This is a genomic window from Roseburia sp. 1XD42-69 (assembly GCF_003612565.1).
In the GTDB taxonomy this organism is placed as follows: domain Bacteria; phylum Bacillota; class Clostridia; order Lachnospirales; family Lachnospiraceae; genus Roseburia_B.
In genome coordinates, this window is record NZ_RAZG01000019.1 from 1 (window position 1) to 54,680 (window position 54,680).

The 54,680-nt window shown below is 44.6% G+C and carries 75 protein-coding genes (1 of these 75 running past the window's edge); 8 read left to right on the forward strand and 67 right to left on the reverse strand.

All coding sequences use genetic code 11. From position 1 onward, the window contains the following. Positions 1-375: 375 nt before the first annotated feature. The gene (locus D7Y06_RS11025) at positions 376-636 is read right to left on the reverse strand and encodes a helix-turn-helix domain-containing protein (RefSeq protein WP_120407852.1); all 261 of its coding nucleotides are present in this window, start codon (positions 634-636) and stop codon (positions 376-378) included. A 141-nt stretch (positions 637-777) separates the two neighbouring features. Continuing rightward, positions 778-972 carry a ribbon-helix-helix protein, CopG family gene (locus tag D7Y06_RS11030; protein ID WP_120407853.1) on the reverse strand — a complete coding sequence of 65 codons (195 nt, stop codon included), beginning with the start codon at positions 970-972 and terminating at the stop codon, positions 778-780. A 436-nt stretch (positions 973-1,408) separates the two neighbouring features. Between D7Y06_RS11030 and D7Y06_RS11035 the strand changes: the two genes are divergently transcribed. Beyond that, entirely contained in the window at positions 1,409-1,738 is a 330-nt protein-coding gene (locus tag D7Y06_RS11035) for a hypothetical protein (protein WP_120407854.1), read from the forward strand. A gap of 48 nt (positions 1,739-1,786) precedes the next feature. After that, entirely contained in the window at positions 1,787-2,086 is a 300-nt protein-coding gene (locus D7Y06_RS11040; RefSeq protein ID WP_120407855.1) for a hypothetical protein, read from the forward strand. A gap of 46 nt (positions 2,087-2,132) precedes the next feature. Here the strand turns inward: D7Y06_RS11040 and D7Y06_RS27045 are convergent, their stop codons facing one another. From D7Y06_RS27045 to D7Y06_RS11190, 30 genes are all read right to left on the reverse strand, one after another. Next, positions 2,133-3,692 carry a glucosaminidase domain-containing protein gene (locus D7Y06_RS27045; RefSeq protein ID WP_243119269.1) on the reverse strand — a complete coding sequence of 520 codons (1,560 nt, stop codon included), beginning with the start codon at positions 3,690-3,692 and terminating at the stop codon, positions 2,133-2,135. A gap of 14 nt (positions 3,693-3,706) precedes the next feature. Continuing rightward, complete coding sequence (locus D7Y06_RS11050) at positions 3,707-3,934, reverse strand: holin (protein WP_120407856.1); 228 nt, start codon at positions 3,932-3,934, stop codon at positions 3,707-3,709. 14 nt (positions 3,935-3,948) lie between these two features. Beyond that, the gene (locus D7Y06_RS11055) at positions 3,949-4,203 is read right to left on the reverse strand and encodes a hypothetical protein (RefSeq protein WP_120407857.1); all 255 of its coding nucleotides are present in this window, start codon (positions 4,201-4,203) and stop codon (positions 3,949-3,951) included. An 18-nt stretch (positions 4,204-4,221) separates the two neighbouring features. After that, complete coding sequence (locus tag D7Y06_RS11060; protein WP_120407858.1) at positions 4,222-4,638, reverse strand: hypothetical protein; 417 nt, start codon at positions 4,636-4,638, stop codon at positions 4,222-4,224. A gap of 18 nt (positions 4,639-4,656) precedes the next feature. After that, positions 4,657-5,439 carry a phage baseplate protein gene (locus tag D7Y06_RS11065; protein ID WP_120407859.1) on the reverse strand — a complete coding sequence of 261 codons (783 nt, stop codon included), beginning with the start codon at positions 5,437-5,439 and terminating at the stop codon, positions 4,657-4,659. A gap of 11 nt (positions 5,440-5,450) precedes the next feature. Next, on the reverse strand, positions 5,451-5,831 hold the full coding sequence (locus D7Y06_RS11070; RefSeq protein ID WP_120407860.1) for a phage tail-collar fiber domain-containing protein: 381 nt from the start codon (positions 5,829-5,831) through the stop codon (positions 5,451-5,453). After that, complete coding sequence (locus D7Y06_RS11075) at positions 5,824-6,651, reverse strand: putative phage tail protein (protein WP_243119270.1); 828 nt, start codon at positions 6,649-6,651, stop codon at positions 5,824-5,826. Before D7Y06_RS11075 ends, D7Y06_RS11070 begins: the two co-directional genes overlap by 8 nt. Continuing rightward, a complete protein-coding gene (locus D7Y06_RS11080) occupies positions 6,605-7,723 on the reverse strand; it encodes a baseplate J/gp47 family protein (protein WP_120407862.1) in 1,119 nt (372 codons plus the stop codon). The genes D7Y06_RS11075 and D7Y06_RS11080 overlap by 47 nt, the downstream gene beginning before the upstream one ends. 16 nt (positions 7,724-7,739) lie before the next feature. Further along, a complete protein-coding gene (locus tag D7Y06_RS11085; RefSeq protein ID WP_120407863.1) occupies positions 7,740-8,177 on the reverse strand; it encodes a DUF2634 domain-containing protein in 438 nt (145 codons plus the stop codon). Positions 8,178-8,193: 16 nt separating this feature from the next. Beyond that, the gene (locus tag D7Y06_RS11090; protein ID WP_120407864.1) at positions 8,194-8,466 is read right to left on the reverse strand and encodes a hypothetical protein; all 273 of its coding nucleotides are present in this window, start codon (positions 8,464-8,466) and stop codon (positions 8,194-8,196) included. An 18-nt stretch (positions 8,467-8,484) separates the two neighbouring features. After that, the gene (locus D7Y06_RS11095) at positions 8,485-9,726 is read right to left on the reverse strand and encodes an XkdQ/YqbQ family protein (RefSeq protein ID WP_120407865.1); all 1,242 of its coding nucleotides are present in this window, start codon (positions 9,724-9,726) and stop codon (positions 8,485-8,487) included. An 11-nt stretch (positions 9,727-9,737) separates the two neighbouring features. Further along, a complete protein-coding gene (locus tag D7Y06_RS11100) occupies positions 9,738-10,433 on the reverse strand; it encodes a hypothetical protein (RefSeq protein ID WP_120407866.1) in 696 nt (231 codons plus the stop codon). Positions 10,434-10,440: 7 nt separating this feature from the next. Continuing rightward, entirely contained in the window at positions 10,441-14,877 is a 4,437-nt protein-coding gene (locus D7Y06_RS11105) for a phage tail tape measure protein (RefSeq protein WP_120407867.1), read from the reverse strand. Positions 14,878-15,030: 153 nt separating this feature from the next. After that, positions 15,031-15,600, reverse strand: a complete 570-nt coding sequence (locus D7Y06_RS11110) for a phage tail assembly chaperone (protein WP_120407868.1) — start codon at positions 15,598-15,600, stop codon at positions 15,031-15,033. A 92-nt stretch (positions 15,601-15,692) separates the two neighbouring features. Next, the gene (locus tag D7Y06_RS11115; protein WP_120407869.1) at positions 15,693-16,148 is read right to left on the reverse strand and encodes a phage tail tube protein; all 456 of its coding nucleotides are present in this window, start codon (positions 16,146-16,148) and stop codon (positions 15,693-15,695) included. A gap of 14 nt (positions 16,149-16,162) precedes the next feature. Beyond that, a complete protein-coding gene (locus D7Y06_RS11120; protein WP_120407870.1) occupies positions 16,163-17,569 on the reverse strand; it encodes a phage tail sheath subtilisin-like domain-containing protein in 1,407 nt (468 codons plus the stop codon). Beyond that, positions 17,569-17,880 carry a hypothetical protein gene (locus tag D7Y06_RS11125; RefSeq protein ID WP_120407871.1) on the reverse strand — a complete coding sequence of 104 codons (312 nt, stop codon included), beginning with the start codon at positions 17,878-17,880 and terminating at the stop codon, positions 17,569-17,571. The genes D7Y06_RS11120 and D7Y06_RS11125 overlap by 1 nt, the downstream gene beginning before the upstream one ends. A 12-nt stretch (positions 17,881-17,892) precedes the next feature. Further along, the gene (locus tag D7Y06_RS11130) at positions 17,893-18,804 is read right to left on the reverse strand and encodes a hypothetical protein (protein ID WP_243119272.1); all 912 of its coding nucleotides are present in this window, start codon (positions 18,802-18,804) and stop codon (positions 17,893-17,895) included. Continuing rightward, entirely contained in the window at positions 18,746-19,222 is a 477-nt protein-coding gene (locus tag D7Y06_RS11135) for a DUF5026 domain-containing protein (protein WP_120407872.1), read from the reverse strand. The genes D7Y06_RS11130 and D7Y06_RS11135 overlap by 59 nt, the downstream gene beginning before the upstream one ends. Positions 19,223-19,235: 13 nt before the next feature. After that, positions 19,236-19,748, reverse strand: a complete 513-nt coding sequence (locus tag D7Y06_RS11140) for a hypothetical protein (protein WP_120407873.1) — start codon at positions 19,746-19,748, stop codon at positions 19,236-19,238. Beyond that, a complete protein-coding gene (locus D7Y06_RS11145; RefSeq protein WP_120407874.1) occupies positions 19,745-20,101 on the reverse strand; it encodes a hypothetical protein in 357 nt (118 codons plus the stop codon). The genes D7Y06_RS11140 and D7Y06_RS11145 overlap by 4 nt, the downstream gene beginning before the upstream one ends. Continuing rightward, positions 20,098-20,514 (reverse strand): hypothetical protein, encoded by a 417-nt coding sequence (locus D7Y06_RS11150; protein WP_120407875.1) that lies wholly within the window; start codon positions 20,512-20,514, stop codon positions 20,098-20,100. Before D7Y06_RS11150 ends, D7Y06_RS11145 begins: the two co-directional genes overlap by 4 nt. After that, entirely contained in the window at positions 20,514-21,233 is a 720-nt protein-coding gene (locus D7Y06_RS11155; protein ID WP_147415641.1) for a hypothetical protein, read from the reverse strand. The genes D7Y06_RS11150 and D7Y06_RS11155 overlap by 1 nt, the downstream gene beginning before the upstream one ends. Positions 21,234-21,246: 13 nt before the next feature. Beyond that, on the reverse strand, positions 21,247-22,290 hold the full coding sequence (locus tag D7Y06_RS11160) for a hypothetical protein (protein WP_120407877.1): 1,044 nt from the start codon (positions 22,288-22,290) through the stop codon (positions 21,247-21,249). A 15-nt stretch (positions 22,291-22,305) separates the two neighbouring features. Then, the gene (locus tag D7Y06_RS11165) at positions 22,306-22,710 is read right to left on the reverse strand and encodes a capsid cement protein (protein WP_120407878.1); all 405 of its coding nucleotides are present in this window, start codon (positions 22,708-22,710) and stop codon (positions 22,306-22,308) included. Positions 22,711-22,712: 2 nt separating this feature from the next. Further along, on the reverse strand, positions 22,713-24,011 hold the full coding sequence (locus D7Y06_RS11170; RefSeq protein WP_120407879.1) for a hypothetical protein: 1,299 nt from the start codon (positions 24,009-24,011) through the stop codon (positions 22,713-22,715). A gap of 198 nt (positions 24,012-24,209) precedes the next feature. Further along, positions 24,210-24,722 carry an XkdF-like putative serine protease domain-containing protein gene (locus D7Y06_RS11175; RefSeq protein WP_243119274.1) on the reverse strand — a complete coding sequence of 171 codons (513 nt, stop codon included), beginning with the start codon at positions 24,720-24,722 and terminating at the stop codon, positions 24,210-24,212. A 74-nt stretch (positions 24,723-24,796) separates the two neighbouring features. Then, on the reverse strand, positions 24,797-25,084 hold the full coding sequence (locus D7Y06_RS11180; protein WP_147415642.1) for a hypothetical protein: 288 nt from the start codon (positions 25,082-25,084) through the stop codon (positions 24,797-24,799). A 49-nt stretch (positions 25,085-25,133) separates the two neighbouring features. Beyond that, positions 25,134-26,624, reverse strand: coding sequence for a phage minor head protein (locus tag D7Y06_RS11185; RefSeq protein WP_120407881.1), 1,491 nt, complete (start codon positions 26,622-26,624; stop codon positions 25,134-25,136). Further along, on the reverse strand, positions 26,609-28,030 hold the full coding sequence (locus D7Y06_RS11190; protein ID WP_120407882.1) for a phage portal protein family protein: 1,422 nt from the start codon (positions 28,028-28,030) through the stop codon (positions 26,609-26,611). The genes D7Y06_RS11185 and D7Y06_RS11190 overlap by 16 nt, the downstream gene beginning before the upstream one ends. Positions 28,031-28,141: 111 nt before the next feature. On the opposite strand from D7Y06_RS11190, the gene D7Y06_RS11195 reads away from it, so the two are divergent. Then, the gene (locus D7Y06_RS11195) at positions 28,142-28,327 is read left to right on the forward strand and encodes a hypothetical protein (RefSeq protein ID WP_120407883.1); all 186 of its coding nucleotides are present in this window, start codon (positions 28,142-28,144) and stop codon (positions 28,325-28,327) included. On the opposite strand, the gene D7Y06_RS11200 is transcribed toward D7Y06_RS11195, so the two are convergent. From D7Y06_RS11200 to D7Y06_RS11255, 13 genes are all read right to left on the reverse strand, one after another. Next, positions 28,324-28,581, reverse strand: coding sequence for a hypothetical protein (locus tag D7Y06_RS11200; protein ID WP_120407884.1), 258 nt, complete (start codon positions 28,579-28,581; stop codon positions 28,324-28,326). The genes D7Y06_RS11195 and D7Y06_RS11200 overlap by 4 nt on opposite strands. Positions 28,582-28,585: 4 nt before the next feature. Next, complete coding sequence (gene terL / locus D7Y06_RS11205; RefSeq protein WP_120407885.1) at positions 28,586-30,001, reverse strand: phage terminase large subunit; 1,416 nt, start codon at positions 29,999-30,001, stop codon at positions 28,586-28,588. A gap of 2 nt (positions 30,002-30,003) precedes the next feature. Next, entirely contained in the window at positions 30,004-30,786 is a 783-nt protein-coding gene (terS, locus tag D7Y06_RS11210) for a phage terminase small subunit (protein ID WP_120407886.1), read from the reverse strand. 99 nt (positions 30,787-30,885) lie between these two features. After that, positions 30,886-31,407 (reverse strand): ParB N-terminal domain-containing protein, encoded by a 522-nt coding sequence (locus D7Y06_RS11215; RefSeq protein WP_120407887.1) that lies wholly within the window; start codon positions 31,405-31,407, stop codon positions 30,886-30,888. Then, a complete protein-coding gene (locus D7Y06_RS11220; RefSeq protein WP_120407888.1) occupies positions 31,397-32,548 on the reverse strand; it encodes a phosphoadenosine phosphosulfate reductase domain-containing protein in 1,152 nt (383 codons plus the stop codon). Before D7Y06_RS11220 ends, D7Y06_RS11215 begins: the two co-directional genes overlap by 11 nt. Then, positions 32,539-33,177 (reverse strand): ParB/Srx family N-terminal domain-containing protein, encoded by a 639-nt coding sequence (locus tag D7Y06_RS11225; protein ID WP_243119275.1) that lies wholly within the window; start codon positions 33,175-33,177, stop codon positions 32,539-32,541. The genes D7Y06_RS11220 and D7Y06_RS11225 overlap by 10 nt, the downstream gene beginning before the upstream one ends. Before the next feature lie 43 nt (positions 33,178-33,220). Continuing rightward, positions 33,221-34,015 (reverse strand): phosphoadenosine phosphosulfate reductase domain-containing protein, encoded by a 795-nt coding sequence (locus D7Y06_RS11230; protein ID WP_120407889.1) that lies wholly within the window; start codon positions 34,013-34,015, stop codon positions 33,221-33,223. Beyond that, positions 34,008-34,430, reverse strand: a complete 423-nt coding sequence (locus tag D7Y06_RS11235; RefSeq protein WP_243119276.1) for a hypothetical protein — start codon at positions 34,428-34,430, stop codon at positions 34,008-34,010. The genes D7Y06_RS11230 and D7Y06_RS11235 overlap by 8 nt, the downstream gene beginning before the upstream one ends. 143 nt (positions 34,431-34,573) lie before the next feature. Continuing rightward, positions 34,574-35,761, reverse strand: coding sequence for a tyrosine-type recombinase/integrase (locus D7Y06_RS11240; RefSeq protein WP_120407890.1), 1,188 nt, complete (start codon positions 35,759-35,761; stop codon positions 34,574-34,576). 205 nt (positions 35,762-35,966) lie between these two features. Next, entirely contained in the window at positions 35,967-36,365 is a 399-nt protein-coding gene (locus D7Y06_RS11245) for a hypothetical protein (protein ID WP_120407891.1), read from the reverse strand. Positions 36,366-36,383: 18 nt separating this feature from the next. Further along, complete coding sequence (locus D7Y06_RS11250) at positions 36,384-36,713, reverse strand: hypothetical protein (protein WP_120407892.1); 330 nt, start codon at positions 36,711-36,713, stop codon at positions 36,384-36,386. 298 nt (positions 36,714-37,011) lie between these two features. After that, on the reverse strand, positions 37,012-37,176 hold the full coding sequence (locus D7Y06_RS26540) for a hypothetical protein (RefSeq protein WP_199714692.1): 165 nt from the start codon (positions 37,174-37,176) through the stop codon (positions 37,012-37,014). A gap of 12 nt (positions 37,177-37,188) precedes the next feature. Then, complete coding sequence (locus tag D7Y06_RS11255; RefSeq protein WP_120407893.1) at positions 37,189-37,623, reverse strand: HIRAN domain-containing protein; 435 nt, start codon at positions 37,621-37,623, stop codon at positions 37,189-37,191. Positions 37,624-37,908: 285 nt separating this feature from the next. Here D7Y06_RS11255 and D7Y06_RS11260 point away from each other — a divergent pair, with 285 nt between their 5' ends. The 5 genes from D7Y06_RS11260 (at position 37,909) to D7Y06_RS25970 (ending at position 39,581) form a co-directional block, all read left to right on the forward strand. Further along, complete coding sequence (locus tag D7Y06_RS11260; protein ID WP_120407894.1) at positions 37,909-38,154, forward strand: hypothetical protein; 246 nt, start codon at positions 37,909-37,911, stop codon at positions 38,152-38,154. Between the two features lie 172 nt (positions 38,155-38,326). Further along, the gene (locus D7Y06_RS11265; RefSeq protein WP_120407895.1) at positions 38,327-38,509 is read left to right on the forward strand and encodes a type II toxin-antitoxin system HicA family toxin; all 183 of its coding nucleotides are present in this window, start codon (positions 38,327-38,329) and stop codon (positions 38,507-38,509) included. A gap of 39 nt (positions 38,510-38,548) precedes the next feature. Beyond that, positions 38,549-38,962, forward strand: coding sequence for a type II toxin-antitoxin system HicB family antitoxin (locus D7Y06_RS11270; protein WP_120407896.1), 414 nt, complete (start codon positions 38,549-38,551; stop codon positions 38,960-38,962). Positions 38,963-38,995: 33 nt separating this feature from the next. Next, positions 38,996-39,403: a type II toxin-antitoxin system HicB family antitoxin gene (locus D7Y06_RS11275; RefSeq protein WP_120407897.1), complete on the forward strand. Its 408-nt coding sequence runs from the start codon at positions 38,996-38,998 to the stop codon at positions 39,401-39,403. 34 nt (positions 39,404-39,437) lie between these two features. Then, positions 39,438-39,581, forward strand: a complete 144-nt coding sequence (locus D7Y06_RS25970; RefSeq protein ID WP_158591355.1) for a hypothetical protein — start codon at positions 39,438-39,440, stop codon at positions 39,579-39,581. Positions 39,582-39,679: 98 nt separating this feature from the next. Here the strand turns inward: D7Y06_RS25970 and D7Y06_RS11280 are convergent, their stop codons facing one another. From D7Y06_RS11280 to D7Y06_RS11385, 22 genes are all read right to left on the reverse strand, one after another. Then, entirely contained in the window at positions 39,680-40,303 is a 624-nt protein-coding gene (locus D7Y06_RS11280) for a hypothetical protein (RefSeq protein ID WP_120407898.1), read from the reverse strand. A gap of 99 nt (positions 40,304-40,402) precedes the next feature. Continuing rightward, positions 40,403-41,530, reverse strand: a complete 1,128-nt coding sequence (locus D7Y06_RS11285) for a tetratricopeptide repeat protein (RefSeq protein WP_120407899.1) — start codon at positions 41,528-41,530, stop codon at positions 40,403-40,405. Between the two features lie 22 nt (positions 41,531-41,552). Then, positions 41,553-42,764 carry an AAA family ATPase gene (locus tag D7Y06_RS11290; protein WP_120407900.1) on the reverse strand — a complete coding sequence of 404 codons (1,212 nt, stop codon included), beginning with the start codon at positions 42,762-42,764 and terminating at the stop codon, positions 41,553-41,555. Continuing rightward, complete coding sequence (locus D7Y06_RS11295; RefSeq protein WP_120407901.1) at positions 42,736-42,975, reverse strand: hypothetical protein; 240 nt, start codon at positions 42,973-42,975, stop codon at positions 42,736-42,738. The genes D7Y06_RS11290 and D7Y06_RS11295 overlap by 29 nt, the downstream gene beginning before the upstream one ends. A gap of 871 nt (positions 42,976-43,846) precedes the next feature. Beyond that, the gene (locus D7Y06_RS11305; protein WP_120407903.1) at positions 43,847-44,608 is read right to left on the reverse strand and encodes a phage antirepressor KilAC domain-containing protein; all 762 of its coding nucleotides are present in this window, start codon (positions 44,606-44,608) and stop codon (positions 43,847-43,849) included. A gap of 74 nt (positions 44,609-44,682) precedes the next feature. Continuing rightward, positions 44,683-45,489, reverse strand: a complete 807-nt coding sequence (locus D7Y06_RS11310; RefSeq protein ID WP_120407904.1) for a hypothetical protein — start codon at positions 45,487-45,489, stop codon at positions 44,683-44,685. Between the two features lie 13 nt (positions 45,490-45,502). After that, positions 45,503-46,525, reverse strand: coding sequence for a sigma-70 family RNA polymerase sigma factor (locus D7Y06_RS11315; protein ID WP_158591357.1), 1,023 nt, complete (start codon positions 46,523-46,525; stop codon positions 45,503-45,505). Between the two features lie 286 nt (positions 46,526-46,811). Next, positions 46,812-47,225 (reverse strand): hypothetical protein, encoded by a 414-nt coding sequence (locus D7Y06_RS11320; protein ID WP_120407906.1) that lies wholly within the window; start codon positions 47,223-47,225, stop codon positions 46,812-46,814. Positions 47,226-47,333: 108 nt separating this feature from the next. Then, positions 47,334-47,546 (reverse strand): hypothetical protein, encoded by a 213-nt coding sequence (locus D7Y06_RS11325; protein ID WP_120407907.1) that lies wholly within the window; start codon positions 47,544-47,546, stop codon positions 47,334-47,336. Positions 47,547-47,876: 330 nt separating this feature from the next. Continuing rightward, positions 47,877-48,908 (reverse strand): sodium:solute symporter family protein, encoded by a 1,032-nt coding sequence (locus D7Y06_RS11330; RefSeq protein WP_120407908.1) that lies wholly within the window; start codon positions 48,906-48,908, stop codon positions 47,877-47,879. 204 nt (positions 48,909-49,112) lie between these two features. Next, the gene (locus D7Y06_RS11335; protein ID WP_120407909.1) at positions 49,113-49,703 is read right to left on the reverse strand and encodes a hypothetical protein; all 591 of its coding nucleotides are present in this window, start codon (positions 49,701-49,703) and stop codon (positions 49,113-49,115) included. A gap of 100 nt (positions 49,704-49,803) precedes the next feature. After that, a complete protein-coding gene (locus tag D7Y06_RS11340) occupies positions 49,804-50,007 on the reverse strand; it encodes a DUF6011 domain-containing protein (protein ID WP_120407910.1) in 204 nt (67 codons plus the stop codon). Beyond that, positions 50,004-50,489 carry a hypothetical protein gene (locus D7Y06_RS11345; protein WP_120407911.1) on the reverse strand — a complete coding sequence of 162 codons (486 nt, stop codon included), beginning with the start codon at positions 50,487-50,489 and terminating at the stop codon, positions 50,004-50,006. Before D7Y06_RS11345 ends, D7Y06_RS11340 begins: the two co-directional genes overlap by 4 nt. Positions 50,490-50,649: 160 nt before the next feature. After that, a complete protein-coding gene (locus D7Y06_RS11350; protein WP_243119278.1) occupies positions 50,650-51,141 on the reverse strand; it encodes a hypothetical protein in 492 nt (163 codons plus the stop codon). Positions 51,142-51,208: 67 nt separating this feature from the next. Further along, the gene (locus D7Y06_RS11355; RefSeq protein ID WP_120407913.1) at positions 51,209-51,634 is read right to left on the reverse strand and encodes a hypothetical protein; all 426 of its coding nucleotides are present in this window, start codon (positions 51,632-51,634) and stop codon (positions 51,209-51,211) included. 3 nt (positions 51,635-51,637) lie between these two features. Next, entirely contained in the window at positions 51,638-51,958 is a 321-nt protein-coding gene (locus tag D7Y06_RS11360) for a hypothetical protein (RefSeq protein WP_120407914.1), read from the reverse strand. Positions 51,959-51,969: 11 nt separating this feature from the next. Then, on the reverse strand, positions 51,970-52,416 hold the full coding sequence (locus D7Y06_RS11365; RefSeq protein ID WP_120407915.1) for a YopX family protein: 447 nt from the start codon (positions 52,414-52,416) through the stop codon (positions 51,970-51,972). 39 nt (positions 52,417-52,455) lie between these two features. Next, positions 52,456-52,707, reverse strand: coding sequence for a hypothetical protein (locus D7Y06_RS25645; protein WP_147415650.1), 252 nt, complete (start codon positions 52,705-52,707; stop codon positions 52,456-52,458). A gap of 39 nt (positions 52,708-52,746) precedes the next feature. Continuing rightward, positions 52,747-53,154 (reverse strand): hypothetical protein, encoded by a 408-nt coding sequence (locus D7Y06_RS11370; RefSeq protein WP_147415652.1) that lies wholly within the window; start codon positions 53,152-53,154, stop codon positions 52,747-52,749. Between the two features lie 14 nt (positions 53,155-53,168). Continuing rightward, positions 53,169-53,480, reverse strand: coding sequence for a hypothetical protein (locus tag D7Y06_RS11375; RefSeq protein WP_120407917.1), 312 nt, complete (start codon positions 53,478-53,480; stop codon positions 53,169-53,171). 43 nt (positions 53,481-53,523) lie between these two features. Next, positions 53,524-54,573, reverse strand: coding sequence for a DNA polymerase III subunit beta (dnaN, locus tag D7Y06_RS11380; RefSeq protein WP_120407918.1), 1,050 nt, complete (start codon positions 54,571-54,573; stop codon positions 53,524-53,526). Beyond that, a protein-coding gene (locus tag D7Y06_RS11385; RefSeq protein WP_243119279.1) for a Holliday junction resolvase RecU crosses the window boundary here: on the reverse strand, positions 54,533-54,680 show its 3' portion. 557 nt of this gene lie beyond the right edge of the window; the window shows 148 of its 705 coding nt (coding positions 558-705); its start codon lies off the right edge, out of view — the gene reads right to left on this strand; it ends in the stop codon at positions 54,533-54,535. Before D7Y06_RS11385 ends, dnaN begins: the two co-directional genes overlap by 41 nt.

Sequence of the window (54,680 nt, forward strand, 5' to 3'; positions counted from 1 at the left end):
ATCTTTTGATTAGCGAAAAATACATTGCATTTTTTTGTAGCCAAAAGCGAAAATGATATTGTAGCATGACACCATTTCATCACTCGAACTCGATTTCCTATTAGCATTTTAATGTACGTTCAAAGTTAAAAATTATTTGTAAATTGAATATTTTTATAATACATCCACATTTTCCAAACATTTCATGTAATTATAAATCTCACAGAAATCTCACGTACTTTTTCTTCTATTAGATAATTTATAAAATTATTGCTCCGGTTCTTAACTGATATTATAAGGTAGACATTACAGTGTTTCAACAAATTTTATAGGAGAATTACAGCAAAAAAAGACGCCCAGTTTATGAACGTCCTTTTTGACAACAGTGTTGCAGCACTACTTGTCCAATGGTGAAATCAATGAACCATTCCTGGTATGTACAATATTGGGCTTGCCATCTGGTTCCCTTACAATCAATTCATCGAGTTTGCAATTCAGAGCTTCACAGATTAGATCTAAATGTTTCAAATTTACTCTTTCAACTAACTCATGGTACAATTCATTGATTGTATTCGGCCGGATACCAGTAGCCCTTGCCAAGTCTGCCTGTGTCCATCTGAGTTCACCGAGCTTTGTAGATAGTAAAATTCTTATCATACGTCTTTGCTCCTTCCGCTATAAAATAGCACTATTTAATCAAAAAAAGTGACATAAGTTATTTTATAGCGATTCTGGATATATCCTGTCGAATACAGTTATAGACAAATCTTTCTATTTAGCAGGAAAAACGAATAATTGCTATCTTTTTTCACGTTCTATCTTTTCCCTAATTGCCTCTTTAATAAAGCCATTAATACTTTTTCCCGCCGCTTTCGCACTTTCTGACAACTTCTCATAATCATCCCTTTTTAAATCAAGAGGAACACGCTTTAACCTGTCTTTCGCATACCGCAGACTTGCCTTTTTCTGTGCTTCCGTATATTTTTCTGCCATATTATCACCTCATAGAAATTATAACCCCATTTCAAACGCACGTATATATGCAACATACACAATTATGTACGTATATATTTGTAGACTTTGTGTATTGATATATATGTACGTATATAGTATAATAGTTTTATAAGGAAGGAGGGATGCAGATGGACAAAAAAATAGGCAAGCTGATAAAAGTGGTACGAGCACTTACACAACTTGCCTTAGAGGTTGGAACTTTGCTGGCAGTCATTAAAATGATTGTAGCAAGTCTCCAATAGCAACCGGGGAGGTTTCCCTCCCCACATAAAAAATATAACAAAGTCCATCTGAAAAAACAATATGTTTAAAAATATTTTAAAATTAGCGGCAGTAGTTATCTGGATGGTAATTGTAGTAATTGGTTTAATTGTACTGTTTGTATAATTTATCAAAGGAACGGAGGATGTTGGAAATGACAATCAGCGAAAAGAATATAGTAAAAAGATGGAACATGATGGCAAGCAAGGATTTGGGATTTGATAGAAACTCTGAGGCAAGAGGTTTTGCAGAATTTTTCAGAAGCATTTTTGAAGATGGGAACACACAGCCAAGAGGATATAGATGTATCAATCCTATAATTAGAGGATTTGCTTTTAATAACAGAGATTTGGAGATAGGGGTTGTTGAATGTCTTGATTTAAACTACATCAATATTACCAAAAAAGCCGCAATGGAATTGGACTGGTACTTAATGAATAGCCTTGATTGGTTCGACCGTTATCAATACGCATTAGCAAATTAACCACACCACCCACCCGGCGGGGTTGCGCCGGGAGAAAGAAGGGAAGATATGAAAAAGTACAGAGTGAATGAAAGCGAACATTTTAACCTTATGAGTATGCATGACCATCTTAAATGCATGGAAATTAACGCACGGGAAAATAACGATTGGGAGGCTTTGGAAAAAGTCGAAGAACGGCTTGTAGAAGTCGATAATCTTTTAGAATCAGCTTATTGTATCGGTGCATTAGTCACATGGGAACAGCTTAAGCGCATCCGGGAAATTAGAGACGAAAGAAACACAATCCGTTACAATATAGCGATTCAGAACGGCGCAAACAACCGTGAAGCAGGATATTCAATCATGTAAAGAACAGGCGGCAGGGTAATCCCTGCTGCCTGTTCTGCTGCTTTTATCATTTGCCGGAATAAATCTGCTTTCCGTCATTGTCAAAGACTTTGTACCCTTTGTTGTGCTTGCAAAGGTCTATGGCATTGTCTTTGTTTTTAAATGCCCCTATCTGGCTCTTGGCATCCTTCCAGGATTTGCGTACCCTGTAGTAGCCTGTCCCGGCTGTGGAAGCCTTTTGTTCCGGGGTAGCTTCAAACCGTACATAATCCGGGATGGCTGTGATAAACAGGCCGCTCTTTAACTGATACCATTTTTCGTCTGCAGAAATGCCTGTGACAGTAAATGTGCCTGCTTTTACTATCTGGTCAACCTCCGCAAGCATGGAGGGGGCTTTTCGGATGTTTAAACCGTCAAATCCCTTGTAAATGACTTTTACCGTACCATTTAAGAGGTGTACCTTTTGGAGGCTTGTATCGTCACCTGACGCATCCACAGAGGGTATGGAGCAGGGCGGTACTGCCGCCCCCTCCATTGCCGCTTTTACGTCCTGCCTAAAACGCTGCATGGTAAGGCCAAACTTATCCCAGATATGGCCCACGTCCCCGTGGTTAGATGCCAGGCCCTTTTTATGGCCCTCCTGGTGGCTCATGATTACATTGGCATCTAAAGGATTAAAACCGTACTGCTTACACAAGAGGGCAAAAGCCTGCACTGCATTAGCGTATGTGGCCAGGACATGGGCTTTTGTGTTTGCCCCATTGCCTAACTCAATCCAGTTAGAGCCTCCTGTGTATTTGATGGTGGCAGGCTCTGTCATCTCTAAACTGATAAAAGCATTGTTGCCGCTGCCTTTTGCCCCGCTGCCGCAATGGTTGGCTTTTACATCAAAAGGTAAGAGCTGATAAGCTGCCGGGGCTTTGCCTACCACCAAATGTACACACACCGACTGCCCTGCTTTGTCCCAGTTTGCCGCAAAGACTAAGGGGTCAGGCTGGGGGCATCCCACGGAGTGGAGCATAATGCCTTTGGGAGTGATTTTTTTACTGTTTTTATAGCACTTGTTTTGGGTAGCGAGTTCCGGGATAATCTGGATACAGGGCTTTTGCCCAGATGTATGATTTACCTCTGCTTTATCATACTGTGTCAGGTTGTACTTATTGATAATAGACATAACCTTGTCCACATACTTAACATCTGTGGCATAACCGCCGTCTTTGATTATCTTTATGGCCTTTTCGGGGTCTTTTTCACCTGCCAATCCTGCAAACCTAAGCTTAGGGCCGTTTTTTGCCCCGGTAAGGTAACAGGAGTGGTCTTTTACGCTTGTCTCCATATCTGGGTATTTTCTAAAGGCTGCCGTTACCGTGTATTCCCTGCCGTCTTTTGTCTGCTCTTTGGTTTTCTTGGTGTGCTTTGATTTGCCATCCCAGGCAGATTTCCAGGTGTTTCCGCTAAGACTGCATTTCATACCGAAGAAATTGTTTGCCTTTAAAGCCAGCTCAGTAGTTCCATAGCCAGATTCCAGAATTGCCTGGGCGATAGTGACAGAGGCAGGAACGCCGCTGTCACTCATGTCCCTTACTGCGATAGGCGCTAATTTGTTTATAAATTCCTGTTGTGTCATATGTACCTCCTGTCCTACTTACTTTTGACTTCCGGGATTCCTGCCACTGATGTAAGTAAAGATGTTACCCCTGCAAGCGCAGCTGTTCCAACAACTGCAATCCAATCCACCTGCTGGATGGTAGCTGTTGCCGGAATCATTGCAACTGCCACCTGGGCCATTGTCTTTGCCGCCCTCACCCCTGCTGCCTGTAACCATTCTTTCGTGCTCACGCTTGTTTTAAATACATTGTTCTCAAACATGCTTTTCCTCCTTTTTATTTAATCAACATTACTACGATAGAGCCTATGGCTGTGATAATTGCCGCCCATGCCGTCCGGTTCATCCATACAAATTTTTCTTGTATTTCTTTGATGTCCTTTCCCTGCTGCACTGTCTGTTCATTTAAAGATATGATTTCTCTTTGGTTCTGGTAAATTTGATTTTTAGATTTGTCCCAGCTTTCAAGCTTGGTCTCTATTTTGATTAACCTTTCCAAAACTTCCCTTTCGAAGTCTTTTTCTTCTCCCACTGCCTTGTCCCCCTTTTTTTATTCTGCCAGCTCTGCACCGGAAAAAATTGTTTCTGTTTCCGCCAATTCTTTATAAATAGTTTCAAAAGAAATCGTTTCCCCGAAATCCCAATCCAAAGAAACATTCGTTTTGAAAGCACAAAAATCTTTTATTTTACAAAGCTCCTGGTAATGGTCAAAAAAAGCGTTTATTTCGTCAATTTCTTGCTGGGATTCTTCTGTAATTGGGGAGCCTGTAAGGATGGAGAGCCTTGAGATTAAATCATCTTTACGGGATGCAAGACTCAGCAGTTCCTTTTCCTGCTCCCTGTATGTACTGTCTGCGTAAGATTCCACTTCAACCGACATTTCGCTGTGATTTTTTGTAATGCTTCCTATTCTGTGGTAAGTTCCTGTAATTCCGTTGTCGCTTTTAATTTTCTTAAATAATGCCATTGTTTTTTCCTCCTGTTTTTAAGCTGTTCTTTCCCACGCATATACCACACGGTAGGGAGGCATGTTGTTGTGGGCCATGCTGGAACCTGTGCCCGCCGTTGTCCCCGAATAGGCGTGTTGGTGAAATGCATTGCGGCCGCCTGTGGTGCCGGAAACTCCATGGGTGTGGTTTGCGGATATGCCATAAGTTTGAACCGTATGGTTATGGCTGCCAGAAATCGAAGTTGTGTGGCTTCCGGCAGAACCGTCCACGCCGCTTATTCTGCTTGTCGTTCCGCCCGTAGTTAGTCTTACGTCTTTTTTAACATATGCCTGGTGCGTATGATCTCCGCCTGTACTGGTATACCCGCCATGGCTATGGTCTGCGCTAACCGTTCCGGTATTTGCAGAAAACGTATGTGCATGGTCGTTATTGTCATTTGCGGTAGTGCCGGAATACCCATGGCCATGTGATGGTATCTCTGCAACGCTAAGAGTATGGGACACCTCCCCGCCCGTGGTTCCGGCCTTGTATGCATCTCCGGCGGTCAATAAAAACGTATCCTTAATCTGTACCCAAGTACCCCCAAAGAGCTTACCTGGATTGGCAGAGTTTGATGATGTATAAACAGAGCCGATAGGATGGATTAAATCAAGTAATCGCTTATTTATTTCATCTATTTTGGTTTTTAAAAAATTATCATTGTCAACCAGTTTTTGTGTAACATCGTTAAACAAATCCGCATGTGCAAGATCGTCTTCCTCAAACTTCCGGACCACTTCCGAGTATTCCGGATTTTCAGGTACTTCAAAGTTCGCCATAATGTACCTCCTTAAAACATGTCGTCGATACGAAATGTCATTTCTAAATCATCATCTTTACCCTTAGATTTAAAAGTTTTTATACATATGATATCTCCCTCCTCATCATACAAGCCAATCTCACTGATTTCCGTGCCAGGAAGTTCATTTTCTGCCAATGTGCATTCATAACGGCAAGTTGTGTCAGATGGAAAACTATAGCCATTGATTACCTTCCGGTACAATTCATGCGTTAGCTCCCCCTGCCTTTCTATTGGTGCAAGGACATTCCCATCCGCATCCACTCCTCCATCCCCAAATGCCATTCCCTCTACTTTTGGCAGAGTAATTTCCCCCGCCCTTGCCATAGCTAACTTCTTCCTGCCATTTATGGTTATAATAAAATTATCCATCCAGGCTCTCCTCCTTATCCAATGCATTTAATTTCCGGGTTCCGTTTAACCTGACTTTCCCATTTAGGCGCCACACATTTCTTCTTGTTCTGACTGAAGATTCTATTGTGTTATTATTTTTAACCCCAAACCTCATATCCCCCATCTGGGCAATAAGGTTTTGGTTATTTACTCCCAAACGCATTACCAGGCTGTCAAAGTGTATTTTTTCAATCCATTTAAAATCAAATTCTACTAACACGACTTCATCAATGCGAAAGGTGGTATGGGACTGTTTGATTTCTTCCACTGCTTTATACGCCTCTTTAACATCCAGCCTCCCCTCACCCACAAAAGTCACCTGGAAAACATTAGGGTGTGGCGGGTGAAAATTAAACTCCCCCGGGTCATGGGCATCTGCAACCGTAACTTTAAATCCAGTAATGGCCGAAAGATACGTTTCCATTCTGTACGGGGTCATGGGAGCCTTAAAGTCTCGTTTCTGGTAAATTATCTTCCTTCTTTCCTCATAGGTTAGATAACGCATCACCGGAAGCCCCCACTTTATTTCATGGTAAGCAAGACCCCAGGTTGCAGTTTCGGGAAAAAATTGTTTCGGCAAATCCTCTATTAACTCTCTGGCAGTGTCATACTCCCTTCCCATAACTTCAAACATCCACTTTGCCACATAGGACTTATCATAAAATCCCCGGGTGACACAGCCAAGCATCCTTTTTGCGCTTTCGCTTTCCGGGAAATTCTCAATATCAAATGCCACTTTTATTCCCCCTTCCCTAAGAAAAATCAACTGTCCCTGTCTGTGGATACTCTTCTTTGGCAAAAGATATATTTTCCATGGCATCATTTATAAGAAACGCCTGGAAATCCTCTACACCACTTATACTGCTTATCAGAGGACGCACATCATTGTACCTCAGTACCCCTTCTTTTTTTGCTTCTTTATATAGCTGCTTTACTGCAAGGGAAAAGTCATCTTTTATCTGCTCTAAGTCCACAGTCCCGTCAAACAACAGCCCTGTACATTTATAGTTTATGGCTTTTGTTTCTGCAGCCACACAAATTAAAGACGCACAGGCCGTAGGCAGAAGCCTTCTGCTCCGGTCTTCCGGGGATACGATGTGGTTATATACATTTTCCACCAGGCTTTCATCTGCCGGCTGTCCATCCGTATCAATTAAAACCAGTTTCACCGTCCCGGGGCCTTGTGCAGCCGGGACTACAATACATTCCCCTGCTCCTGCATCTTTTGCCCAACGCTCATAATCAATGTCATTTCCCAGATAAGTATTGCTGTTTTCGTATTCCAGAGCAATCCGGTCGTACAAATCATCATCGGATTCCTCTTCCTTTCCTCCGGCGGTAGGTTCCGGGTTTGTCACGCTTATAATCCCGTCATTCGCCTCATCCATCATTGTGATTGTTTCTGCTTTCAAAGCAGATTCCGGTCCGCCTTCCACTGCAGTAACCTTAACCATGGCCATTCCATCTTCACCAATAATACAATCTTCGTCCGTGGTAAAATCAACCGATGGGCTGTCATCTGTAGCCGCCGTACAAAAAACAGTTCCTTTCAAAATTTCTGTCCCTGGGATTCCTTTTATTTCTAACTTCCCCGTGGCATGTGTTTCCGGATTCCTGTAAAGATTTATCTGTTTTGCATGTAAATCCAGCCATTCCCCCCAAGAATACTGTGGAAAGGCAATCATCACTGCCCGCACCAGGAAAAATTCTATCAATTCTGCCTTTTCCAGAGCTGCCGGCATGGTAAAATCAAAAGGAAAACCTCCCGGCATATCATCAATATCCGTCGGAAGGTCCTCCATCATCCTCTCGTGTATCTCTTCTGCCGTGTTATCCTCTAAAAAATCCGGCTTTGTAAATTCCGGCTGCATCCCTTTTCCTCCTTGCTCAAATAGTCACCTGAAACTTATAGGCATCAATCCCCACTACATCAAAAGTGCAGCTTACTGTATCCCCATTCCAGGTAAAAACAAAATTATCCACGCTTTCAGTTCGTGGATTAGTCATAAGGGCCTCTGTAATCGTCCTCTGCATCATGGATTCTACGGTTGCCGGATCGTCATCACAAACAGCGTCCTCAAGCTCCGTACCTATTTCATCCGGGTATGCCAGGCAGGAATACCGTTCTGTCAATGCAATTTTATAGCACCAAACCATAAACGCCTCCTGTCCGCTGCACTCCATGACACGGTTTGTACTGTCCCTGACAAAATCCCCCTTTGCCGGGTCCCATTTCATACTCCTTTTGTATTCCGTATCATATTCTTCCTCGTCCTCGTCGGAAACTTCCGGGACGTCAAACACCGGATACAATTCTTCCGTCATACTCTGCCCCCTTCCTTTATGAGCTCCTGACAGTATCCACCACTACAGCCTCACTTTCTATCCATACGATTAATACCCTGTCCCCAGGCAAAAGCCTTCCTGCCGACACATTACTCAATACGAAATACTCTCCTTTCCGTATGGGTATCGGGTAAGAATCCGACAAAAGACTCATATTCTTTTGGATTTCTCCAAATTCGCATACCGGGTCTGTTGCATTCTCCATGCGCATCCTTTTTACCATAACATTTGCCAGCTTATTTGTTCCCGGCTTTGACTTTGCCGCCATGCCCTCCCTCCTTCCGATTTATTCAAACGTGCTTTTGTCCACCCAACCGTTTACCTTGCTTTTTTTATCCTTATGTACCAGGTAATAGGGATGCCCTGCCCCGGAGGATATTTTTTTTATTTTAGCCCTGCCTGCTTTTGCAGAACTGCCTTTTGCCCCATTTTTAGAAGAAACATAATATTTTCCCCCTTTAAAATCCACGATATCACCTGTGGCATATCCTTTCTGCTTCACGGCTTTTTGCTTAGTGACCTTATCTTTTTCCTGGTGTTCCAGGTTCATTGTCATGCTTGCAGTATCCGCATCGTGGCGGATGCCTGTCACATGGTAGTATCCGGTGGAAACTTTTGCATTTTTTACATAAACCACGTCCCCTTTACGGATAAAAGGCACATCCGGTGTATTCAAGGTAATGTCCAGCTTCACGCTGCCATTTTCGTTTAAAATTTCTTTTGCGGCTGTCTTGGCGTCTTTTAAGGATTCATCCGTTCCCCTGGTATATATCCGTTGGCGTATGCCGTACTTGGTCAGGCCGTTTACTGTAGCCTGGACTTTGCTTTTCCCTTTGTCGTCCACTTTGCTCATAACCCGGACACGGGTCACAAGGTCAGCTATGCTCTTGCTGTAGTCCACGCTGGTGATATTATCTTTGTCAAAAACATAAACCGTGCCATTGTTTCCATAAGGAAGGATGCTCACCTTCCCGGCAGATGCACGGATAACGCATTTGGGCTTCCCTTTTTTCACAGCATCATCCAAAAATTCAAGTATAATATCCGACAAATACTTGCTGGAAAACTTCTTTTTCCCATGCTTCACATTTGGGCCGCTGTATTTTCCCAGGGTAACTTTCCAGTCTTTAAATATCTTCTTTATGGCCGCTTTCGTCCCTGTGCCTTTACTAAAATACCTGTTCTCCTGGCTCTTCTGCAGATTATACAGCTCATCGTAACAGGTGCATTTAAAAGCATCAGAATCATTTTTAAGCACCGGGTTCCAGACTGTCACATACCCCCTGGCCACCTCCTGTTTCTTTTTGCCGTAAACGGCTGTCACAACCACTAAGCATCCCGGGGTTATAAGGCTCTGGAGGTATCCCTTTGAAGTTTTATCATTCCGGCAGGAAAACGTAAGCCTCATGGATATTTCATTTACGCTTTCTTCCCACCCAAGGTCCTCAATATAATCCTTAATGTCATACTGCTTTCCTTTGCTGGTCACAAGGATAACATTGTACTTTATATTAGATACATCAATCACGGTATCACCTCCTAAGGGATAATGATTTTAGTTCCAGACACCAGACACCGTCCATGATCAGAATCTGTATCAAATTTTTTCTTTGCTGCGCCATCCAGCACGTCTTTGTTTCTTTGGTACAGCTCCATCCAGTTATCCCCAAATGCCATTTCTGTTTTAGCAATCCGGTACAGGGATTCCCTATCCCTCACAATGTGTTCCTTAATAATCACTTTTTTCTTCGTGCTCCGTTTTTTTGCTGTCTTTTTTTTCTTTTTGGACCCGCCGATTTTTAATTCTTTTGTAGTATAAATTTTCAGTTCCCTGGCTTCCTCAAAAGAAATATCATATTTGACATTTCCATACGCCCCGTAAGGTGTCACCTTAAAAGACGAAATCGTAACGTCCATGTTAATCCATGTGCCCGTTACGATAAGGTTTAAAACCGTCCCCTTTTTCATCCAGTTTTCCAGGGTCTTTATGCATTTTTCCGGCGTCTTCCAATGCTGGGACTTTACTATGGCCTCCCGTCTTTTTGCTTCGCCAAAAAATTCGCCACTCCAGGAAATATCTTTTACATCCGTCCCCTTGGGCACTTTTACGGTGCCTTGGGAAATGATGTTAAAACTCTGGTACCTGGCGGAATTTCCAGATTTTATTTCATCCGGAAGGGAAGAAAATACAAATTTGCCTTTTGATTTCCCATTCGGGAGTAGTTTAATATCCATTTACATCTTACGCCTCCTTTAATGGCAGGTTGGAGAAGATTTCTATTAAGTTCTCCGCAATTTCCCCACCTAATTCGTCTGCCAGTTCCGCCATATGTTTCCGGATTACCTGCATAATCCCATCGCTGTCCTGCCCTTCTGTTCCCTGGATAACAAATTCCGGCTGCAGGTTAACATTCACGCTTACTGCCGGGGCAGCATCTCCCCCATTATTGGCCTGGGGTACCGCCTGGTATCCTTCTGCGGCTGTATTCTGGCCACTGGGAGCGTTTTCTTCCCAGGCATCCATATCTGCCCCCTTTGTATAATTCTGCGTATACAGGCCAGAAGGGCCGCCTACAAATCCTCCTGCGGCATGTTCCCCAACTCCAAGGGCTTTCCCTGCCTGCTCGTACAAGTCTAATGCCCTGCCCCTGCGGCTTGGGTTCGTGGGGATGACAAACTCCCCGTATCCCTCTTCTGCCAGCCAGGATAGCTGTGGCCCGCTGACATATCCCCCTGCGGCATGTGTTCCCACTCCGGCAGCCGCCGCTGCTGTAGAGACAATCGAGGCGGGATTAAAGGGATTTAATAAATTATAGTGGGCTGTCACATTTACATTGGCCGTGGCGCTGAACGCCGGAGCAAATGCAGTATTTACCGCCCCCTCAGCTGCCGAACGTATCTCCCCGCTTTTTGATGTGATGCTGGTGCCAAAGGAATCTGACATTGCAGTTGCATAATTTTCCCCCGCTGTCATAAAAGGTTCCTGCACTTCCGGCCCTGCTATGAGTTCCGCCACATTTGGTATGGTGGCCTGTATGGTTTCCGACAGGGAAGGGAGAAGGCTCTGGGGTATGGACTGGGCTGTCATCTGCAGCCTATCCGTAATGGCTTTTCGGACATCCCCTTCCAGAGACTCCAACCCAAACCACTGTGCTATTTCATCTTGGGACCATGTTTTTGGATCACGATTTAATGTCAATGCATTATCCATAGCTGTCTGCAACTTTTCTGCCATTGTCCCTTCAATATCCGGAAGCACTCCTTCCAGACTTGAACCAAAGGCTTCTGCTATAGATTCTAGCTGGAAAGACTCCACTCGGAGGTTGATTTCCGATAACTGCGCATTGTAATTATCCTCAAGCTGCTGTTTCAGCTTCTCATACTCTGCCGCCTGTGCCCCGTTAATATCCCGTTCCGGGAACTGTAGATTTAGATTTGCAAGGCTTAATTCCAGCCCTTCATCCAGGTTCGCCGTCATGCTCTGCATATTTGCCTGTAATTCTTCCTGCAGGCTGGCAAAAGACTCCGCATCCAGTGCTGCGCCGCTGTACCTGATTTTCAGGGAATCCATCTTGGCATCTGCCTGGGCCTGTGACACCTTATTTGTGATTTCAGAGATCCTGTTCTGCAATTCCGTGATGGCGGATGCTTCGTCCATTTCATACTCAACGCCGCCAATATGGAATTTTACTTTGTCTGTGGTAGAAACTACCCCATCCGACAAAACCTCCGCAGAAACCCTCTGTAATTCCGCTCCGGCGCCGTCAAGCTGTGACTGCAGGCCGGCATACAATTCATTCAACCGGGTTTTCATGCCCTGACCTCCCTCACTGCCGTCAAACAGCAGATCCAGCGCAACCGTTGACTCATAATGCCTGTTCTCCACATACTCTTTTGCGCTGGAAACCATGGCGTCCACTTTTTCTTTGTAGCCCGTTATAAAATCATCAGATAACTCCAGACCAAGCCCCATTTTCCAGTCCATCTTTTCCATATCCCCCATCTGGGATTTTAAAGAAGAAAAAGATTTTTCAGAATCCTGGGATGCCTGGGCAAATTTTTTCACATTCTCTGCCTGATCCCCCAGAACTAAATCGTCTGCCAGCTGCTGGATTTCAGCCAGGGACAGGGAGATATCCCCAAAACTGTTCTTTAATTTCTCATTTACTGCCTCCTGGAACATAAGTCCCAGCTCCCCGGCGCTGACGTTTGCATCCTCCACCGCCTGGTTTAACGCCTCTGTTTCAAATTTCACATCATTTATGGACATTCCGGTTGCCTGGAACACTTTTTCTGCCTTGGCCGCCGCCTCCTCCGACAGTTTCAAATTTTCCTCATACTCTTCTTTTACTTTGTTTCCTTTGATCCACCCGCCGATTCCTCCGACACCAAAACCAATCAGTGCGCCGACAGCCGTGCCAAGCCCCGGAATGACACTCCCGATTGCCGCCCCCGCTGCCGCTCCTGCCGCCGCACCGCCTATTTTCCATGCTCCGGATTCCCCGTATGCCTTGGACTCAGCCGCATCCTCGGATTTAAGGCCTTTATAAATATCTATGCCGCCGCTTATCACAGATGCCGTCCCGGCAATTGCGCCGACAGCCGCACCGCCTCCGGCAAGTGCCATCCCTGTAGATGTCGTAGCTCCAGAGCCTAAGGCCGTGCCAAATTTCCCAGCCATGCCCATAAGTCCTGAGCCCTTTGCCATTCCAGTCCCGGCAAGTTCGTCTGCCAGTGAGTAGCTTCCAATTACCTTTGAGAGCAATCCTTCCTGGGCACTGCCTTTGGTCATATCATAAATTGTTTTTCCAAAATCAAAAGCTCCTTTGCCTGTTTTTAAAATAGGTCCTGCCGCCTTTGCCAGGAATGCAGCCGACATCAGCGAAGAAAGGTCTGCCGACTTACCCCCCGGAAGGAGTTTCCCAGCATTTTTCGTAACACTTAAAAGCCCTTTTCCAAGACCTCCGCTCACACTTTTCATATCAAACCCCTGGGAAAATCCCTGTGCAAAGGCTTTCCCTACACTCACCCCCTCGTTTACGCTTTCCGGCACATCAATGCCGAGGAGCATTAAAAGGCCGGCTGAAAGACCAGAACCTATAGCATTCCCGATCTCGCCGGCTTTGTCCATCACCATCTGTCTGCCATTTCCATTCCACCATTCCGAAAACGGCTCCGCAATAATCTCATCCCAGGCAATCTGCACTTTTCCAAAGAAATCCGCATTCTGCCATTCATCCGTGGCGGTAAATTCTCCAATCTTCTTCTGCAGGGCGGCAGCTTTCCTGTCCACGGAATCCATAAACCTGTTGATGGCATCTTCCACATCAGGCAGTTTTTCCGTTACCATTTCTGCAAAACTCTGGAAATACGGTGCCAGCCTTCCTCCAAGCGTATTTTTCACGCCGTCAGCAGCGCTCTGCAGCAAAGTAAAAGAACCAGCCAGGTTATCCAGCATAGTATCTGCCATATCTTTGGATGCACCGTCCGCATTTTCTACCGCCGCAGTCAAGTCCTTATAATCTTTCTCCGATGCATTCAATACGGCAAGAAGTCCTTTCTGGGCTTCTGCTCCCGCAATAGTATTTGCAAGAGCTACTTTCTGCTCATTGGAATAGTCTGCCGTCTTTTCCCTCAATTCTTTCATGACCAGCGACAGATCGTTTGCTTTTCCCTCAGAATTAAAAAACTCTATCCCTAAATCTTCTATCGCTTTTCTGGCCCCGTTGGTGTCTGTGGAGAGTCTTGTAAATATAGCGCTCATGGATGTTCCTGCCATGGACGCTTTTAACCCGGCATTAGCCATAAGCCCTGCCATCAGGGATACATCCTCTATGCGGTACCCTAATGCGCCTGCCATAGTTCCTGCATACTTAAAGGTCTCACCCATCATGGAGACATTGGTATTCGCACTGGAACTTGCCGCCGCCAGAACATCTGCAAAGTGGCTGGAATCACTGGCCTTAAGACCGAAAGCGGTAAGGGCATCTGTCACAATATCAGACGTAGTGGCAAGGTCTGTCCCGGACGCTGCGGCAAGGTTCAAAATCCCTTCGATGCCTCCCAGCATGTCGTTTGTCTTCCACCCTGCCATTGCCATATAGTTAAACGCTTCTGCCGATTCCTCCGCCGTAAACTTTGTGGTGGCGCCCATTTCCTTTGCTTTATCGGTCAGTCTGGCCAGATCCGAACCAGATGCACCGCTTACTGCCTGCACCTGTGACATAGCAGCCTCGAAGTCTTTGAACGTATCTATGGTATCTTTTAAACCGATACTGACCCCGAGGACTGCCCCGGCCTGGAAAACGGGATTACTTAAAAGGTTTAAGATTCCCCGGACAGGGGCAGTCACAAAATCCTTGGCCTGCATGGTAATGCTCCATGCTCTTCCGGTAAATCTTTTCAGCCCGCTTCCGATGGTAGATAATACCGGGGAAATCCTGTCCCTGGCTTCCAAAAGCAGCTCATACTTCTGATTTGCCCATTTTGACAGTTTTTTCTCTGTCTTTTCTGCCCGTTCATCAAATTTTGTAACCTTCCTGCCGGCCTTATCCATAGATTCCCCGGCTTTACCCGCCGCCTGTTCCATTTTTGACAATTTCTTTACCAGGTTGGATAATTCCGGTTCTGTTTCATCTAATGTCTCAATAGGTATTTCAATCCGTATCGTTTCCGCCACTGCCCTCACCTCCTTCCGCAGCTTCCAAAGTGATCATCATGGACTGGAGCATAAATATCTGTACGCCCCTGGGCTTTTGGTAAAATTCATCCGGGGTGATGCCCGTTTTCTGGAAAATATGGTGTAAAAGACAGGCTTTCCCCCCGGCTAATATCAGTTTTTTACTGTTTCCTCCAAATCGTCTTCATAGCCGCTTAACTTGTCGATAGCTTCTAATATCCGGTCCTTTTCCCCGGCTTTTAAAGTGCATTCAATAACATCCAGGCCGTTCATGATACGATCCTTTTTGGCATTGAGGGCTTTCCATACCTGCTTGTTATCCCAGAGTTTCTCCCTGTCCTCTTCCACCGTTGCCTGATAGATGATGTGTGACTGGTATTTCACACGTTCTGTTTCATCCGCCATTTTCATGCCCAGCTTTTTATTCCGGACATATTTGGTATGCTTTTTCCGGCACTTATCATACTCTTCCGAACTTAAAGGCCGGATGTGGAAGGCAAAATACAGTTTTCCTTCCCGGATAATCTCAATCCGCTGGGTCTCATCCTCTGAAAAGTTTGCTGCGGCAATTAATCCCTGGATAAAATCCTCCTCATTAAGCCGCAACTGGTTTTTCGTTTCCTCTTCGGTGAAATCTCTTTCCTCAATGTTCTCCTGTACTTCTGCCTCTTCGTGGATATCCTTTTTTACGCTTACTCCTGTTTTGTTGCTTAAATTTGCCATAATGCATTCTCCTTTTTTCTACAAAAAAGAGGGCTGCTTTTAAAAACAGTCCTCTCATGAATGATTTGTTAATAGATTGTGATAGCTGCTTATCAGATAGTAAGACGGCTCTGCAATGTAGGAACCGAATTACAGTGCAGACTCCAGTTTCTCTTAATTACATCCCCTGTCTGGAAATCCTGGATGGTGATATCGCCAGAAGGTATACAATCACGATAAACCACTCGTTCCTCAGACCCGTTCCTTCCTAGCAAAGAACCCTGGAAATCCCATACCGGCAGATTTCCTGTGGCCAATCCCTCCATATATTCCCGGAAAAACAAGTCAGACTCCACTACGATCTGTGACATTGTAATCTTTATACCTATACTTACATTCGTTTCAAGATCTATCACATTTCCCAGTGGATTATACTTGGCGTTTGTAGACGATGATGTTGCAGTAAATGAATCCGCCGACGCTAAAAGCACCCCATCTTTATTAAAAACAGCTGCATCTTTTCCTGACCGTGCATATCTGGCATCTGCTGATGATCTCTGATTTCTCATACTCTACCCCCTCCTTACTCATTCGTGCTGAACTGGAACCGGAACATCATATACAGGTGTTCCGCAGAATCCTTGTCTATCACGTCGATATTGAACCAAGCACTGTCCCCATCTGCGGTATATACAGTGCTTTCTGTTACTGTGCAGCTGACCAGTTTTCCTTCCTCCACCATAGATTTGCCGACACCCTGGATCTGGCTGACAATGGTCTTCCGTCCATTGCTGTCATTGTCCACTTTCCCAACCAGATCATCTGTAATATCATTGACACGGCGGATCAGCTCAAATCTGGTCTTTACCCTGCGGATTTTTCTCCATCCCTCGTCCTTGTCCTCTGTAAATACGGTCAGGGTATTGATGGCATTGTCAATCCATACCTGGTTTTTACTGCTTACGGAGAGCACCAGACATCCTTTCTTTTCCGCATCCACGATCTGGGTATTCGTCAGTCTTTCCAAAATATCCGTAAAGCCGTTTATCACTGTATGGGTCAGGGAAGAATTGGATGCACATGCCCCAATCATCCCGGCAATCCTGGCTGCTGTCTGGTACCCGTCAATCTCTTTCCCTTCCTCATTCACCCTGGCATTCAGAACATAATGCATTTTTTCATCATTAAACCCCAGGGCATGTTCAATCCTTTTATCCAAGTCTACCGTATACTTTTCCGCAACTACTCCCTGTGCCAGGGAACCGGCTTCAAAAATCCTGTTTAAAAATGCCGCCAAAAGAAGATGGATTACCGTATCCTCCGTATCTACGCAAATAGTATTAAACACATAAGGTTCAATGGCGGCAAAGGCATCGGAATAATCCTCTGTAGTAACTTCGGGGTTCTCTCCCTTTGTAAACGTTTCCTGGGAGATGTTAGCCAGTTCCGCTTTTTCCTTGCCGCTTACAAGTGACACGGCAAAACTCTCTGATTTTGCCAATCCCTCCGCAACAGCCGCCGCTTCCCCTTCCCCGGCAGGAAAGGCAAATTTTACAAACTCCTTTGTCCCTGTGTAAATAATACATTCCTTTGCCAGGGAATCCGTTATCTTTTCCCTGATAGTGACTGCAAACTTCTTATCTCCGGGATACATGGCAGAGATTTTCACTGCTGCTTCCCCGTCTTTATCGTTCAAATCAATGGATGCATTCGTGCCTCCATGCCCCACCCGGCAGGCAATAATCTCCTTTGCCCCGCCTGCCACCGCTTCCTTGATGGCGTCTGTGGTAAGTCCGGTTCCATATATGCTGCCATAATCCGTATCTGCATTCAGCTTGCGCACATCAAGAAGCGGCCCGAAATCAGCTTTAAAAACCACTGCGGTAACGCCGTTTACAATATCTGCTGAAGTATTGCTGTCGTTCCTGCTTATATTAAAATAAGCCCCAGGCCTGACTTTCTCTTCACCGATTACAAATGTTCCTGCCATTACTTAACCTCCCTTTTCCTGAATTTATCAATGATTTCTTTTGCCTGTCCTTTGGTACACTTTTTTACTCCTTTGTCCAGGAAAGCCGCCACCACGATTTCCCGGCGGACGCCAAAAAGCTTTACTGCATTTGCAGCAAACTCTTCCATAGTATAGACAGATGCATCCTGCCCGTTCTTTTCCCCGGGCGGCTTTTCTGCATGTTTGGGCCCGGCTCCCGGTTTTGTTTCCGGTGCCTGCTTTTCCAAAGTCTCTTCCCCTGATGCCGCTTTCTTCTCTTTTTCCTCCGCAATATTCTGTTTTCCTGCCATTTCCTTCCTCCTTTATCCTAAATTTTCAAGTTCCACGCTTTTAACCTCATGCCCCCTTGCCAGACCCCTTAACAGGCCATAGCGGACGCTTACAAATATCTGGCCGTCTTTTAGATAGTCAGATTTATAATTTGCCTGCAATTTCCGGATAAACATTGGCGAACTGTCAAACATGATGATCTCTCCGTCTATTGACATACGGTTTGCGATATCCGCCGCCATTTTCATCCTTACCCCGGAATCCGGACACAAAATATGGACGGCTATCCTTCCGTCCATCCATGCGATCATATACATTTCCCCTGCCTTTTCCACAGACAAAAGCCGGCAGTATATCACCGGCTTTTCAGAGGATGCCTCCGTTATTTCCTCCATCCTGTCATATCCCATGATAAGACATTCAGGATACAACTCCTTAATATATCTGTTTGCCGCCATAATCGGATCTGGGTCTGATGTCTCCTGTGAGGGATACTCCAAGATATCAAACCGGATCTCACTGCCTATGGTAAGCCCCGGCTTATCCTCTATGGTAAAGGCATCCGTCCCGGCCCAGGCAAAGCAGTAAGGGGAACCGCCCTTTGGTGTCAAAATCACATCCCTCAGGCACTCCTTCACGGTAGGTTCAATTTCTTCCGGACTTACTGCATCCGGCGTATTCTCACACAATATAGAAACAGATAACGTACCTGCACTGTGCCTTTCCTCGTTGGCCTGTAGGTCAAAATTATAAATTGCCTTGGGATACTGGCTATTCCCTTCCCAGCCCTTCATATCATCTCCCGGTGCATCCGGGCTGAATATGGCAGGGCGTCCGGCATATCTGGCAAGGCATCCGGTAAGTTTTTCTGAATCATAGAATCTATTATATATCAGATCCCCCAGCTCCATTTCCTTTTCCACCCCCTCCCTGATTTTCTGCATCGTCTGATCCTGTCTGCTCCGGCTTCGTTCCCTCTGTTCCGGTTTCCGGCTCTTGTGGCTCCGGATTCTTGGGCTCCTGTTCTGCCAGATCCGGCTCTTCTGTCCCGTCCGGTTCTATTTCTCCATCTTCCGGCTCTTCTGGATCCTGTTTCATCCCATACTCAAAAACCTCTGACATATCTTTTGACCATCTGATTTCCCACTGCCCTTCTGCCGCCTCCGATACCGGGATGATAAAATGGTTTATGACATTCCCGACCCCAGGATGGTACTGCACGGTCAGCCGGCTTTCTGTAGCCGATGTTACAATCCCCGCTTTCCCTTCCTCCCATGAGGAATGCCTGCCCCAGAGCAGATATCCGCATTCAATCCCGGATAAGTCAAAGGCAGACACAGGTTTTTCCACGACAAGTTCCATAATGCGTCACCTCCTATCTGTACGGCTCGCTGTAGATTTTCTTGATTTCCGGTTCTGCCAATTCCTGGATTCTTTCCTTGAACGGCCTCCTGGCCATCCCCTTTCCATTTTCAAGAGCATCCGCATATTTTTCCTGACTTTCCAACTGTGCGATAATTTCCACGCCTCCAGGCTTATACACTGGAACAACATGTTTATTCCAATGCTTTCGTAAATTATCAGTTCGGGAAGCAGGGGCTTCTCCTGGAGCAGATGCCCTATAAAGCTGCCCTCCCCGTAATTTATGGCCATAGTCTTTTAGCATTTTTTTTGTATTTCTGTTTGCTTTTCCATCTGTGCCGGGCTTCCTATATACCCTCCCGCTTCTCTGGCCTTTCAGCACTTTTAGTTCTGCACTTCGGATTGCGTTTACCGCCCTGTTCCCTCTGGAAACCGCTTTCCGGTTAATAAAATTTACTTGATCTTTCACTGCCGCCCTGACAGCCTTACCAGGACTTCCTTCTGCCCCGTCTACCCACAGTTTCACTTCACATCCCGCCTTTCTTCTGCATAATAGATAGTTGACAGCCCAAGGGCGCCTGCATCGTCTATATCTACGATATAAAATACACGTTCCCCAAGGACCAGCTTATCGGTCCTCTTTGCCTTTGGTTTTCCAGACTGGACAATGGTATGGGTAACCACATGATCTTTCTGGCTGTGGTTCGTCCTGTCATCATCCGTCGCCTCCGCCAGGCACCCCATCAGGGTATTTGTCCCGTCCCCGGTATGTTTCATTGCTACCCTGCCGTTTTTTAATACAACAGGTTCGTTTCCTTCCACAATAAATTGTTTAAAAAGGTTCCCGGGCCTAAGATACATCATTTTTACATTTTTCATATTTCCCCTGCCCTTTCATTCCGGTGCATCCCGGCATAAAAATAAGACGGCTTTTTGTCCGTCCCATTTATGCCAATGCTTAAGCCTGAAATGGATTCCGCTGACACTTCTTTTTTCAGCGCCTGGTAATCCTCCTTCCAGCGTTTGGCCCTTTCCCCTAATGACAAAGATAACGGCCCCGTCTTGGTATCCGCCTCATAGGCAAAACGGCGGCACAGGCTTTCTAACAGCATCAGTTTCGCCCTTTTCCACGACTTTGGATGGACCGCAAGAGCCGCCTGGATCTCTTCATCCGTCAAAGCTGCAGTGTCTGCCCCGCCCTCTGTCATCGTGTCCCCCAGTTCAAACCGCATACGGTCTTTGCCGGGGTTTATGACGTTCTCCGGCTCGTAGATATATGTGCCTTTTGCCATCAGGTATCATCTCCCTTTGTATCTGTGCCTGCGGGTTCGTTACCGCCTGTGGATGCCTTTAAATCCCCCTGGGTTTGGAATAGTTTGCCTGCCTGCTCTTTTGCGGCATTTTTGATGGTTTTGCGGCTGTCAGCCGCATGGAGGAGGATCAACACATTTTCACTCTTAACCTCAGCGATTGCCTTGGCCCCTTCCTCTGCGTTTAACTGAACAATAGAGAAAAACTCCTGGAGTTCCTCTGGGCTGGCCGGGATGACCGTCACCTGTCCATTCTCCCCGTCTGATTCTCCCTTTACCGGAATCTGGATGATACCATCAAAAGAAGAAAATCCGGGCACCTGGATCTCTGCCGCTGCCTGTCGTAACTCTTCTCTCTCCCGTTCCATTTCAACAACTGTCTGCTGTAACCCTGCCTTTTCCTGTTCCATTTCGGAGATTACCTTTTTAGACTCTTCCTGCCTGGCTTCCATCTCCTCCGTTGCCTTGGAAATAGCATCTGCCACAATCTTATCCACCTCTTCCGGCGTATACAATGCTGCTGCCCCTTCTTTTGTAGGAGATCCTATCTTATACTCTTTACCGCCAATTTCCGAAATACGGCCAATCCTTTTTAACTTCTCCGCCCTTTCCGGAAAGAGGATGCCATCCGGGATGATATTTCCCGGATAGTATGTATTTCCTCCTACGGTAAGAGGTTTCCCAAGCAATTCATATGGCATCTTTTCCCCCTCCTTACACACATTTCTTAAAATAACAGGCCAGGTCATCACAGGTCTTTTTCATATCTGCACAGACAAGGCCTTCCATGAACTCCGCATGGGTGCCGCCTTCCCCTTCAAAGGTATCCGTTGCCATATAATTTCCGTTTCCAAGCATATCCCAGACGAAGGTATATCCTGCTGAGGGTTCGTCTAATGCCGGGTGCGGAGTGGTATAGGAAAGCAGCGCCCCGTCCGGTTCACAGATAAACCGCATATCGTCCGGCTGGCCTTCCTCTGCAGCATTGTAGGCAGCATACAGGACATTGACTTCATCCACTCCAAACAGTTCCGCCAACACCTGCTCATTTACTTTAGCCGGATTTGCCGTACTTCCAGTGTATTTCACTCTCTCCAATAAATCCGGATGCTCTTTTAGGGCATTAAAAGTATCATACCCAAGGGTCAGCTTATTGGGACTCCTCCTGCCATCCAGGCGGATCTGGCGCACACGGGCATCAAAAAAGCTGATAGGGTCGGAATTGGCATCAGAAAACTTAATAAACTGACTGCCTCCCGGAGCTGTCCCTGATACAATCCCTTCAAACTCATTGGCCCATACCCCCGACTTAAAATACCCGTCTGCAAATTTAAGGTCCAGATGTAAAAGCTGCTGGTCTGTGATGTACCTGTTCTTTGTCCTCCTGGGATCTATAGACGGCGGAACGTTAGCCCTCTGATAATTTAATGCCCCAATCTGGTCAATTCCCGTAATAATCTGGTCCACTTCGCATTTATAACTCTTATCCGTATGTCCCATCTGGGCAGGCGGAACCTTGCCGAATTTCGGTTTCCTCTGCACATTATCCCTGGCAAGGTCGCCTTTGTTAAACACATAATAATAACCCGTTGAAAGATCAACCGGGCAGATGGGGAAAATTTTCGTTGCCACATAATCGCTGGCATCTGCAAAATATGCCATGCTCATATTGGTCAGATACCGGTTCGGCTTCCATCCCTTTGCGATACGTGCCTGCAATTCTGCGGCACTTCCCACTTCTCTTCCTGTTCCGCTCATTAATCATCTACCTCCTTATGCTGATGCAGGCTTATAACCTGCTTTGATAATCTGTACTTTGATCCATGTTCCGGCTTTTTGTGCACTGCTTAAAGCCATTCCGACGATAAAATCCCCGGCCTTGGCTTCCACCGCCAGCCCGGATGCATCCGCCGCAAGCTCCATGCCTGCGGCAATCTCTCCCCCGGCTGTCCACTTCCCAATATCCTTGACCTGGATATCCACGTCTGTCCCCGGCTCCACAGTTTCATCTGTTTCGATAAGGGAAATGCCAATCACATGGGCGCCTGCCTCCGGTTTTACCACTGATCCTTCTATTACTGCCAGGGCAATCCCTCTGGCATTTTCTAATTTCTCCCCTGCCGGAAATACGACAGTGGGGCTTTCATTGATACTTGAACCAAGATACGTTGATGCCATGTTTACTCCTCCTTCTCACATCTTTCCACAAGCGCCGGGTCAGCCATTAATACCTCGTCGATTGCCTGGGCTTTTGTCAGCCCCGTCTTTGATTTCATAAGCTCCACGGCCTTTGTTTCCGCTTCTGCCCATGCACCGCCGTCCGCACTTCCTCCATGGCCGGATTTCCCGATTTCAGAAAATACGCCGGATTTCTCCACTGCTTCCACGGTCTGGTCTAAAACGGCAATCATATCGTTATATGCTGTCCCCCCTACGGATCTTAGACTTTTAAACAGTGGAACCAACTCATCCTCTTTCTTCCCGATAATTGCATACTTTTTGGCAACTTCGGCCAATTCCTTTTCCTCAGCGGCTTCCCGGAATTTCTTTAACCCCTCCAGTTCCGCCCTTACAGCCGGATGGATGCCTTTATAAATATCGTCCTGGACACTCCCGTCCGCTGCGTTTCCGGATTTGGAAACAGAATCCCAGGAACTTTCCCCCTGGCCGGCATTCCCTGCCGGTTCCGGTGTGGATTGCGGTTCTGCCCCCTGGCCGGCCGCACCGCCTGTCTGTGCAGATATCTCTTCCCCTGTGCCGCACCGTTTTTCAATGCTTTCCAGAAAAGCCCTTTCCGCTTCTGTCAGTTTGCTCTTGTCAATTTTCATTTCCTCTTCTTCTCCTTCCTGATTATCCTTGTCTCTGCCATCTTCTTTGTCCTGCTCCTTTCCCTTACCTTTCTTTCCGGTATCGCCACCAGCCTTCCCTGCCTTTTCAATGAAATCCGTCAGCCGCTCTACTGCTGATTTCATGATATCCAGATCAATTTCGGATGCCTCATCATTCTTTTTCACGATGTCAGCCGTTTTGCCATCGGACCATTTCCCGACGGAATCCTTTGCCAGCGAATAGAACTGGTCAAGGCTTTCCTGCATTGCTGCCGCCGTGCTTGTGCTGTCCAGCTCTTCATCATTCAGGATCGAACAGAGGGCGGACTGTAATGCATAGCAGATATCCCACGTCTCGTCATAAATCTTACGTTTGTTTGCCTCGTTGATTTTCTCGCTGAAGCTTGTGGAATCCCCTTTCTGGATTTCTTCTACCGCACTGTCGATTTCCTCCTGATCCATACCGGCTGCTTTCCCGATAAAATCAAACAGCTTTTTAAAGATATTTCCGGTACTCTTCCCGGTTTTCCAAGCTGCAGGCTGGTTTTCCGCATCTTTCCGCTTCATCATGCGGATATGTGCATCTGGATTTGCGCCCTCATCTACCACTGCCACCTTGGAAATGCTGAGGTTTTTTAATCTTGTTGCCACCTGGCTGCCTCCTTCTTAAAGATTTTTATAAAACAAAAAGACACCTATGAGGATGCCTTTCTGGATTATCAGTTACGCATGCTTTTTTCATCTGGTATAAGAGGACCGCAATAGCCGCAGGAACAGGGACCCACGAGTCCCACCCAGTTTTTCCCACATTTGGGGCAAATGCCACTACTGCATATAATACATCTGACCCTATATGTCAGTTTCATCATCTGCCTCCACTCTTTCAGCGGTACCCTCGATAGAAAACATGGAATATGTCCCGTCTTTGACTTTTTCCCACACCTCTTCATCCAGCACTTTAAAGCCGATCCACCATCCAACTGGGAGCGTCCCTTCTGGAATGCCAATGGCTTTCATTTTTTCTTCCGTAAATACAACACTTTCTACCAGGGAAGCAACGCCTCCCCTCTCATGCATCTCACTGCCATCCCGGTACAAAAGGACATACTCATATGCCGCATGTTCCAGTTCCCCCGGCTCTACAATATCATCCTGCCAGTCCTCAATCACTTCCCCGTCCACACGCATGGACACGCTGGCCCAGCCAAATACAAGCCTTTTTTCTTCGTCAGATTTTGCAATCTTAAACCTGCCCTTTACAATGTCTGCCGGACTGCCGGGAGTGCCTGGCATATCAGGAGAATATACTTTTTCTACAGGCTTTCCAGCAGATTTTTGTATTAAATCCGAAAACTGAATCAATTTACCACCTTCTTTCTTTTAAATTGAGCACAAAAAAAAGCTGCCGGATGGCAGCCAATAAATCTGTGCTTCTATTATTTTCTTCCCGGAACTGCCGGGAAACCATTTGGGTTTGGCATTATTATGTCAGAAAATTTCTTCATTTTGGACCTTGGGGGTGCGGTTTTTTCCACTTGTCCCCGTTCACTTATGTGATTACTTTTTTCTATTTCAGCTACATCAGCATAATAAACCATGCCAAGTTCTTTGTTTATTTTCTTTTTATACTTCCTCTCTATTGCCGCTAATTCCCAAGTCTGGGAGCCATCCAGTCTGTTTGTGTCGATTTCATCACCCTTATGAGCCTCAAAATTGCGTCCCACTTCATCTTTCCACCCCTGGATGATTGTTTGAAATGTCCTCTCCTGCTCTTTAGTCAATTTTCTTCCTGACATAGTCCACATAGCCTCTTTTCTTTAAAATTTCCATGGCACTGTGATGAATCTCAAACCCTGCCTCATGACAGTACTGAAATGCTTCTCTGTATATGTCATTATACACTACTTCAGACATATCTTTCAATACAGAAACAGCATAGTCATACTCTTTATTCACACACCTTAATTCAGCTATGTCCTGGTGTTCCCTCAAAAAATTAAAATCATCTGCCCCAAAAGAAATAATCCCGTTAGACACCGGATGGTTATGCGTAATGGATGCCCCAGCCAGGTCAATGCCGCTTATTCCAACATTTGACGCATCCCCTGCGGCATGGTATACATTCCCGGCTTTATCAATAACCACTGCATTTTCCACCGTATCATTCCGGAACAGATTCCCATAATGTTCCAATGCCTCTTCTGTCTTTCCCGGGTCGATTTTCCCCAGGTTCTGCATTCCTTCATCCATATCTGGTTCTGCTTCATCATAAGATACTTCACTGTCCCAGCTGTCTGTCCCGCCATCATAAACTTCCCTGTGCGGCTCTATCTCTATGTATTCCACGCAACAATGGCATCTTGGATGAGCTGGCGGCAGCATATGGTGGTCCGGGAAAAGTTCTTTGCCTTTTATGTCAAACTTGTCATCCATTCCAATCTGCACTCCTTCCAAAGAGTTACATATTGTGCAGACCGACTCACTCCCATTGGTGCTCCACTTCTTTTCCGTCTTTCCCATATATCCCTTTGCCTGTGCCTGCCTAACCGCTTCATCTGCGCCCCAGTTATATGCAAATGCACTTTCTGTCTGGGCAATAGTCATGGCTCTGGATCGGTGCTTTCTCTCTGCATATTTCTGTGCAGCATCCCTGGCTTTCTCTCGTATGCTCTCTGGTTTCATCCGGGGATGGTCTTTCTTTAAAGTCGCAGCGATATTATCATAATATCGGGTAACTGCTTTCGTATCCCTCTCAGTAAGCCCGATACAAGGGCGGATAAGCCTAGAAAGTTCATCAACTGTATGACTGTCTCTCATTTTCTTCGTAAGAAGCGTCGCAATGGCATCTTTTTGCTCCTGCGTTGAGACAGTGACAAATTCTGCTCCACGCTTTTCAATCCAGTTTAAAATGCCAGGAGCCTGGGTATTAATCTCAAATGATATATTATCAAAGATTGGTTGTCCAGAAGGTCCTGCACTTATGGCATTCATCCACATTTTTTTAAGCTTTGTATTTACCAGTACAGAATAATCCTGCATCCATAGTTGCAGCATCTCATAGCTCACGGTTCCGTCAAGTACTATCTGTCTTAGTTCTGGATATGTAATGGCATCCTGCTGGTCTTTCCAAAAACCGTAGAGAATTTCCGCAGGTTCATCACTGTTTCTTTCCAGATACTCCTGCAGCCTGTCTAAAACTTCCTGGCTGCTCCTGGTCTTAGCCTTTTTTACCTTCCTTCTTGGACCAATTATCCGGAATCCCATGCTGCTGTCCCCCTTCCAAGGCGTTTTTTCGCCTCTTCTCTCTTTTCATCCGGTATATCTTCCCCTTCCTCCCCAGATTCTGCCCCTGCGGCTGTATCCGGTTCCGGGGGCTGGTTTTCTTCCTGCTGTTTCTGCCTGGTGCGGTCTGTCTCCCTGGTGTCGGAAGTTCTCTCCGGAAGATGCCCTGCCTGCCTTACATAATCTTCCAGGCCGTCATCCGGCACTAAGACGCCGATTCCCGTCATATCTTTGATAAATGCTGCCATTTTTTCAATGTCTACATCTTCGATGTCGCCGTGGGTCATCTTTGGGTAATCTGTTATATTGGCAAAATGCTGCCCGTTTATGTCTATCAGGGACGGTATGCCCTGGCTATTAAACGTCTCACAGATAATGTCCAGGAAAGCTCCCATAGCCATAGCAAAAAGATTTGTCTTGTCGGAACTTAATGCCCAGCTCCCGGTTTTTTCATGGCCTAAAAATATAAAATCCGCCAGCACCGTCATTGCAATCCGGGTGTCATAGCGGCTGATAATGGCGTTTGTATCAAACTGCCTATTTCCCCCAGAACTTAAAAGCTCCAGTTCAAATCCATAGGGCAGCACCACCCCTTCCAGTTCATCCCGGCGTATGCTTCTTACCATACCTTCTAATGTTGCTTTGGTTGTCACCATTTTAGGGTCATCACTGTTCCAGATATCCACATTATCCGGTGTATGCATTACCGGAAGCCCCGCCAAATCCCTTTCAATGCCTATTCCCTCAATTTCCTGTATTCTCCGCTTGAAATACCAGGAGCGGTAGGCAGTCCTTAAGATGCTGCGGCCCTCCGGGTTGTTTTTCCTGCTTTTTGTGCGAAACAGAAGGGCTTTTTCCATGGGTATCGTAAACATCCCGTAATCCGGGGGCGGGTTCTGGGTCATGCCAAGAAGGTTATCCTCATTGTCATACTCCCATTGGTAAAGGGTTTCCTGCGCCCTTATGGGCAGTTTCTTCCATCCGATAAGCCCGTCATTGTACTTGCTCCTGGTCCTCTTGTCCCTGGTGTGCCCCATGCGCCTTTTGTACACGATTTCATGAAAGCTCCACCCGTAGGTTAAAAAAGAAAGGATTTCCGATATGGTGTCTATCCATGTGTCCTGCATATCATCCATACAGCTTTTTACAAACTCTGCCGCTTCTTTGTCTTTAGCAGTATCCCCGCCGGGCTCCACGTTCCAGTCGCACTGCCTCACAAGCATTTCAATCGCAAAGAGGATAGCGCCTACCACATCGTCATTCTCTGACATTTCGTGGTAAACCGCTATCCCCCTTTTTCCTCTTAATTCATGGAGAAACTCTTCGTATATGTTCCCTCCGTACCGCCGCTGGCCTATGCGGCCGATTTCTTTATTGTTGTTGGCCATTTCCTTTATCACCCCCTCTTAGTTTATGTCCGTTGCTTTCTGCCAGCTTATTCCCTATAATTTAAGTACAGGCGTCCTCAGCGCCAAGTACACAAGAAAGGAATATATATTATGCAGAAAAAAGAAACTATTACAGGATACTGCCCCAAGCAAGACTGTGAAACATCAATCATTGTCACCTACACCATTACTGAAGCAATGAAGGCCAGCTACAAAACGCCTCTGCTTTTTAAGTGTAACTATAATAATGCTTACGGTACCTGTACTGATTGTCCAATTTTTAAAAATTTGGCTTAATCTATCGGTTTATAAAAAGCCATGAATTTTTCTGGAAGCTGTGGAATCCGTGGGTTGCGCACTGATACATCGCAGCCCATAAGCTCCATCTCTACTACTGGAGCTTCCCCGCCCTTATGGATAAATCTAATTCCGGTTACCGCATCCGACACATCTATCCCATCAATAGATATATTTGTCATGTTCATTCCATTGGATTCGATAACCAACTTGTGTTTTTTTAGCCTTTTTTCGTTTAATTCCCTTTTTTCCATTACATTACCTCCAATAACTGCTCTTTCCAAGACTGCTTTCCACAGGCGGCGCCGAATATGTCCTGCCGCTTTCTACTTCGTTAAATGCAGAACTGCCTGCATCCACCATGTCTTTAAACTTGGACTGTGGGAAACTCTCCAACTGATTAAAATACATTTCGTTCCAGTCAGCAATCAGCACATCCACATTTCCCTTATCCATACCTTCAAGGCCAAGCCACTGTGCTGAAAACGGCTCTGCCCTTGTAACTTTGTCTCCGGATTCCGGCAGTATTTTTACTGTGAACCCAGCCAAAAGCTTTAAGAAACTCTGTGCCTGGTCCTTGCCTGCCTGGCCTGGGTCCTGCGGGAGACGGGTCACAACCCTTTTGTATTTCGCCTTGTCTGCTATACAGGTCATGCGTATTAATTCCCTTACCTCTGCGGAATCACAGCGGCGGTTTATAACATCCGCAACAATATACCTGCCGTTCTTCCTCTTGCCTATCAGGACGCTTGCCGTATATGCAGGCTCCCCATCCTCGTCTTCGGAGGTAGCTGCCAAATCCCATCCTCTTGCCCACAGGATTACATCGGTGGGCAGGTTCTCCAGCATGTTGACTTTTGTCCGCTTGAACAACAGGCCTGCTGCCGGCTTTATTTTCCAGTTGCCTTTTAACAGACGTTCTCTTTCCACCAGAGGAAGGGCATTTAAGTTTGCAAGATACGATGGGTCATTTTGCAATAATATTTTATTGTCGTGTATGGTTGATGCAATAAATGTGACACTTTTAATGTCATTACGGTTAACACCCTGAGATATAAGCTGTTCCTTGTCATCGGCCCATACTATTTCATTGTTGACTCGCGCCATATAGCGGATTTTTCCGCTTCGCTCCGGAATAGGATATCCTGTATCTCCATCTATCCACCAGCTTATAAAATCTGCGACCCAGCTATCTGCATCCGGATTACAGGTTGCCCGTATGTAGGGTTTTACTCCACAACTGGAGCGGTTTCGGGACAGCATATAAAAAAACTGATGTTTCGTGAAATGAGTTAATTCGTCATATCCAATTAACGCAATCTGTGACCCCTGCCATTTGCCCAAATCCTTGTCACCATCAATATGGGCAAAGCTTATTCTTGCCCCTGACCGGAAACGCCAATGTCTCCTGGGCGATGTCTTGGGTATGGAACCCTTTATACTTGCATATGTATCAAAACTTGTGTCCCAAAGACCTCCTTCCTGAGTTATCTGAATCGACTGCCGTCTAAATATAACTGCACCAAACCTGGGATTAGAAATATGCCTCAGTCCTTCTAGGAGTAAGGCATATGTTTTCCCTCCTCCCGCTGCACCTCCATATATTGCAATATCAGCAGGCGTACTTAAAAACAATTCCTGCGGCCCTTCCTGCGGCTTTAATATTTTTACCATAGTTAATCACGCCCATTATTCGGAATATATATCTGAATCTCATCAACTCCACCCTCGTCAGCAGATATTCTTTCCTCTTCCTGTTTTATTCTCTTCATCGTCATGACATTGTCGTAATCATCCAGTTTTCGCAACCTCATGAGCGAATCTACACATTTCGTTTTGGCTCTTTGAACTTTTGTCAATTCTGACTGTAACGCAACCAACCCTTTAATCCAATGCTCTGTTTCAGTAGTGACATCCATGCTTTCCGGCAAGGACTTCCCTTCTTCTCCGTAAACCGAATGCTTTTTTGTATGAGTTCCTTTTACATACAATCCTTTAGAAAGACTGTTTTCAAACTTTTTAATCTTGTGCATCAAATCCCGCTCCCTGACCGAATATACACCTATCTGCATTTTTAGTATATCTTCTTCCTGGCCACCCATGTTATGTATAAGCGATATCTCGTCTTCATCCAATGCATCTAAATATAATGTAGAAAAGGCTCCATGTTTTTCCGCATTCTTGTTTCTTTCTGGTACGGATGGTGCATGCCCGACAGCATTTTTATTTCCTTTCGGCGCTCCTTTTGGTTTCCGAGCGTTCGGTTTCTTTTTATCCGAGCGTTCGGTTTCTTTTTTTTTACTCTGCTCGCTTTTATTTTTATCCCATTTTTGGGTAGATTTCCACCTGCGGACAGTACTGTCCGGTACGCCGATTTTCTTCGCAATATCGACCAGTTTCATCCCATCCTGGTATAGCTTTTCTGCTTCAATACTGCCTGGGCTTCTTGCTCTTGCCATTTATCACCACCTCGCTATTTGTTTTGTTTTCATAAATAACAGAGGGAGTGCATTGCCTCCCTCTGTTATTTCGTCATACGGATACCGATTGATTTAACATTAAATCTTCGTTATAAACTCTGCTTTTGAGAACTCCTGTTCCAGTGTAATCATCATTTTCAAAAAGTCCTCTTTGGAGAACTCTGAAAGCCGGAAGATTTCCTCCGGCCTCATTCCCAGCTGTTTCCCAATCTCTTTTACGGATTTTCCCTCTGCCATCAGCTCCTTAACGATTGCTTTCATGGGCCCCAGCAGATGTGCACCTCTCGCTCGGTTATGGGTAACAGTTCCATAGATATTCCCGGCTTTATCCTTATGCTCCACAATTACCACTGGTACTTTCCCTTCCAGCATGGATAGCAACGGTTCTTCTCCTGCTATTGTCCAGCGATGGAAACCGTCAATAATCGTAAAATCCGGCCTTACCACAATCGGCAGGGTCCAGCCATTGGCAAGTATAGACTGCTTCAGCAGTTCCAGGTTCTGTTTTGATACTTTATTTGGGTTATAATCGTTCGGTTTTACCCTGCCCCTTGCAACCCATTGAAGCGTAGAAAGAGGCGCTGCTAACCTATTGTCCATCCTTTATACGCTCCCTTCTCTTTGCCTCTTCAATATATCTTCCGTATATAGTCTGATATAAAGCTCTACAGGAACGCAATTTGGGGTCGCCTGATATAATCCCTTCATAGATTTCTTTGTAGTCTTTATTATCCGCAAAGGAAGATACGCTCATAAAAAAATTCCGATACCTGTCAGCCACATAGCGTTTATGCCGGGTGGGGAAATTGCCTTCCATATCGGAAAATAATTCTAAAAGGGCAGCTTTATAATCTTTTTCATCCATACCCTGCTCATTTTTCTTCCGGACAGCAGTATTTCTTCCAAACATTTCGCTGTCCCAGTACAGTGCCGCCAGATATGCATTCGGCTCCCTTCTGATAATCCTTTCCATAAGATCTGGATAATACTCATTCATCTGAACCAGGCTTTTAGCCGTGTCAATAGAAAAAAACTGTGACACCCTGAGCCTTCTGCGGCTGGTTCCTGACTGCCATAAAAACAAATATATCTCAGGAATATCTACCTTTTCCTTATACAAATACAGCCACACATCATTGTCTTTCCAGTCGTAAATAGGAAAAATCTGATGCCTTCTGGTAATATGCCTGCCCCCCTGCGTAATTGTTGCAATGCTTACAAGTCTCTGCACCGATTCTGCTGTCCGTATACCCGTTATTGTTATCCCACCGGAATATGCCCGTGGCAGAAAATCCTGATATGCATCTACACGGGGACGGAGCAATGGATGGCTTTTTATGGCAAATGCGGGCGGCTGTCTTACCCATACATCTTTTTTATACCTGTCCCAGCAGATAAAGGTTTCATCATTGGACAATTCATTAAAGCAGTTATAATGCTTCACTTCCAGGCAAAACCACTCAAACTTCACCCCCATTAACATAAATTTTTTGCGCCACTCCCGAACTTTTTTGTCCATACATGGGAAGATGGCCTCTTCATCAATGAACTGCACCGTCAGCTGTGCGGGATTGATTTCCCCTGCCTGTATCAGATTCATTACAAGCTGAGCGAGACAAAGACTGTCCTTTCCGCCACTAAAGGACATATACACCGGCAGGCCATTTTTGAAAACATTTTTTATCCTAATGTTTGCGGCCTCCACTACATCAATGCTTGACTTACATCTTTTTATAGCCATATTTTTTCCCCGCATTTCGGGCAGATAACGAATTGACTTTCTTCGGCGGTTTTCTCTTCGCTATCATTTGTAACAGAATCCGGCTGCGTAAGTACTGTTTCTTGTGGCACCGACTCCTGTTCTGATTCCATTTTTTGTATCTGCTCTTCTTTTCTTTCTGCATTTTCTTTGATGGCCTGGATTTCTTCCTCATCAAGCGTCCCGTATTCGGATAGTTTATCTGTAATATCCTCAGCCTCGGAGACCATCTGCTTTAAGATTTCTTCGTCGAAGCCAGGAATATCCAGATCCCCCTGCAGATCTTCCAGAAAACTGTTTAGTGTATCCAAGTTATCAATGCCCAAGCTGAAAATCTTATTATCGGCAACCATCAGCTTCTTTTTCTGATTTTCAGTGAGATTATCATACCGATATACCTCTGCTGTTTCCTTCCCCATAGCAATAAGGGTATCATATAGGCCATTCCCTGCTAAAATAACATTTTTTTCATCAATGACTATAGGACGTATTTGGCCAAACATTTTAACACTGCGTTGGAACTCTGCTAACTGCTGTTCCGTATGAATCCTTACATTCTTCTCTGGTTTCACCAGATCTGTTAATTTCATGGTGGTTATTTCCACGTTCATATCCTCCTGCCTGTTATTTGGAGGAGCTTTAGACATATGACAACTATCTGCAAATAGTTAAAGCATCCAGAAATTCTTTTGCGCTCTGGATGCTGTCAGCGGCTTCAATTACAATGGATTTGTCTATTTCGTAGATTTCTGCCCATGCGGCTTGTGTGTTCCCAGTCCACTGTCTTGCCGGCCACGGATGTGTGCCACAAAGATACCCGTTCTTCCAATCGTAAATCGGTGGCAACTCCACTCCGTAGTAGTGGATAAATGCCAATATTTCTTCATGGCTCCAATCAGACAAAGGGCTATACCTTGTCATGCCCTGCCCGTTGGTGTATATATTATCACCCTTTCCCACATAGTTTCCATCCGCCCTGCGCCGTCCAAGGAGCATAATATCAAGCTCATGCTCTTTGTAATACTTTGCCTGCCCTCTGTGCTGGACAATATGAAACCATCGGGCTGCAGTCTTGCTCTCCTGCGGGAAAAGCATCTGAGGATGGGAAGCAAGCCATTTCATATCCTGCCCTGTGTTGATAATTTCCAATTCCGGCGGCTTGTGAGCCTTCACCCATTCTATAAATGCTTTGTACTCCAAATTGCAAATAACGAGCACACAGGGGGCTATCCCCGCCATACGGCAGATTTCCCCCAGAACCAGGGAATCCTTTCCGCCGCTCCACGCAAATGCGGCTTTCTTCCCTTTGGTCTTTTTCTTTATCTCTGACACTGTCTTCTTAACCTGCTTATCCAGCTCTGCCTTAGTGACAAGTTCTTCAATCTTTGCGAATGTCTCCATCCAGTCTTCATTTTTAATCCGCTGCTTTCTCCCAAGTACGTCACCCATGGTTTTCACCCCGCTTTCTGCTCACTGCCAGAGCCACGGCTCCGGAGAGGATAACGGTCAGAAGGCTTCCTGCGGTCTTGCAAATGGCAATCCCCTTTATATTTCCATACCCGAACACTGGCAGTCCAATCAGCATGGCTGAGATAATTCCTGCCACTATGCCCTGCGACGCAAGCCTTACGCCTTTAAGGGTAAGAACCGTTGGCAACAATGTAGAAGCTCTAAGGGTTCCATATATCAGGAAAAGATGTGTTACTGTCAGCCCCGGGATATTCGCTACTGTAATGCCGGCGGCCAACAGCAGAATCATGGAAAGTTTTGTTTTCCACATTGTATTTTTCTGAAAAATGTCTGTTGTGAGGGACGATATCGCACACAAGTTACTATCAATCGTCGATAGTTCCCATTTTTTCATAAACCCCTGTAAATCCCTATATTTCTTACTATTCCTATAAAATAAAATCCTGTTTTACACCATCGTTGACACCATTTATGAATTAAGGGCAGCAGTCTCAAATTCTGACACCTGCTGCCCTTTTGCCCACTGCCTTTCCCGGCTTAAAACTGGTTTGCAATTTTTACAATCTCCTCCCTCTCCAATTCAGCTGTCACATGGGTATAAATGTTCAAAGTTATATTTACATCCGAATGGCCAAGATAACTTTGTACTACCTTAGGCGGAATCCCCCTTTCCAATGCTCTTGTTGCGAACGTATGACGCATTGCATGTGGGCAGAACAGCTCCATCCGCAATGCCTCCCTTTCTTCCCGTTCCGCTGCGGCTTCCTCTTCCGTGTTCATTTTATTTATTATCTCCCTGATGAACTTTGAAACAGATACCCTCCAGAGTGGTTTGCCAAATGGTGATGTGAACACCAGGTTTTCCAGCCCTTCCGCCGGCTCCCATTTCTCCCCAAGTTTCCAACGCAGCTTTGCCTGTTCAGCTTTATGCCGTTTCAGCCTTTTGGCAATTTCTGCAAGCATTGGCACCGTCCTTTTGCTGTTGGCCGTCTTTACCGGGCCTTTGTGGAGTTTTTCCCCTGCTATATTTACCATTGTCCCATTCACATGGATTTCCATATTTTTAAAATCTATATCTCCCCATTCCAGGGCCGTTATTTCCCCAATACGCATCCCGGTGGAAAACCCCAGGTAAAAAATATCCGCATAGAACGGTTTTTCCTGTTCTGCATGCACAAGGAATCTTTTCTGTTCCTCTTCTGTCAATGCCCTTTTATGTACATTCTCCTTTTTCTCAGCTTTGGGGAGTACTGTCCGCTCCACTGGATTTGTCATAATTATGCCATTTAAATATGCCTGGCGGAAAAGAAGGTTGGAAAATGCCTTTATTTTTCCTATATACCCCACGGAATAACCTTCTCCCAGCATCTTGTTTATAATCCGCTGGATATGTTCCGGGCGCACGGCCTGCAGCTTCATCTGTCCAATCATGCCTTTCACATGCCTGTAATAATGCGTATCACTGGCAAATGTGGATTCCCTGACAATGTTTTTCCGGTACTCTTTTATCCAGGTCTGATACCATTCATCCACCGTTATCCTGTCCGGCTTGGCATAAATGCCATGGTCTATTTCATATTTTGCATCCCTGAGCTTCTTTTGGACTTCCTTAAAGTCTTTGCCGTAAATCGTATGTCTCTGGCCGTTAAAGGTATATCTTGCCTGGTACCTGCCATCCTTACGAATAGAAACCCCGGGCGGTAAAGCTTTCTTACTGTCTGCCATATATTCCAGCTCCTTCCTGTTACGCAAAGAGGCAGCAGGACCGCCTCATTCCATATTCAGTTTTTCTTGTGAACAATTATATTTTTGGTTATAATATTAATGCTTCGGCGTGCCTTATCATGCGCCTTGGCTCCTTTCAGGCTCTCCCATGTTGCAGCATGGCGGGAGCCTTTACTTTTCCACCCCCTTCCTTCCCCTTCGTTTTCTACTGCCGCTCCTGCTGGTTCTGGGCTGTGCACCATTCCTCAAACCGGATGCGGTCCACTAATAACCTGTCCCCAATGTAAACGGACGCCCCAATCTCTTTTACCAGCTTCCTGGCCCTCCCGTCGCTTATCCCCCCGGCATATTCCTGGAAGTCTTTAATGCTCAAAAGCCTCCTCTCTGTCAGCGGTATGCGTTCCTCCTGCTGCCCTATATCCATAAAACCTCCTTCCTTTTGTGATTCATACCAGGCAGCAGGTACTTTGCCGGGCATTACCATCGTGCCTGCTGCCTTCAATTTCCTCTGCATTGCCTTTACCAGTTTCACAGCCTCTTCCTCTCTGATGGAGAGGTCTGCGGCTATGTCTGCCGCTGTATAAAACACTTTATGTCCTTCCATTGTCTGTTCCTCCATTCCCTATAATATTCCCGGCTTTCCTTTTTTCGGCCGGAATTCCTGCCAGGATTCGTTTATTGCGTCCTCCATCTCCTTAAAAAACTCTGACACTTCATTTCCGTGTACCGGCTTTCCGGATGCAATCAAATCTTTCGACGCACTCATATACCCAATCATATAACATAATACTTTCCGCTGGCCCGTTTCCCCAAGTGCGGCAAACTTTTTATCTGCTGACTGGATTTTCTTCTGCTGTACCCTTGCCTTTTCCTCCTTCCTGCCCTTATAATCACTGATATTCACGACTTTTGCATAAGCCGTGGCCCCCCTGGCTGTTTCTGTATTCTGCAATTTTACCTACCTCTTTCCTTTGACAAGAGGCAGCAGGAATGTTATAATCCCTGCATACCCCTCAAATTTGCTTGTTTGCTGGGTTACCTGCCCCTATCAGAATGGCCGTTCTGGTAAGGGCATTTTCTATTCTTTTATAAATCCGGTAACTTCCCCGTCTTCAATGACGGCGGACATGCCTTCCTGCTCCAGTTTCCTGATACAGTCCTCAATCGTTAAACTGCTGTAATCCATTCCCTGCCTCCTTATATTCCCTTTCTATGCTAAAAAACTATGCGCTAGCCCACGGTTTTTTATTTTAAATGCTTTCAGCGGTGTTTTCCTCCACCAAAGGCCTGTGGCCGCTTCTATACTCATATAGGGGGCATTTTTTTACAAGGCACAGTTTTACTTCCTTCACCTGTCCACAACTGCACTCTAAACATTTGGCCCGGATTGCTTTCAGCGGTGTTCTTTTTGCCATATATGAATCCCCCTATACTGAAATATTTATCAATGCCCCGAAGGCTTCTTTGTAACCATATCCCCCAGTTATCTGTTTTAAAGTGCTTTTTACCTGTATGCCTTTGTCAAGTACCGGCGCCATGCTCTGAGCCAGGCCTTTTGCCAGATAACCAATGTGTGCATATCCTATGCCCTTTATCCCTATCACAACCGCTACAGCATACCTGTCATAGGTATTAGCCTTGTCACGTCTAAGGTATACGGTCAGGTCATCTTCTTTCCGGCCGGCAATGTATTTTAATAACTGCTGGCGGTTCTCATACGTTACACCTGATACTCTGCAGGTCATGGATTCCTTAACACGTTTCCATGCAGTTTTAAATGCCTGGGATAAAGAATATCCGAGTTTATGTAACTGGTTTGCCATGGTTGCTACTGTCTGGCGAATTGTCCTTATGTCCTTCATGTGATTTCTCCTTTCCAAGTCTAAGCTCTGCCTTTGCTTTCCCTTTCGGTACTCCCGTCTGCCGTGGCTGTTCTGTTCTCTTTGATGATATTAGTATAGCACATGGGCACATACATTTCCATTGACAGAATACCTAAAATTACATGTTCCCATGTGTTTAACATTTGTGCATTATGCACATGGACACATGTATTGACTTATGATATAATATCATTGTACAGTGGAGAAGGTGCATCTATAAATTGCCGCCCCACTGGAACGTATAAAAGAAAGAGGGTGCATCTTATGTCAGATGAAAAGAAAAGCACATACACTGGTTACACGGAAGCCCGGAAAAAAGCCAATGAAAAATATCTGAAAGAATCCGTTGAGGATATCCGGATCAGAGTTCCCAAAGGCGATAAAGCAAAGGTGCAAGAACACGCCGCTACTATGGGGGAAAGTACAAATGCTTTCGTTGTACGTGCAATCACCGAGACAATGAACCGAGATAACCAAACCTCCCCGGCTTCAAAACCTGATAAGGAATAGTCGTCACAATTCTGGTATACCAGGTAACGGAATACGGTATCTTCTGGCAGCAGGTGCGCATACTATCCTCAATATGATTTCCTTATTCACAATTATACGCCTATTTTATGAGTATATCTATTGACATGCGCATGAAGCAGGCGTATAATACATAATATAAGGAGGACACAATATGACAGTTCGGGAAATACTAAAGATGCTTCGCAAAGATGGATGGTACACCACCAATCAGGAAGGCTCCCACATAAGCCTAAAGCATCCAACAAAGCCCGGAAAAGTCACAGTACCAAATCACAACGGGGACTTGAAACCGGGAACACTAAACAGCATTTACAAGCAGGCGGGACTTAAATAGTCCTACTGCCTGCGATTATCATAGAAAGGAGCGTAATTTATGCAAAATTTAACTTATCTTGCAGTTTTTGAACCATCAACAGACGGCTCATATAGTATCTATTTCCCTGATTTACCCGGATGTATCAGTATTGGGGATAATCTGGAAGAAGCTGCACACATGGCAGCAGAAGCCGCAAGCCTCCATGTTTACAGTATGGAATGTGACAATGAGGAAATCCCCACTCCATCCGTGAACCTCTCCAAAGAAGATACAGAGGGAAATGTTGTAATGCCTGTCACAATCCACCCTGATTTATACCGGACAAAGCGTGACAATGAACGCATTAAGACAAACATTACTCTTCCAGCATGGCTCAAACGGATTGCAGAAGAACAGAAAGTCAATTACTCCCGTCTTTTGGAGACTGCCCTTATTGATTATTTACAGCTCCCAAAACAGGGCGGGAGGTAAATCCTCCCTGCCGCCAGCAAAGGAGGCTGAACCATGAAATATATCTATACCGCAACATTCGTGCCTAATGAGGACGAAACCAAATACTACTGCAAAGTGCCTGATCTTCCCGGATGCATTACAACCGGCAGCAGTATTGATGATGCCATTGAAATGATTACCGATGCTGCCAGCGGATGGCTCGTTGTGGCCGAGGATGAGGGGAACGAAATCCCGGCCCCCACTCCCCAGCATAAACTGGATATTCCGGAAAATGCCACCTGCTCCATCATCCGCATTGATACGTTCGCATACCGGGCAGCAACCGACACCAGGGCAGTCCGTAAAAATGTCTCACTTCCTGCATGGATGGCCACCCTGGCAGAAAAGCGTGGGGTAAACTGCTCCCAGGTTCTCCAGGATGGACTTATGCAGCTGCTTAATGCCGGCCATGCAAGATAAGGCTGATTCAGCCAATCCACAGGAGGGCATAACCATGTGGCAGGAATATCCTACAGAAGAAATACCCAATACAGAAACTATATCCTCTATGGCGGAACTGGAAAGCGGCGGCGGTACCTTATTCACTGGGAACACAGAGGCTCTATTTGCCGAATTGACGGAGGAATTGCCATGCTGATCTGTTCGGGTTATAGCCAAAAATAAAAGGCATGTGCTCCTCTGCATATGCCTTTTGCGTTGCCTATGTAATTTTAATCTCTGCCCTTAATCACACCCTTATGCATTATCTTCCAAAAATTCCACTATCCAGTCCCTCATTTCTCCTAATACTGGCTTAATTTTATCACAAGTCCTTTTCAACTGCTCTTCATCATTTGCTGTATAAACAAATTTAATATTTATTTCACTTTCTAATTGACCAAGCATTTGAATCCTGTCCATAAGTTTCTCTGCACCTATATATTCCGAATCAGCAATTTTAGAGATTAATTGCGCTGAACAAATATGTAATAATTCTGATGCCTTATTCTTTGCCAACAAAGCATTAAACAGATCCTCTTTATCATTACCCAGCTTACTATCTGCATATTTACGAATATAAATACTCTCCCTGTTTATTGCCCCACAAATTTCTCCTGACAGTTTGCATATTTCATTGCAAAAAGCAATCCTATGCTCTTTTCTTTGCAGTTCCCTGTTTTCTTTCAATGTTCTAAACATTACATACAAAGTAATCAGGCCTCCAACAATACCTCCTAGATAACTTCCCCAAAAACCAATCCAACCACTGGATGTATCGGTTATAACAAATTCAAACCTAAGCAAAAATGCAATTCCCAAGGGAATAATAAGCAATACAACAATTAACCCAAGCAAGATTTCTTTCCAATATTTTTTCATTTGCTTGTCCTCTCCTTTAGCTCTTTATGTGCAAAAGTTAACGTGACTATGTTTATACCATCTCACAAAATACAATCCTCTTCTCTACTTCCCTTATCTTTAGTCCTCTTCTTTCATCTTTTCTTCTAACCACTGCTCAAAATTGCCTTCTGGTTTCCATTTATAATATGATATTTCCATATTTTTATATGTAAACTGAGTATATGAATGGAGCAATCCTAGTTTTAATTTAAAAATCTTATATGCTCTAAGATAATAAGTTGTTGCATCTTTATACTCACTTTGATTTTTATACAATACTGCCAAGTTATTATAGCTAATAGCTGTTTCTGGATGATTCTCTCCCAGCATCTTTTCACTAATTCTCAAGCTCTTTTCATACAACTCTTGCGCTTTTGCATACTCTCCCTGCTCCTTATATACTAATGCCAGATTATTGTAGCTGCTGGCTGTATCCGGATGGTTCTCTCCCAGCGCTCTTTCACGTATCCTCAGGCTTTTTTGATGCAGTTCTTCTGCCTTTACATACTTTCCCTGCTTCCTATATACTGATGCCAAACAACTGTAGCTTGTAGCTGTGCATGGGTGGTTCTCTCCAAGAATCCTTTCATGCACCCTTAGGCTCTTTTCGAACAGTTCTTCTGCCTTCTCATACTCTCTCTGAGCCGCATATACTAACCCTAAGTTATGGTAGCTGCTGGCTGTATCCGGATGACCCTCTCCCAGCACTCTTTCACATATCCTCAGGCTCTTTTCATACAACTCTTTCGCTTTTTCATACTCTCCTTGCTTCTCATATACTCCCGCCAGATTGCTATAGCTTCTGGCTGTATCCGGATGACCCTCTCCCAGCACTCTTTCACGTATCCTCAGGCTCTTTTCATACAACTCTTTCGCTTTTTCATACTCTCCTTGCTTCTCATATACTCCCGCCAGATTGCTATAGCTTCTGGCTGTATCCGGATGACCCTCTCCCAGCACTCTTTCACGTATCCTCAGGCTCTTTTCATACAACCCTTTCGCTTTTTCATACTCTCCCTGCTCCTCATATACCGATCCCATGTTGCTATAGCCGATAGCTACTTCTGGATGATTTTCTCCCCATGTCTCCCTATCGATTTTCAAAAGACATTTGTACAATTTTTCTGCTTTTCTATATTGCCCTACATAATGTAACAAATATGCAAATTTACTTAATAAACCAATTTGCTCCAACTCCTTCCCCATATTTAACTTTTCCACAATTTTTTCAGAAAAAGGTATAAACTTCTGACATTAGTGCTGATCCACTATCCGGTATCTCCATATAGTCCCGACATGCCTCTATTAACCCTGTATGTTTTTCTGTATTAGGCTTATATTTCTCATAAATAAACTGTGCAAATACTGGATGCATAGCATAACTTTCCTGCTCCACAGCAAACTGTAACCATCCTTTTTGATATAACCCCATCAGAATATCATCATCTTCACTAACTCCAGCATCCGCAAGCAACCATTGGTTACACGTCTCTGCCGCCAAAGGAATATACGGAAATACAGAGAATGCCTCCAAAATATTCTGCTCTGCATCTGTCAGACTTGACAAATCATACAGCACTTCATAGGATTCCTGGATATTAACAAGCTCCCCATTCTTGTGGAATGCCAGCCGGAAACCCTTCTGCCCCAGCTCTTCCCTCAGCTTTTCCACTGTCCAGGGTTTTGTACGTGCCAAATGGGCCAGAAGTTCAACCGTAATGGTGTGCCTGCCCGCCAGGTTTTCTATGATATACTCCAGATCCTCAACTTCCTCCGGCCCAATCTTACCCCTGCTGCCCTCATACCGGATTTTCTCATAAATCTCCTTGCACTGCTCCATGTCAAGGAACCCTATCCTGTATGGCTCAAAGTCATCACTGAAAGATGCCTGTCTGGATGTCAATACTACCGCTCCTGGTATCCCTCTTAACCGTTGCAATCCCGGATCAGCGCCCAGCGTCTTGTCCACATTATCAACAAAAAGCAGCAGTTTCCCATCTGACGCCAGGTATTCCAGTTCCCTCCATGCCGCCTCCCGGTTATTCTCAGGACTGTCCTGCTGCTTAAACTTTAAGCAGTTCTGCAGACTGCCGTCCATATCCCCGCTGTACTCAATATACCCGATATGCCGAAATGGTCCATTTCCATCCTCTGCATGCTTATTGAGATATTCCTCAAACAGCTTTCTGCAGATGTGTGTCTTGCCAATCCCACCCATGCCGCTTACAAGGACAGACTTCCGGCCCTCCTCTATCCTCTGGCGCAGTTCCTTAAGTTCCGTCTCACGCCCGGTAAAATAAGACACTGGCTTTATATTGGCATTATGCGTGACAACAAACTCACGCTCTGATTCCTGATACATGGTAATGTACAAATCACGCCCTGCATATGGACCATTAAAAACACAGTTCTTATTTTTGTTCACTACTTCCGGTCCCATTTATACTATCCCTCCCCACATATGAGCCATGGAATGTACTCTTTTTATTCTTATTAACCACCTTAGAATGGTCATCATTATTGCCGCAATTAATCGTCTGCATAATCTTTACCACCTTACTTGCCGTAAAAACAGATACCAACAGCCCTGCTATAGAGCATACCCCACAAATAATATTAAACACATCCACCACAATCTCCCCCTTTTTCATTTCCCGTCTTTATACGGCATAACACTATTTACGGCCAGAAGAACACTCCCCATTTGATTCCACATACAAACCTGCTGCCTGCCCCAATCCTTTCATGGCCGTTATTTTGACCATTCTGCCCCTTTTCCCTTTTCAACGGTAAAAATATCGTCTAAGCCAATTTAAAACGGATTTGGGGCAATCTGACAACCACAGAGCCCTATCCATTCCCCTTCTGCCCTCCATGTTCCCGAACCATCCGCCGGACGTTCGGAAAACATTCCTTTGGCAGGCTCCATTCCTGCGCTTTAACCGAAACATATCCCGGTTTCATATCCGGACTATCCCGCTGCACAATTCTATAATCTTATCTGTCACTTTAATTGGAGTTGTTTCTTTTTTATAGCACATCTTCTCCCCTGTTCTTTTCTCTTATCATACACCAAAATATTCCAAAAAGAAATACCCCCTTCATCCTCTGGCCCTCTGGCATACCCTTTTATTTCCCCATACAGCCCCTTTATGGCGCCAAATGATAGAAAACATGCCTTTGCTCATAAACTGCCAAATTACTGTCCCTGCATGCGTCACAGACCCATATCTGACATGCAGCGTTGCATTAACCGTTTTGCGACCGTGGAATGCGAACGCTCGCTTTATTTCTTCCAAATGGCAGCAGGAGCAGGACACCTGGAACAGCGTGTTTTCTAAGGCTCCCCCAGCCTCTTTTCGTATTTCCAAAGGGCTGCAGCCCTGCATTCGTTTTGTTTTCCCAAAAGCGAACGTTCGGATTCATTCACGCATTTATGAAGATACCCTTCGTTCGTACTCCTCCCCTCCAGGTGCTCCCATGCCCCGCATCAGGCAGGGGCAGAAAAAAGCAGGGGGAAATCTATTCTCCGCCCTGCTCCCGCAAAAACCTGTTTATAAAATACTGCTGGCCCTTACCCGTCACCACCGTTGTCCTGGTTATCCTGACGCTGCCGTCCGGATTATTGACCGTGCGCTCCTTTACTTCAAACAGCTTCATCTCCATGCCCCGCTGTGTCGGCATATTATAATCCATCCCTTTCCTCCGGATTAAGAACCCTTCCTGCCTCATCCAGTCAAACAGCCTCTTTTCCCCGGTATCCACTCCGTTCTGGTAAAGAATTTTGGCCAGCTCCCCAATCAGTATGGAAGTGCTGGAAGATAACACTGCATCTGCAAACCGTTCTTTCGGCTTCATCCTCTGAATGGCCTGCTCCTGTTCTGCAATAGTTTTCTGTGCCTCTATCACTGCCAAAGCAATCAATTCTTTGCCCGTTGGCAGTGTTCCGGAATTGCTCTTTTTATATCTCTTTTCAACCTGGATAAAATACCGCCTGACCTGCTTACCTTTTTCATTACGCTCCAGCATAGCCATTTCCTTTGCGGTATCCAACTGGATGATATGCTCTTTCATATTTTGACCAGAAGGCGTACAGATTTGTACAGCTTCAAAATCACCACCTTCCACTGCATCACTTTCGCCAAGGCGTCTCTCTGCCCATATTCTGTAAGGAGTACTCACCCCCAACACTTTATGCAGATCCGTACCATAAACAACCTTCTCTCCTGTACTGGCAGTATATACCGGCACAAGTTCATTTTCTATCATACGCAACCGTTCCATTCTTGAAATCCCCCTTTTTGTCTTTATTCTGGCCCAGAGCCTGTGTTCAGGAAATGCCTTTTTCTCATATCGGCCTATTTTACAATCCTGACGCTGCCTGCCATCTCCCCTTCCGTACCAAACAGCATAGCCGCAAGCCGCCTTTCATTCTCCCGGATATCTGCATAAACTGTGCTTTCACAGCACCCATATTCTTCGGCTATGGCAGCAGGGCAGGTCCCGGCAAGGCATTTCTCTAAAATCCCTGCTTTCCGGATATCGGTATCGATACAGGCATGTTTATCATTACAGTAGCCGGAATACGCTTCAACTGCATCTGCAAACCGTACCATGATATCCCTTGTGAGTTTCCTGCCCTGTTCTACGGCCCCCCGCTCCTTTTTCCCAGGGAAAAGGCAGAGCACATATTCTCCTGCCATGCTGCGCAGGAGCCTGTTTCCATCCACCAGCATGCGGATAATCTTCGTTTTCTGTCCCGGCATCCCTGCTGCCGGCACACCCATGCACAGCACCAGCATTTCATCCATGCACCTGTCAATATAGTTCAGCGCCGTTTCCTTTGCCACTCCCAGCCTTGCGGCTATCGCCCTGCTCCCAACATGGACATCCACCATATACCGATAGACCAAAGCGTTATACCTGTTCTTTGCGTGTTCATCATGGCAGCAGGAAACATATTCCCGGTACTCTTTTAACAGCCTTGCCAATGCCTCTGCATTCCTGCCGCTCCGATAATGGGAAAATGTATTTTTCAAGACATCCCTGCACCTTTTAACCTCCTCGTGTCTGATATCCCGGAAGATGGCTTCAGGAGACGGTAAAATTTGGCCATTGTGTGCATCCCTGTATTCCTTTGCAAAATAATCATAAAAATACGTCATAATCCCTCCTGCATTAAAGTAGCCAGCCGCTACCCATCCTGTCCACTTTATCCATGTCCACGTAATCACACAGACGTTTAGAATCCACATGGTACCCCTCCCACATAAAGCCCTCCAGCTTTTCCCTGTGCCCTGAATGGAGTATTTTATAAAATCCTTTTTTTATCCTTTCCTCAACCGCCTGCCTGCTGCATCCAAATACTTCGGCAGTCCTGGCATAACTGTTTCTCTGATAATACACAAAGCGTATCATGCACACTGTTTTTGAATCCAGGATGGAAAGGGCCTCTTCCAGTTCCTCATGCAGTTCCCTCTGGTATTCACTGCTTCCAGCTAACTGTTCCATACTTTCATCCGTTGAAAGAATGTCGATAAGGCAATCGCCCCCTTTATCTAATATATATTCATCCAGGCTTTTGGTGGTCATTTTTAAAATAGTTTTCTCCAAATGGCACAGGGAACGGTGAGAAATATGCAGGGCTTTCCGTATTTCCTCTGCTTTTGGCTCCCGGTTATGCAAGGCTCTGTAATCCCGTTTAAATACAGCCAGTTTCCGCATTCTTGTTTTGAGATATTCCGGGATGCGGACCATAGAGGTATTCAGCCCGTTGTATCTGTAAACACATTTCCTCACGCTGTATTCCGCATATGTCAGAAACTTTACTCCTTGCTGGGATTTAAAAGAATAAGCCGCTTCTATCAAACCTATAAACCCCTCCTGTAGAAAATCATTAAAATCCTGTTCCTCACAATGCCCTACATGCTTTTTTATACACTGCACCACAAAACCTTTGTTCTTCTCCCAAAGCCTTTCCTGATTCCCCGAAACGTCAATGCCCTGCTGTATCTGTTTCACAATTTCCTCATTTGACACTGCTGCCGCCCCCTTTCCAGAAAGATACCGTTGCAGCAGCCCAAACCATCCATCTATGGTAACATGAGGGTAACATGAGAGTAACAGCGTGGTAACAATGTTACCAGGAAACAACAGCCTTAGAACCCGGCTGATATATATCCTCCCTTTCGGAACAGTCAAAGGCTTTCCCCCATACAGCCATATTTCCATTTCCGCATGCAGGTATCTCCCTGGCGTCAGAAAGAATTTTTGCCCCTTTTATCCCTCTTAGCCTGTTTTATTTTTTTAAAGGTATCTTATGGTAAACTTTATATATACTGTTACACCATGTAACAAGGCAGGCACCCAAAAATCTGGTACAGTTGTTACGTGGTGTAACAAGGCTGTTATCAAAAAAACGGCATCTTGTTACATGATGTAACAAGATTGGGCAATTCTTGTTACGTGGTGTAACAAGGGTTTTAACTTATGGCGGTTTCCAGCTTAACCATTTTTCGCTAAATCTGTATATGCTCCGCTTCTTTGCCGCATAGCCGCTTGATATAATTTCAATGAATCCATTCTCAGCCAGCTTTTGCATATCCCTGTAGAAATCCCGGTGATTGGTTTTCGGATACAGGCCATACACATCTGTAATAAGGGCATGGTTCAAATAAAAGCATTCATCCCCCTGAACGGCATCCATATCCGGGTAATCCGCCTGGGGCTTCCGCTTGCCATAATACTGGTTTTTGCAGTAAACATATAACATTCTCTGCCTGGCATTCAAATCTTTGAAAGCTGCAGAAATAAGCATGGAGTCATAAATATTGGCGCTTGTATCATTTGTCTTTCCGGCACTTTCAAATGCCTTAGGGGAATATTTTTTCTTCCTGCCCATGCCAGCCCACTTACTCCTTCCCTTGTCCGGTTACACAATCAGCATCCTAAAACCTGCTGCCGCCTCACCCAAACCGGACATTCTTTTCGCCTCCAGGTCCATCCAGAATTACGCCTCGCTGTGTTCGTCGCACCAGCGGTCAAATTTCACCCGGTCAACCAATGTCCTCCGGCCTATTCTAAATAGTGCGCCCGTTGTTTTCATCAGCTCTAATGCAGTGTTCCGGCCAACGCTTGCATAGATGCAGAACTCGTTGACATCAAGCAGCCTTTTATCTGACAATGTTACCAAGGTTTGGTTTGCTTTTTCTTTCTTCTCCATGAAATTTTACCTCCATTCTTTGATTACTTGTGTTTATTAGGCATTAAACAATTAACTGGGTATCTCTATAAACATTATAACAAATCACGCTCTTATCCTTGTCATGGACACAACGCAACAGGTAATAGGAAAACTCCTCACTTTTTACAAATACGTGGAAATAAAAGCAATGAAAGTATAGAATAGCAAATAATAACAAATATTTATGTCAAGCACTTTTTCTATTCATTTTCTGCCTGACACCAATACACCAAAATTGACACCACTTTTTTATATGCCCAATAAAAGCCCATAAACAAAAAGCGGGGAAAAATCCTGATAATTAGAGGCCTAAGGATATTTACAAATAAAGAAATAAACTGGATTGCTTTCAATCGTCGACAGAAGTCCCGATACAACCATAAACAGGAACGGAATAACCGCCCCTCCTGGGAATAGTGTGCTTATCAGTTCAAAATTAATTATTCCAGTATCCACTGCAACATATCCCATGCCAGAACCGATAAAGCCAAGCATCCCCATTGACAAAGGCACGATTCCAAACAGCAGCGCTCCCGCCAGGAAAGCCCTGCCTATTCTGTCTTTTCTGACACAGAATGCCCTCTGCCAAAAGCACTGGTCTCCAAATGGACCTGAGATAAGACCTATCGTTGTTGGAAGTCCGAACCCTAAAAAAATTTCCCATCCTCTTTTTGAGAATAGTGTTCCGGCATCCCCTGCGGCTCCTCCCAGCCCCATAACCAACGTTTCCAGCCCTCCACCATTCTTTATACCAAAAACGATAAAACCGATACTGGCGGCCAACATAAAGACCATCTGAACCGCATCTGTCAGTATTGAGGCTGTGATTCCCGAAAACTGCGAATACGAAAAGGCAATCACTGCCATAATAACCGTCATTGCTGTAAAAGGTATCCCGGTAAGCATACTTAATATTTTGCTTCCAGCCAACAGCTGTACTCCTGTTGATAATGCCGACAATACACCAAGCTGGAACAAATATATATTTTTCACAGCTTTGGAATGATATTTCTCATACATATAGCCGGACAATGTAATTCCTCCCGGAATCTCTTTCCTTATCTTTTTTGCAAAGGGAATGAACAGTATCAGACACAGCACATTTGGAACCAGAAACCAAAAGAGTCCTGCAAAACCCTTCGTGTAGGCATTCTCGGTCGATGTAAACAAAGCCGGTGCCCATATCCATGTGGCCGCTATGCTCAAAGCCGACACCGTCCAGCCAGTATTCCTATTCCCGACACAGAATTTCTCGATATTGTCCTCTTTTTTTGTCATAAATACTGTTGCCCCAAACATTACCACTGCATAGGCCAGCAGTACAAACAAAGTATAATCCATATTTTTCCTCCATTTTTTTATTTTGAAGGAGCTTCATGCTTTCCTGCGTCTTTGCCTGATCCTCTCCTTTCCCAGAAAAACTGCATGAAAAAAGGAAGTCAAAAAACCTCAGACTTCCCTACACGTTTGATTTAGAATTTTACAGATACTATTTTCGCACATTTATATTGTAATTGCAATGGAAACTTTTTTGAGATGGAGTATTTATCGAACGTTCAAGCCATCCACCCCAAAAATTAGGGCTGTCAGCCTTTCAGTGCCCATCCGTAAATCAGAATAGACACTATCCTTTGATATATGCTGCCTTTCTGCAATCTCCATTACAGATAAAGTACGGTCCGCCATATACATATCCCATACAACATCATATCTTCTCATTTCAATATCCCGGTTTGGCGCACTTTTACAGTACTCCCTATACAATCCAAACATTGTTTCGATGTGGGAAACTATAACTGCTGTCCTGGTGGCGCTGCGCTTTATACTCTCAATAATAACCTCATTATCGTACATTGACATCATAGATTCCAGAATATCCAGTGCAGATTCCTCCATTTGTGTTCTGCCAAACACTGAATTTTCTGCATGCTCTTTCAGCATATGATAATTGCGAAGTAACAGCTTAGTATTTCTCAAACGCCTATCTGCTCTCTTCCCCTGCTCCTTTTTTCGTTCCTGCTCAAACATTTTCAGAGCCTCTTTTGCCCCAATAGCTGCTGATTTCTCATAAATATCTTTCAGCTGTTCATGTGTCAAAACTACCAAGGCGCCATTGTCAGTCTTCTGGCTATCCATGTTTTCGCACCTCCTTGAAATTTGTTTCCAATTCATATTGAATTATGATATAATGTAACTGTCTGTTGGGAGGGTTGCGAAAGCACTCTCCTTTTGCCTTTCATTCGGAAATCGTCTGCAGATATTCTTCTATTGTCATCTGTCCGGGTATATCATAACAGGCTGTGTCATCCACCTCCGAAACTCTGTCCTTTCGGCTACTTCGTAAGCTGGTACCGAACATTTTCTCGTAACAGACAGGACCGTACTCTGCCTCCACGCTTACTGCACTTCTTAGCTTTCTCCCGCAATTCAAACAAATCATACGCACCACCCCTCTGGTTGTTCACATCTTTCAAATGCAATCACCCACACCCATGGATTTGCATCCCATCCAAATAAATCGTATTGCTCCTTTTTGATTGTAGAATCCCATATATGAATAAATAACTTTTTACTCTGCATATAGGCATTCTCTGGATCATTAAATGCTTCTGGCCTGAGTATCACTCCTTCCGCTAAGAAATCATCCAGTGTCATATCTTTCAGACGCTCCACCCGAACATCCGTCACCCTCAGAAAGATTCTGGCAGCTTCTTTTGGCATATGTATTGAAGGATGCCATTTCATCATTTTATCCGTATATCTTCCCGGCTGCGGATATGGTGATGTCCATGCTTTATATACATATCCGTCTGTCCATTCACTCCATGTTTCCCTAACCCACAAAATATCCCCAACCTGTGCGGGCGGAGCCTGTGGGCTGTCAAACTGCTTCTCGTTTTCATCATAATCATATACACCCATAAAGACTCCATCACATTTCCGTTTTGTCACGTAAAAACCACAGGCATTCTTACTTTTTGCCCTAACCAGCTCCTTGTACTGGTCTTTTCATTGCGTAAAATAGCCATAACCATTTCCGTATTAAATAATATAGGTCTTACCACGTCGAATCCCTCCCATTTTAATGCCCGCTTCTCAGCATACAAAACAATAACTCTGCCATAGGTCTTGTCCTCAGCCCTGGATTGCACTGCTTAATAACGCTTAGTTTCCATCTCCCATTTTCGCTGTCAATTTTAGTTGGGTTTTCAAATTCATCTGTAATCTCTGACATAAAAGGTACTGCAACCATTATTCCAAAGTGAAAAGATGAACCTGGCGCCACTTCATATAAATGTCTTGCAAATGTCCCATCCCGTAAATCCTGCAGCAGTTCTTTGTAGCATTCCATCGTTGTCACTATGTAATTTTTCTCACCAAGAAAATTCAGTCCGTTTCCACTGTAAACGTCTTTTTTGCAGCTTTTGATTTCATAACAGACAAATATTCCCTTTTCTATAGCTGATACAGCGCACTGCCCATCCGGGACGAACTGCATAAAATCAACCCTCTTAGGCTTTCCTTTTGCCGCCCATGGGTCTATACTGACCTCTCTGGCCCAATACTTTCCCATTCCGCTAAATTTTTCCTGTACAAGGAGATTCCCTAGAAAATTTGTTATTTTTTTTCTGTCCATCAAATCATCCTTTCTTCTCTGTCTTAGTTTTATTGCCGCCATATTTTACAGCTAATGACATAGCATCCTCTCCAATATCTCCAGGTTTCTCCTTTTTCTCTAATTTCTTTTGGCATTTTTCCAGTGCTGCGTCATAATCGTATTCTATCTGTTCTGACAATCTATCAGCGATTTTTAAAAATTTCTCACGATAATAGCATTCCCACTGAATATCGCTCCTTACCCCATCCAGCATTTTCACATAATCATGCAACATGCAGATAATCAAAACTATATCACCGTAGGAACAGCTGACAACATAGTCACACATCATTTTTAAATTGATAGCTTTTTCAATCATTACCTGCTTTTCCTCTTCCATGGATAACTCCTTTTCTACCTCCTGGAGAAATTCCAAGAAGAAAAAAAGTTTATTCTCACTGTCTGTCATAATTCACCTCATAACTTTAAAACTCTTTCTATTCTGTTCTGCATGATAGCTGCTAATTTCATACCTTATACATTCTTCTCTTTCCAAGTTTCTTTTTGATGTATCATTGTCAAATTTCCGGCAATCATCACAAAAGAAGCATGGATCCCAATTATCTGAAACTTCGTCGGGAGTAACTTTTGAGTTTTCTGCATTGTTTATGCATGAATTACACGCACAGTAATAACACGGGTCTACCATTTGGATACGCCCTTTAACAGGCTTGGGGAACGGATTTTCTTCTGATATGTTCATCCATTCGTCAAATCTCAGCTGTCCTTTCATTTATGTTACTCCTATCCCGCTAATTCCAGGTTGTCGAAAATATTGCCGATAACCTCTAACTCCCTGTTTCCGTTTTCCTCACAGTTACCATACTGCCATAAAGGGAAAATCAACCCTTTGCTTAATGCACTATTAGATTCTAATATTTCGGCACCCCATTGATGCTTTTTGCTCCACAATATACGAACAATGCTGTTCCTATATCGGCAAATATCATTTTCAAAAATCTTACTGCCACTCTTGTCAGGGATTCCAGTATATTCGCAGACAGTATCGGGGTCTACTTCATAAGAAAACGCTATTACACGTTTTGTGTCTTTGTAGTAGCTAATGCCTACATTATGTGGTGTTATGCATGAAAAATCATTTCCCACCCACAAGTACCCCTTGACCCACCAATCTTCTTTCGGTAGCTCTTTCCAGTTTTTACGCTTTGCCTTGTACAAATATTCCCTCATCTTTCCTCACCTCATTCCATTTCCCCGCAAACCACTCCCTTAAATCATTTGACATACTTTGTTTTCTTCATCAAGGGTTACTATATGCCTTTTATCCAATGCCCTAAGTGTTCTGACACTGCAATACCAAATTGGACACCTATAAGTATCTGCCCCATTTCTGCAATGATGTATTTCAACGCCAACCCATGACCAAAACCCGCCGTCATATCTGATAAGTTTTCCATGTGTTCTCATAATCCGCACCGATTCTTCCATCTTTGCAGATAAATTTCTATGTCCGTAAGCCATAATACTTACTCCTTCTTTTTTCTGCCGTATTCCTGGCACTCATTTTCCCTTGTCTCCTTCTTTCTTATCTATGAATAGATCCGGCATCTCTTCCGCTCCCTGCAAAAAAGATTTTATAAATGTTTCTAATTTGGGACATGTATAGCAAAGAGTTTTGTAAAGTTTATATAACCGTTTTTGAAATTCTTCTTCACAGCATATATGATAATCTCTAATATCATATATGGAACTAATATTTGGTTTTATAAACATATTAATTGTTGGTTTATTAAATCCATCAAAATTTCTTTGCAAAAAAATTGTTCCATTATAAATATTTGTCCACCAAACAAACTGATTGTTTTCATACGGGAATTCCTTTGTTGGCCCAGTGTACCACTTGACTTTATTCAATTCAGTCTGTGTAAGCAGATTATTTACAAATTCAAGCAGTATTTTATCATCCATAACACGCCATCCCTTCATTCCATATTAGCTTTCTTCCGCTTCTCAACTTCAATGAGTGGCGGCGTAACCACACACTTTTCCATTCCTTCCGCAAGTTCTTTTGCTCCTGGATGATTCCGCTCAATTTCATTAGCCAGATGACGCATAACAAACAGAATCAACCCTGCATCTGCTTTAGCATAAGGTGATAAAGATTTCATAATCCGGTCTGTATAGTATCCCAGCCCTCTCTCTACCAGTTTCATTGCCTCTGGCGTCTTTCCATTAGTTATCAACTCATTTCCCCGTTCAACAAAACTTCTCATTCTATTCTCTTTAATCTTCATATCATACCTCCAAAATCCTCAAATAGTATTTGCCCATATTTTCTTACTCCATGGCCACCGGGAGCACGATTGCTTTAAAATCGCTGTCCTCAGCCTCCACAATCATTGGCATTTTAGCTCCTCCAAAAGCCATACCTACATTCGCACAATCAAAAGCTTTTAATGTTTCCATTACCAGTTTTGCATTAAAACCTATCACAAGCTTATCTGAAAGCTCTTCCTGAAGGTCCACTGTTTCGTCATAATCTGTAGTACTGTCCCTAATGCTCAGATTAAGAGAGCGGCCCTGTAATTCAAATCTAACGGGTTTAAATTCATCCGTACACATCTTTGCTCTCGTTATGGCTTCCAGCAGATTTTCTCTGGATATAACCGTATGCAAAGGAAGCTTATTAAACATAGCTTTATACTTAAAATACTCCCCTTCCATCAGCCTGGTATATACCTCATATTCTTCCGTAATAAAAACAGCCTGTGTCTTATTATGTTTAATCTGTACTTTACCCGTGATTCCAAGAGATTTCAGCTTTTCAACCGTGTTTTTGGGTATTAGCAGTTCAAACTCCCCATCATAATTTACCCTGTCCCATGCAAGCACATGGCCATCCAGCCCAACAAAATTTAACTCTCCTTCCGCTGCCTGAACACACATAGAATTCATTACTGCATTCGTTCCCTGCGCCGGAATTGCATATGATACACGCTTCATGGATTCTAACAATATATCTGCATCAATGCTCAGTTCTTTTTCATTTTCCCATGCAGAAACAACCGGAAACTGTTCTGGAGACATTGTCTGATACTTATTTTTAATTCTATCTGCTTTAATCGTCATGGTATTTTTCGATGATACTGAAATATCCACCTCTCCATCCGGCAGATTGTTAATCAAATCAAACGCTCTCTCCGGAATGATAAAGCATTCCCTTTCTGTTCCCTCTAATTTAGCCCTGATGGTAGTTTCCAGGTTGCTGCCTATTAAATAACCATCCTTTACTAAAACCCCCTGTAATGCCGCTTGTATGGGCTTCTTGGGTACAGCCATCTTTACTCTATTTAATTTCTGCGCTAACTCTTTTTTTTGTATCTTCATCTTTTAACTCCACTCCTTCCAAAATGAGTATTGTTCCTGGGCAGTCTTGCAATCTGTATGCCTCTAATTCCTGTTCCGTCATAAACTTATGGCCAAATAATTCCTTC

Coding starts and splice junctions, on each gene's coding strand:
- D7Y06_RS11060 (WP_120407858.1), bottom strand. CDS start 4,638: ATGGCATTATTTAAGAAAATTAAAAGCGACAACGGAATTACAGGAACT.
- D7Y06_RS11025 (WP_120407852.1), bottom strand. CDS start 636: ATGATAAGAATTTTACTATCTACAAAGCTCGGTGAACTCAGATGGACA.
- D7Y06_RS11305 (WP_120407903.1), bottom strand. CDS start 44,608: ATGGAACGGTTGCGTATGATAGAAAATGAACTTGTGCCGGTATATACT.
- D7Y06_RS11330 (WP_120407908.1), bottom strand. CDS start 48,908: ATGGATTATACTTTGTTTGTACTGCTGGCCTATGCAGTGGTAATGTTT.
- dnaN (WP_120407918.1), bottom strand. CDS start 54,573: ATGAAGATACAAAAAAAAGAGTTAGCGCAGAAATTAAATAGAGTAAAG.
- D7Y06_RS11355 (WP_120407913.1), bottom strand. CDS start 51,634: ATGACAGACAGTGAGAATAAACTTTTTTTCTTCTTGGAATTTCTCCAG.
- terL (WP_120407885.1), bottom strand. CDS start 30,001: ATGGTAAAAATATTAAAGCCGCAGGAAGGGCCGCAGGAATTGTTTTTA.
- D7Y06_RS26540 (WP_199714692.1), bottom strand. CDS start 37,176: ATGGCAAAAAGAACACCGCTGAAAGCAATCCGGGCCAAATGTTTAGAG.
- D7Y06_RS11370 (WP_147415652.1), bottom strand. CDS start 53,154: ATGGATGATAAAATACTGCTTGAATTTGTAAATAATCTGCTTACACAG.
- D7Y06_RS11325 (WP_120407907.1), bottom strand. CDS start 47,546: ATGGAGAAGAAAGAAAAAGCAAACCAAACCTTGGTAACATTGTCAGAT.
- D7Y06_RS11125 (WP_120407871.1), bottom strand. CDS start 17,880: ATGGCAGGAAAACAGAATATTGCGGAGGAAAAAGAGAAGAAAGCGGCA.
- D7Y06_RS11235 (WP_243119276.1), bottom strand. CDS start 34,430: ATGAAAAAATGGGAACTATCGACGATTGATAGTAACTTGTGTGCGATA.
- D7Y06_RS11260 (WP_120407894.1), top strand. CDS start 37,909: ATGTCAGATGAAAAGAAAAGCACATACACTGGTTACACGGAAGCCCGG.
- D7Y06_RS11185 (WP_120407881.1), bottom strand. CDS start 26,624: ATGGGATTCCGGATAATTGGTCCAAGAAGGAAGGTAAAAAAGGCTAAG.
- D7Y06_RS25970 (WP_158591355.1), top strand. CDS start 39,438: ATGTGGCAGGAATATCCTACAGAAGAAATACCCAATACAGAAACTATA.
- D7Y06_RS11115 (WP_120407869.1), bottom strand. CDS start 16,148: ATGAGAAATCAGAGATCATCAGCAGATGCCAGATATGCACGGTCAGGA.
- D7Y06_RS11265 (WP_120407895.1), top strand. CDS start 38,327: ATGACAGTTCGGGAAATACTAAAGATGCTTCGCAAAGATGGATGGTAC.
- D7Y06_RS11290 (WP_120407900.1), bottom strand. CDS start 42,764: ATGGGACCGGAAGTAGTGAACAAAAATAAGAACTGTGTTTTTAATGGT.
- D7Y06_RS11065 (WP_120407859.1), bottom strand. CDS start 5,439: ATGGCGAACTTTGAAGTACCTGAAAATCCGGAATACTCGGAAGTGGTC.
- D7Y06_RS11150 (WP_120407875.1), bottom strand. CDS start 20,514: ATGGCAAAAGGCACATATATCTACGAGCCGGAGAACGTCATAAACCCC.
- D7Y06_RS11335 (WP_120407909.1), bottom strand. CDS start 49,703: ATGGATAGCCAGAAGACTGACAATGGCGCCTTGGTAGTTTTGACACAT.
- D7Y06_RS25645 (WP_147415650.1), bottom strand. CDS start 52,707: ATGGCTTACGGACATAGAAATTTATCTGCAAAGATGGAAGAATCGGTG.
- D7Y06_RS11345 (WP_120407911.1), bottom strand. CDS start 50,489: ATGGGTGTATATGATTATGATGAAAACGAGAAGCAGTTTGACAGCCCA.
- D7Y06_RS11130 (WP_243119272.1), bottom strand. CDS start 18,804: ATGCAGAAAATCAGGGAGGGGGTGGAAAAGGAAATGGAGCTGGGGGAT.
- D7Y06_RS11255 (WP_120407893.1), bottom strand. CDS start 37,623: ATGAAGGACATAAGGACAATTCGCCAGACAGTAGCAACCATGGCAAAC.
- D7Y06_RS11220 (WP_120407888.1), bottom strand. CDS start 32,548: ATGGCTATAAAAAGATGTAAGTCAAGCATTGATGTAGTGGAGGCCGCA.
- D7Y06_RS11215 (WP_120407887.1), bottom strand. CDS start 31,407: ATGGACAATAGGTTAGCAGCGCCTCTTTCTACGCTTCAATGGGTTGCA.
- D7Y06_RS11280 (WP_120407898.1), bottom strand. CDS start 40,303: ATGAAAAAATATTGGAAAGAAATCTTGCTTGGGTTAATTGTTGTATTG.
- D7Y06_RS11190 (WP_120407882.1), bottom strand. CDS start 28,030: ATGGCCAACAACAATAAAGAAATCGGCCGCATAGGCCAGCGGCGGTAC.
- D7Y06_RS11320 (WP_120407906.1), bottom strand. CDS start 47,225: ATGGGCAGGAAGAAAAAATATTCCCCTAAGGCATTTGAAAGTGCCGGA.
- D7Y06_RS11085 (WP_120407863.1), bottom strand. CDS start 8,177: ATGACGGAAGAATTGTATCCGGTGTTTGACGTCCCGGAAGTTTCCGAC.
- terS (WP_120407886.1), bottom strand. CDS start 30,786: ATGGCAAGAGCAAGAAGCCCAGGCAGTATTGAAGCAGAAAAGCTATAC.
- D7Y06_RS11225 (WP_243119275.1), bottom strand. CDS start 33,177: ATGAACGTGGAAATAACCACCATGAAATTAACAGATCTGGTGAAACCA.
- D7Y06_RS11310 (WP_120407904.1), bottom strand. CDS start 45,489: ATGACGTATTTTTATGATTATTTTGCAAAGGAATACAGGGATGCACAC.
- D7Y06_RS11165 (WP_120407878.1), bottom strand. CDS start 22,710: ATGGCATCAACGTATCTTGGTTCAAGTATCAATGAAAGCCCCACTGTC.
- D7Y06_RS11360 (WP_120407914.1), bottom strand. CDS start 51,958: ATGAAAGGACAGCTGAGATTTGACGAATGGATGAACATATCAGAAGAA.
- D7Y06_RS27045 (WP_243119269.1), bottom strand. CDS start 3,692: ATGACACAACAGGAATTTATAAACAAATTAGCGCCTATCGCAGTAAGG.
- D7Y06_RS11110 (WP_120407868.1), bottom strand. CDS start 15,600: ATGGCAAATTTAAGCAACAAAACAGGAGTAAGCGTAAAAAAGGATATC.
- D7Y06_RS11350 (WP_243119278.1), bottom strand. CDS start 51,141: ATGGGAAAGTATTGGGCCAGAGAGGTCAGTATAGACCCATGGGCGGCA.
- D7Y06_RS11195 (WP_120407883.1), top strand. CDS start 28,142: ATGCAGAAAAAAGAAACTATTACAGGATACTGCCCCAAGCAAGACTGT.
- D7Y06_RS11145 (WP_120407874.1), bottom strand. CDS start 20,101: ATGAAAAATGTAAAAATGATGTATCTTAGGCCCGGGAACCTTTTTAAA.
- D7Y06_RS11375 (WP_120407917.1), bottom strand. CDS start 53,480: ATGAAGATTAAAGAGAATAGAATGAGAAGTTTTGTTGAACGGGGAAAT.
- D7Y06_RS11275 (WP_120407897.1), top strand. CDS start 38,996: ATGAAATATATCTATACCGCAACATTCGTGCCTAATGAGGACGAAACC.
- D7Y06_RS11295 (WP_120407901.1), bottom strand. CDS start 42,975: ATGAAAAAGGGGGAGATTGTGGTGGATGTGTTTAATATTATTTGTGGG.
- D7Y06_RS11030 (WP_120407853.1), bottom strand. CDS start 972: ATGGCAGAAAAATATACGGAAGCACAGAAAAAGGCAAGTCTGCGGTAT.
- D7Y06_RS11155 (WP_147415641.1), bottom strand. CDS start 21,233: ATGCCATATGAATTGCTTGGGAAACCTCTTACCGTAGGAGGAAATACA.
- D7Y06_RS11050 (WP_120407856.1), bottom strand. CDS start 3,934: ATGTTTGAGAACAATGTATTTAAAACAAGCGTGAGCACGAAAGAATGG.
- D7Y06_RS11100 (WP_120407866.1), bottom strand. CDS start 10,433: ATGGATATTAAACTACTCCCGAATGGGAAATCAAAAGGCAAATTTGTA.
- D7Y06_RS11135 (WP_120407872.1), bottom strand. CDS start 19,222: ATGGAACTTGTCGTGGAAAAACCTGTGTCTGCCTTTGACTTATCCGGG.
- D7Y06_RS11245 (WP_120407891.1), bottom strand. CDS start 36,365: ATGGAAGGACATAAAGTGTTTTATACAGCGGCAGACATAGCCGCAGAC.
- D7Y06_RS11070 (WP_120407860.1), bottom strand. CDS start 5,831: ATGGATAATTTTATTATAACCATAAATGGCAGGAAGAAGTTAGCTATG.
- D7Y06_RS11240 (WP_120407890.1), bottom strand. CDS start 35,761: ATGGCAGACAGTAAGAAAGCTTTACCGCCCGGGGTTTCTATTCGTAAG.
- D7Y06_RS11285 (WP_120407899.1), bottom strand. CDS start 41,530: ATGGGGAAGGAGTTGGAGCAAATTGGTTTATTAAGTAAATTTGCATAT.
- D7Y06_RS11080 (WP_120407862.1), bottom strand. CDS start 7,723: ATGCAGCCGGAATTTACAAAGCCGGATTTTTTAGAGGATAACACGGCA.
- D7Y06_RS11200 (WP_120407884.1), bottom strand. CDS start 28,581: ATGGAAAAAAGGGAATTAAACGAAAAAAGGCTAAAAAAACACAAGTTG.
- D7Y06_RS11230 (WP_120407889.1), bottom strand. CDS start 34,015: ATGGGTGACGTACTTGGGAGAAAGCAGCGGATTAAAAATGAAGACTGG.
- D7Y06_RS11160 (WP_120407877.1), bottom strand. CDS start 22,290: ATGAGCGGAACAGGAAGAGAAGTGGGAAGTGCCGCAGAATTGCAGGCA.
- D7Y06_RS11365 (WP_120407915.1), bottom strand. CDS start 52,416: ATGAGGGAATATTTGTACAAGGCAAAGCGTAAAAACTGGAAAGAGCTA.
- D7Y06_RS11090 (WP_120407864.1), bottom strand. CDS start 8,466: ATGGCGGCAAAGTCAAAGCCGGGAACAAATAAGCTGGCAAATGTTATG.
- D7Y06_RS11340 (WP_120407910.1), bottom strand. CDS start 50,007: ATGATTTGTTTGAATTGCGGGAGAAAGCTAAGAAGTGCAGTAAGCGTG.
- D7Y06_RS11120 (WP_120407870.1), bottom strand. CDS start 17,569: ATGGCAGGAACATTTGTAATCGGTGAAGAGAAAGTCAGGCCTGGGGCT.
- D7Y06_RS11040 (WP_120407855.1), top strand. CDS start 1,787: ATGAAAAAGTACAGAGTGAATGAAAGCGAACATTTTAACCTTATGAGT.
- D7Y06_RS11035 (WP_120407854.1), top strand. CDS start 1,409: ATGACAATCAGCGAAAAGAATATAGTAAAAAGATGGAACATGATGGCA.
- D7Y06_RS11270 (WP_120407896.1), top strand. CDS start 38,549: ATGCAAAATTTAACTTATCTTGCAGTTTTTGAACCATCAACAGACGGC.